Annotated in this window: 47 protein-coding genes; 34 read left to right on the plus strand and 13 right to left on the minus strand. The window is 33.2% G+C overall.

Going from position 1 to position 57,671, the window contains the following annotated elements:
* Positions 1-305: 305 nt before the first annotated feature.
* The 12 genes from AABL85_RS11680 to AABL85_RS11735 all read left to right on the plus strand — a co-directional run bounded on the left by AABL85_RS11680 (position 306) and on the right by AABL85_RS11735 (position 14,794).
* Positions 306-1,772 carry a hypothetical protein gene (locus tag AABL85_RS11680; protein ID WP_341310286.1) on the plus strand — a complete coding sequence of 489 codons (1,467 nt, stop codon included), beginning with the start codon at positions 306-308 and terminating at the stop codon, positions 1,770-1,772.
* A 26-nt stretch (positions 1,773-1,798) separates the two neighbouring features.
* Positions 1,799-4,294, plus strand: a complete 2,496-nt coding sequence (locus AABL85_RS11685) for a hypothetical protein (protein WP_341310211.1) — start codon at positions 1,799-1,801, stop codon at positions 4,292-4,294.
* Between the two features lie 75 nt (positions 4,295-4,369).
* Positions 4,370-7,057 (plus strand): hypothetical protein, encoded by a 2,688-nt coding sequence (locus AABL85_RS11690; protein ID WP_341310212.1) that lies wholly within the window; start codon positions 4,370-4,372, stop codon positions 7,055-7,057.
* A 133-nt stretch (positions 7,058-7,190) separates the two neighbouring features.
* Complete coding sequence (locus AABL85_RS11695; RefSeq protein ID WP_341310213.1) at positions 7,191-7,829, plus strand: alpha-ketoglutarate-dependent dioxygenase AlkB family protein; 639 nt, start codon at positions 7,191-7,193, stop codon at positions 7,827-7,829.
* Positions 7,810-8,379: a Crp/Fnr family transcriptional regulator gene (locus AABL85_RS11700; protein WP_341310214.1), complete on the plus strand. Its 570-nt coding sequence runs from the start codon at positions 7,810-7,812 to the stop codon at positions 8,377-8,379. The genes AABL85_RS11695 and AABL85_RS11700 overlap by 20 nt, the downstream gene beginning before the upstream one ends.
* A gap of 65 nt (positions 8,380-8,444) precedes the next feature.
* Complete coding sequence (locus tag AABL85_RS11705; protein ID WP_341310215.1) at positions 8,445-9,389, plus strand: alpha/beta hydrolase; 945 nt, start codon at positions 8,445-8,447, stop codon at positions 9,387-9,389.
* Between the two features lie 27 nt (positions 9,390-9,416).
* Entirely contained in the window at positions 9,417-9,992 is a 576-nt protein-coding gene (locus AABL85_RS11710; protein WP_341310216.1) for a Crp/Fnr family transcriptional regulator, read from the plus strand.
* Between the two features lie 68 nt (positions 9,993-10,060).
* On the plus strand, positions 10,061-10,492 hold the full coding sequence (locus AABL85_RS11715; RefSeq protein WP_341310217.1) for a carboxymuconolactone decarboxylase family protein: 432 nt from the start codon (positions 10,061-10,063) through the stop codon (positions 10,490-10,492).
* A gap of 707 nt (positions 10,493-11,199) precedes the next feature.
* Positions 11,200-11,724, plus strand: coding sequence for a hypothetical protein (locus tag AABL85_RS11720; RefSeq protein ID WP_341310218.1), 525 nt, complete (start codon positions 11,200-11,202; stop codon positions 11,722-11,724).
* A gap of 106 nt (positions 11,725-11,830) precedes the next feature.
* On the plus strand, positions 11,831-12,553 hold the full coding sequence (locus AABL85_RS11725) for a hypothetical protein (protein WP_341310219.1): 723 nt from the start codon (positions 11,831-11,833) through the stop codon (positions 12,551-12,553).
* Between the two features lie 140 nt (positions 12,554-12,693).
* Positions 12,694-13,254 (plus strand): PH domain-containing protein, encoded by a 561-nt coding sequence (locus tag AABL85_RS11730; RefSeq protein ID WP_341310220.1) that lies wholly within the window; start codon positions 12,694-12,696, stop codon positions 13,252-13,254.
* A 19-nt stretch (positions 13,255-13,273) separates the two neighbouring features.
* Entirely contained in the window at positions 13,274-14,794 is a 1,521-nt protein-coding gene (locus AABL85_RS11735; RefSeq protein WP_341310221.1) for a PH domain-containing protein, read from the plus strand.
* Between the two features lie 42 nt (positions 14,795-14,836).
* On the opposite strand, the gene AABL85_RS11740 is transcribed toward AABL85_RS11735, so the two are convergent.
* Together AABL85_RS11740 and AABL85_RS11745 are read right to left on the minus strand one after the other, a co-directional pair.
* The gene (locus AABL85_RS11740) at positions 14,837-15,409 is read right to left on the minus strand and encodes a Crp/Fnr family transcriptional regulator (protein WP_341310222.1); all 573 of its coding nucleotides are present in this window, start codon (positions 15,407-15,409) and stop codon (positions 14,837-14,839) included.
* Positions 15,410-15,802: 393 nt separating this feature from the next.
* A complete protein-coding gene (locus AABL85_RS11745; RefSeq protein ID WP_341310223.1) occupies positions 15,803-17,884 on the minus strand; it encodes an LTA synthase family protein in 2,082 nt (693 codons plus the stop codon).
* A gap of 313 nt (positions 17,885-18,197) precedes the next feature.
* On the opposite strand from AABL85_RS11745, the gene bioB reads away from it, so the two are divergent.
* The 3 genes from bioB (at position 18,198) to AABL85_RS11760 (ending at position 21,344) form a co-directional block, all read left to right on the plus strand.
* Positions 18,198-19,163, plus strand: coding sequence for a biotin synthase BioB (gene bioB, locus AABL85_RS11750; RefSeq protein ID WP_341310224.1), 966 nt, complete (start codon positions 18,198-18,200; stop codon positions 19,161-19,163).
* Positions 19,164-20,375: 1,212 nt separating this feature from the next.
* Positions 20,376-20,819 carry a hypothetical protein gene (locus tag AABL85_RS11755; protein WP_341310225.1) on the plus strand — a complete coding sequence of 148 codons (444 nt, stop codon included), beginning with the start codon at positions 20,376-20,378 and terminating at the stop codon, positions 20,817-20,819.
* Between the two features lie 255 nt (positions 20,820-21,074).
* Entirely contained in the window at positions 21,075-21,344 is a 270-nt protein-coding gene (locus AABL85_RS11760; protein WP_341310226.1) for a TM2 domain-containing protein, read from the plus strand.
* A gap of 28 nt (positions 21,345-21,372) precedes the next feature.
* Here the strand turns inward: AABL85_RS11760 and AABL85_RS11765 are convergent, their stop codons facing one another.
* Complete coding sequence (locus AABL85_RS11765) at positions 21,373-22,599, minus strand: MFS transporter (RefSeq protein WP_341310227.1); 1,227 nt, start codon at positions 22,597-22,599, stop codon at positions 21,373-21,375.
* 89 nt (positions 22,600-22,688) lie between these two features.
* On the opposite strand from AABL85_RS11765, the gene AABL85_RS11770 reads away from it, so the two are divergent.
* The 5 genes from AABL85_RS11770 (at position 22,689) to AABL85_RS11790 (ending at position 27,493) form a co-directional block, all read left to right on the plus strand.
* Positions 22,689-23,582, plus strand: coding sequence for a LysR substrate-binding domain-containing protein (locus tag AABL85_RS11770; RefSeq protein WP_341310228.1), 894 nt, complete (start codon positions 22,689-22,691; stop codon positions 23,580-23,582).
* Positions 23,583-23,891: 309 nt separating this feature from the next.
* Positions 23,892-24,842, plus strand: a complete 951-nt coding sequence (locus AABL85_RS11775) for an ABC transporter permease (protein ID WP_006259399.1) — start codon at positions 23,892-23,894, stop codon at positions 24,840-24,842.
* Positions 24,835-25,782, plus strand: a complete 948-nt coding sequence (locus tag AABL85_RS11780) for an iron chelate uptake ABC transporter family permease subunit (protein WP_341310229.1) — start codon at positions 24,835-24,837, stop codon at positions 25,780-25,782. Before AABL85_RS11775 ends, AABL85_RS11780 begins: the two co-directional genes overlap by 8 nt.
* Positions 25,779-26,537: an ABC transporter ATP-binding protein gene (locus AABL85_RS11785; RefSeq protein WP_006259395.1), complete on the plus strand. Its 759-nt coding sequence runs from the start codon at positions 25,779-25,781 to the stop codon at positions 26,535-26,537. The genes AABL85_RS11780 and AABL85_RS11785 overlap by 4 nt, the downstream gene beginning before the upstream one ends.
* A gap of 20 nt (positions 26,538-26,557) precedes the next feature.
* Positions 26,558-27,493: a siderophore ABC transporter substrate-binding protein gene (locus AABL85_RS11790; protein WP_341310230.1), complete on the plus strand. Its 936-nt coding sequence runs from the start codon at positions 26,558-26,560 to the stop codon at positions 27,491-27,493.
* Positions 27,494-27,685: 192 nt separating this feature from the next.
* Here AABL85_RS11790 and AABL85_RS11795 read toward each other — a convergent pair whose 3' ends face one another.
* Positions 27,686-28,111, minus strand: a complete 426-nt coding sequence (locus AABL85_RS11795; protein ID WP_006259391.1) for an acyl-CoA thioesterase — start codon at positions 28,109-28,111, stop codon at positions 27,686-27,688.
* Between the two features lie 837 nt (positions 28,112-28,948).
* Here AABL85_RS11795 and AABL85_RS11800 point away from each other — a divergent pair.
* Complete coding sequence (locus AABL85_RS11800; protein WP_341310231.1) at positions 28,949-29,272, plus strand: Bor/Iss family lipoprotein; 324 nt, start codon at positions 28,949-28,951, stop codon at positions 29,270-29,272.
* A 248-nt stretch (positions 29,273-29,520) separates the two neighbouring features.
* Here AABL85_RS11800 and AABL85_RS11805 read toward each other — a convergent pair whose 3' ends face one another.
* Positions 29,521-30,171, minus strand: a complete 651-nt coding sequence (locus AABL85_RS11805) for a DUF6266 family protein (protein WP_341310232.1) — start codon at positions 30,169-30,171, stop codon at positions 29,521-29,523.
* A gap of 423 nt (positions 30,172-30,594) precedes the next feature.
* Here AABL85_RS11805 and AABL85_RS11810 point away from each other — a divergent pair, with 423 nt between their 5' ends.
* The 7 genes from AABL85_RS11810 to AABL85_RS11840 all read left to right on the plus strand — a co-directional run bounded on the left by AABL85_RS11810 (position 30,595) and on the right by AABL85_RS11840 (position 39,797).
* Positions 30,595-31,659, plus strand: coding sequence for an XAC2610-related protein (locus AABL85_RS11810; protein WP_341310233.1), 1,065 nt, complete (start codon positions 30,595-30,597; stop codon positions 31,657-31,659).
* A 92-nt stretch (positions 31,660-31,751) separates the two neighbouring features.
* The gene (locus AABL85_RS11815; RefSeq protein WP_341310234.1) at positions 31,752-31,985 is read left to right on the plus strand and encodes a hypothetical protein; all 234 of its coding nucleotides are present in this window, start codon (positions 31,752-31,754) and stop codon (positions 31,983-31,985) included.
* Positions 31,986-32,051: 66 nt separating this feature from the next.
* Positions 32,052-34,037 (plus strand): dehydrogenase E1 component subunit alpha/beta, encoded by a 1,986-nt coding sequence (locus tag AABL85_RS11820; protein ID WP_341310235.1) that lies wholly within the window; start codon positions 32,052-32,054, stop codon positions 34,035-34,037.
* Between the two features lie 33 nt (positions 34,038-34,070).
* Positions 34,071-35,024 (plus strand): phosphoribosylaminoimidazolesuccinocarboxamide synthase, encoded by a 954-nt coding sequence (locus AABL85_RS11825; protein WP_341310236.1) that lies wholly within the window; start codon positions 34,071-34,073, stop codon positions 35,022-35,024.
* Between the two features lie 10 nt (positions 35,025-35,034).
* Positions 35,035-35,670, plus strand: a complete 636-nt coding sequence (locus tag AABL85_RS11830) for a nitroreductase family protein (protein ID WP_341310237.1) — start codon at positions 35,035-35,037, stop codon at positions 35,668-35,670.
* Positions 35,671-35,896: 226 nt separating this feature from the next.
* Positions 35,897-38,293 (plus strand): alpha-ketoacid dehydrogenase subunit alpha/beta, encoded by a 2,397-nt coding sequence (locus AABL85_RS11835; protein WP_341310238.1) that lies wholly within the window; start codon positions 35,897-35,899, stop codon positions 38,291-38,293.
* Positions 38,294-38,531: 238 nt separating this feature from the next.
* Positions 38,532-39,797: an aminotransferase class I/II-fold pyridoxal phosphate-dependent enzyme gene (locus AABL85_RS11840; RefSeq protein ID WP_006259382.1), complete on the plus strand. Its 1,266-nt coding sequence runs from the start codon at positions 38,532-38,534 to the stop codon at positions 39,795-39,797.
* A 57-nt stretch (positions 39,798-39,854) separates the two neighbouring features.
* Here the strand turns inward: AABL85_RS11840 and punC are convergent, their stop codons facing one another.
* The 4 genes from punC to AABL85_RS11860 all read right to left on the minus strand — a co-directional run bounded on the left by punC (position 39,855) and on the right by AABL85_RS11860 (position 43,869).
* Positions 39,855-41,030: a purine nucleoside transporter PunC gene (punC, locus tag AABL85_RS11845; protein ID WP_341310239.1), complete on the minus strand. Its 1,176-nt coding sequence runs from the start codon at positions 41,028-41,030 to the stop codon at positions 39,855-39,857.
* Positions 41,031-41,211: 181 nt separating this feature from the next.
* Positions 41,212-41,874, minus strand: coding sequence for a chloramphenicol acetyltransferase (locus AABL85_RS11850; protein WP_341310240.1), 663 nt, complete (start codon positions 41,872-41,874; stop codon positions 41,212-41,214).
* Positions 41,875-41,880: 6 nt separating this feature from the next.
* On the minus strand, positions 41,881-42,609 hold the full coding sequence (locus AABL85_RS11855; protein WP_341310241.1) for an enhanced serine sensitivity protein SseB: 729 nt from the start codon (positions 42,607-42,609) through the stop codon (positions 41,881-41,883).
* A 168-nt stretch (positions 42,610-42,777) separates the two neighbouring features.
* Positions 42,778-43,869 carry a M42 family metallopeptidase gene (locus tag AABL85_RS11860; protein WP_341310242.1) on the minus strand — a complete coding sequence of 364 codons (1,092 nt, stop codon included), beginning with the start codon at positions 43,867-43,869 and terminating at the stop codon, positions 42,778-42,780.
* 81 nt (positions 43,870-43,950) lie between these two features.
* Here AABL85_RS11860 and AABL85_RS11865 point away from each other — a divergent pair, with 81 nt between their 5' ends.
* The 5 genes from AABL85_RS11865 (at position 43,951) to AABL85_RS11885 (ending at position 48,862) form a co-directional block, all read left to right on the plus strand.
* Positions 43,951-44,646: a DUF4294 domain-containing protein gene (locus tag AABL85_RS11865; protein ID WP_341310243.1), complete on the plus strand. Its 696-nt coding sequence runs from the start codon at positions 43,951-43,953 to the stop codon at positions 44,644-44,646.
* 47 nt (positions 44,647-44,693) lie between these two features.
* Positions 44,694-45,779 carry a DNA polymerase III subunit gamma/tau gene (gene dnaX / locus AABL85_RS11870; RefSeq protein WP_341310244.1) on the plus strand — a complete coding sequence of 362 codons (1,086 nt, stop codon included), beginning with the start codon at positions 44,694-44,696 and terminating at the stop codon, positions 45,777-45,779.
* Positions 45,780-45,850: 71 nt separating this feature from the next.
* Positions 45,851-46,582, plus strand: coding sequence for a hypothetical protein (locus tag AABL85_RS11875; RefSeq protein WP_341310245.1), 732 nt, complete (start codon positions 45,851-45,853; stop codon positions 46,580-46,582).
* 40 nt (positions 46,583-46,622) lie between these two features.
* Complete coding sequence (locus tag AABL85_RS11880; protein ID WP_341310246.1) at positions 46,623-47,453, plus strand: CvfB family protein; 831 nt, start codon at positions 46,623-46,625, stop codon at positions 47,451-47,453.
* Between the two features lie 500 nt (positions 47,454-47,953).
* Positions 47,954-48,862, plus strand: coding sequence for a WYL domain-containing protein (locus tag AABL85_RS11885; RefSeq protein WP_341310247.1), 909 nt, complete (start codon positions 47,954-47,956; stop codon positions 48,860-48,862).
* A gap of 199 nt (positions 48,863-49,061) precedes the next feature.
* On the opposite strand, the gene AABL85_RS11890 is transcribed toward AABL85_RS11885, so the two are convergent.
* From AABL85_RS11890 to AABL85_RS11905, 4 genes are all read right to left on the minus strand, one after another.
* Positions 49,062-50,438 carry a RagB/SusD family nutrient uptake outer membrane protein gene (locus tag AABL85_RS11890; protein ID WP_341310248.1) on the minus strand — a complete coding sequence of 459 codons (1,377 nt, stop codon included), beginning with the start codon at positions 50,436-50,438 and terminating at the stop codon, positions 49,062-49,064.
* Positions 50,439-50,448: 10 nt separating this feature from the next.
* Positions 50,449-53,496, minus strand: coding sequence for a SusC/RagA family TonB-linked outer membrane protein (locus AABL85_RS11895; RefSeq protein ID WP_341310249.1), 3,048 nt, complete (start codon positions 53,494-53,496; stop codon positions 50,449-50,451).
* Between the two features lie 312 nt (positions 53,497-53,808).
* A complete protein-coding gene (locus tag AABL85_RS11900) occupies positions 53,809-55,173 on the minus strand; it encodes a HAMP domain-containing sensor histidine kinase (RefSeq protein WP_341310250.1) in 1,365 nt (454 codons plus the stop codon).
* A gap of 141 nt (positions 55,174-55,314) precedes the next feature.
* A complete protein-coding gene (locus tag AABL85_RS11905; RefSeq protein ID WP_341310251.1) occupies positions 55,315-55,989 on the minus strand; it encodes a response regulator transcription factor in 675 nt (224 codons plus the stop codon).
* A 1,112-nt stretch (positions 55,990-57,101) separates the two neighbouring features.
* Between AABL85_RS11905 and AABL85_RS11910 the strand changes: the two genes are divergently transcribed.
* Complete coding sequence (locus AABL85_RS11910) at positions 57,102-57,626, plus strand: hypothetical protein (protein ID WP_341310252.1); 525 nt, start codon at positions 57,102-57,104, stop codon at positions 57,624-57,626.
* Positions 57,627-57,671: the final 45 nt, after the last annotated feature.

Raw genomic sequence — 57,671 nt, forward strand, 5'->3', positions numbered from 1 at the left:
AAAAGAATCAGTTCTTCTATATCAAGGATGGCAAGGTAGAGTATATCGACTGGTCAAATCTTGATACAGTAAACGTGTCTTTTGCGATCGATGCAAATAAAGAGAATTTAGTAATTACAGACTCAAGAGGAGAATCAGTATCTCTATCAGTAGACGCTTTAGGAGAGACTATTGCTAAAAACGATGTGTTTGTAACTAAGCTTGTAGAGAATAGTGAGTTCATTACTAAGTTAGGAGATAATAATGAATTCATTAAACAGATTATTAAGAATATTGAAAAAGAGGCTCTCCCTGGCACAGTTACTGTGATAGAGAAAGATGGTGATTTTGTATTTAAATGGAAAACAAAAGATAATCAAGATAAAGAATCTAGTTTGACAGATTTCATTAAAGAGCATTCAGTATTGGCAAGTTTAACTCTTAAAGATTCTGAAAATTTCAATGATGTTAAAGCTGGTTTTGTATTTAATAATGGAGCGAATAATGCTGCAGATATTGTGTTTGCAGAAACGCTGACAGAGATTCAAAAAGGATATAGTAAACATCAAGTAAATCAAGAAGAAATAGAACTTAAAGAGTATTATTTTATTGATGAAACAAGAGAAAAAGATCCTGTAACAATAAAAGTATCAGAAACAATTATAGATGAATTTGATAAGATTGTAAAATTTGATAATGTCAAAAATAGTTTAATAGACTTTATAACAAATGTAGGAGGTGACGTAAGCGTTAAGAAAGAAGGAGAAGACCTAGTTATTACAACAAAAGAAGGAACTTTTAAAGTATCTGATGTTGTCAATGCTTTTGAAACTAATACAACAATAACACCAGAAGAGTATATGGTTTTTGTGTATTTAGATGAGATAGATGGTGAGGATCAAGAAGTTCATACAGATGTAGAAAGAGATGATGAGACTTTCACTAGACAATATAAGGCTATTAAGTATGTGTATACAAATGAGAAGGGGCAGAAGAAAGATATTAAGGGAAGTGAGTTATTTGGTCAAATGGGAGGCTCTAGTGGAGGAGGATTTGAAACTCTAACAGAGTTAATGTTTGACAAAGATTTTGGAGCCACAGAAGGTCAACCAGGAACAGGAAAAGCAGCTTTAGTATATAAAGATGAAGAAAAGGTATTAACGCCTATCTATATCAGTGATATGTTTAAAGAGTCTGCTGAAACCTTAACTTCTCTGGCAATTGATGAAAATGCAAATTCTTTGGTTTACAAAGATGAAAGAGGAATATCGAATTATGTTTCGTTGAATGATATTAATCAAGAGCCTTGGTATACAGGTAATGATGAAAAGGCAACTAAGAATGATCAAGATATCTATACAATGGGATGGGTTGGAATAGGTTATAAAGATAAGTCTGGTGCGCCGAATGAAAAGTTACGTGTAAATGGTAGCATTACTGCAACTAATAGTTATTATGCTGACTATGTTTTTGAAAGTTATTTTGATGGATATTCAACACTGAAGTATGATTATAAGTTTAATGATTTAAATACTGTTGACAGTTATATCAAATCGAATAGACACTTACCAGGTATTACACCAATAAGTGATTTAGAGAAAACAGAGACAGGATATTCATTTAATGTTTCTGAGTTGTCAATTCAGTTGTTAGAAAAAACAGAAGAGTTATTCTTACACGTAATAGACCAACAAAAAGAGTTAAATGCTAAAGATAAAGAAATTCAAGATTTGAAAAATGATGTGAATGACTTAGCCAAGCGTTTAGAAGCTTTAGAGGCATTATTGAAGTAATTAAATATTAATCAAAGATAGAATTGATGAATAATACAAGATTAAATAGAGTTTCTATTTATTCTATTGTCCTATTGATCGTAGCTATGTTTTTTGGCATGGCTACATCTTTTGGGCAAGTTGGAATGAATATGACAAAGATAAAGGATGGAAGTGTAGCAAATAGTGAAGTTGCAGCTTCTAAAACATCTGTGTTAGAACTAGAAAGTACGAATAAAGGATTTTTACTTCCTAGATTAACCAATGTTCAAAGAGATGCTATATCTATTACTGATAAAGAAAGAGGTAATGGTTTGACAATTTATAATATAGATACAGACTGTGTTAATTATTGGAGTAAGAAAACAAATAGATGGCTAAGTTTATGTGGAACTTTGCCTCCTGCTACTTTAGATATTACGAATTGTAATAATATAGTATTAAGTTCTTCTCATGGAAGTAATACCTTAAAACAAGGTGAATATTTAAGAGATACTGAAGCAATACATCTTACAGTTCATGTGACACAAGCAGGAACTTATAATATAAGTGCAGATTCAGGTAATGGTTATTCTTTCTATGGATCAGGAACTTTTACAACCACAGGTTTCTTTACCTTAGTGTTAGAAGGACTAGGGACTCCTTTAAATAAAAGTGAGGGAGATAATATTGTTTTTACAATTAATGGTAAAACTTCTACAGTATGTAATGATCAATTAAAGATAAAAGTACTTTCCTCTCAGCTTGATTTTGTGATTACAAATGGGGTTGTTGATACAAAGAACTTAAATTGGAAAACGTATATAGGAGTACCTTTGAATGCTTCTCAAAATACAATTACACTAAATGTAGATGTTAAAAATATTGGCTTTTGGCAAGTACAGAGTACATCGACTATAAATGGAATGACTTTTAGTGGTTCAGGTGAATTTAGAAATGTAGGGGTGCAACAAATTGAAATTGTAGGACAAGGTATTCCACAGGTAGCAACTGGGGTGAGTTCTCCTAATATTTTTGATTTTAAGACCAATTCAGAAAACAATAGTGTGCCTCAATTAAGAGTGCATGTTCATGTGCTAGATGTGGATTATGAAATGGTTTGTAATAATCCTCTTTACCCTATTGTATTTAGAGGAGAATTTAAAGAAGAAGAAACAATTACAAGAAATAATGCAGTTACTATACCTATTAAAGTTAAAGCACCTGGAGCTGTTGGAAAAATGGAGTTATTAGGATCTTTATATGCATTAAATGGATCTACTCCAGTTAAGTATATTGCAGAAGATGTGTATTTGACATTAAATGGTAATACCGATAATATTCAGTACATTACTTTTTATCCAGAAAAAGATATCAGTATTCCAACAGGAGCCACTTCTTTAAAATTTACTGCTATGACTCCTAATAAAGGGACTTTCTGTGGTACAGGAATGACTCAAGAAATAATAAAACAGTCAGTTAAATATGGAATTCAATGTAATACTGTCGCTGTTTTTGGAAGTTATCATACTAATGCAGTGCCTACACCTAATCATTTTATCAATGTAAGAGTCAATGTAGAAAACCCAGGAAATTATCATATTTATACAAATGAAATTAATGGGGTTAAGTTTGAAGCGTCAGGAACTTTTACAAATAAAGGTCAACAAGTTGTTTCTTTAAGACCAACAGGAGCATTTACACAGGGTGGGTATTATACATTTAGTATTACCTCAGATAATTCAACAACAGGATCTACATGTGCTGTAGCTATTAATGTAACAGATAGAGAAATTGTTGTTTTAACATTAGGAAGTACTACCTACGGACCAGACCCAAATAAAAATAGAAATGCAGCAAGTGCAATTTTAAAGAACGCTAATAATTTTGGACCAAATGGAACAGTTAGAGTAAGTAATGTTCGAATTTTAACAACTAAATTACAAGGATCAGCTTTACAGAACTTTATTAATAATAATAAAGTTGATATTATTTTTAACGTCATCGGATATAACGCTAATAGTTCAACAGTACCTGTTTTAGTTGATTTTGTGACTAATAAAAAAGGTGTTTTAATTATTGGGGATGAGAATAGAGCTCATAGAGAAACTAAACAAATTATTGAGACAATATCAGGAAGTAGTCTAGGCGAGGCAAGTAATAAATACACAATGATTAATCATGTTGTGAATCGTTCTAATGATCCTATTATCAATGGACCATTTGGAAGTCTTGTAGGCAAACATATAGGGAATGATGCTCATAATGGTTGGTACTATTCTAATGTAACTGGAAATTTATTGCCTTTAGTTGTAAAAGGTGATGGGTCAAATATGACTTGGGGATTAAGGCATAGTTCATTAGGATTGGCTTTCTTTGGAGATGGAGGTTGGTGCTTAGGAGTGTTAAATAGTACACATCAATCTAGTTACCCAGCGGCATTTGATGTTAATGGTAAACCTCAAAGTAAACTTTATGATAGAGGAACTTATAATGTGGATAATTCTTTGTTATATGCCAATGTAATGGCTTGGGCTATTGAATATATTAAAGCAAATAAATAAGAATATAAAGCAATGCAATAAGTAAAGAAGCTAAACTGAGTACTAAACTCAGTTTAGCTTATAAAAAAATTGTTTATGAGTATAAAAATAAAATATAATAGTAGAAGGTTAATTGTTCTTTGGTTTATACTATCCTTGTTTATGAGTATAGGTATCTTAGCGCAACAAAGTCAGACTACAAAAGGAACTCAAATATCTGATGGAACTGTGTTTAATGCAGTTGAGGCTCCTTTAGATTTTAGTATTCTTGAGTTAAACTCTAATAAGAAAGGATTTTTACTTCCTAGAATGAATACAGCCCAAAGAAATAATATTCCTCTTAATAGTATTCAGCCTGGATTAATGATTTTTAATACAGATGAAGACTGTATGGAGTTTTATAGTTCTAGTCGTAAGCTTTGGTTGAGTTTATGCGGTGATGAAAATGCACCTGCTGAATTTGATATTACAGTAGCTAATTGTAGAGATATTACAATAGCAGGAGAATATACTGTTAAGCATTCTTTAAACCCAAAAGCAAATATTATTTCAATACGAGTTAATGTATCTGTACCAGGGACTTATGAAATAGAAGCAGATGCTTACCATACAAGTGATAATCGGAAGAATGGCTACACTTTTTATTCAAAAGGGAGATTCCCTACAGCAGGGGTTTATAATGTTATCTTAAAGGGAACAGGAACGCCTGTAAAAGGATATGCGGATGGTCTAGAAGGAGATAGAATACAGTTTCTTTTTAATGGAAAAAAAGCAAGTTGTGTAGTAAATAATTTTGTTAATCTAGAAGGGCCTAGTTTTACTTTTACAATAAATCAGGTAGGCAAAGTTTATCAAGGAGTTGATATTACAGGTAATGAAACTATTCTTGAGGCTTCTTTAACTAATATTAAATCAGGAGGGAAGGTAGAGATAACAAGCACTTCTGTAAACGGAATGTCATTTAAGGCATCTAGAGTATTGACAAATGCAGAGGTAACAAGCGGTAGAGCTACTTTAAAACTCAAAGCTTCGGGAGGATCTAATGCCCCTATAATTACACCAATAGTATTTAGATCTAATACATTAGACGAGTATGGACGTGTAAAATCAATAACTAAAGATGTAGCGATAGAAAAAGTAAATCTAGCTTTTTTATGTGATCATCAATATTTTTCATTTTCTGTCAATGGAGATTGGGAACTAAATAAACCATTTAGCCCATATCATACAATCAATTTGCCAATATTAGTAACAGCTCCAGGTAGAGGAGTTTTTAAGATACGAAGTACTGCTGCAGAAGGTAGAAATGCAGTTGTATTTACCTCAGAAGTGGTTGATTTAAAATTCAATGCTTCGCAAGCAAATATGATGTATGTTGTTTTAAAACCAGAGGTAGGAACTGATTTGCCTAGCGTTTCAGGTGAAAATAAGTTAATAGTTACTTTTGAATCTAAGGGAGCTAGAGAATATGGAGCTCAATATCCTATAGAGAACATAAGTATGTATGAATATAATTGTCCTGAGTATGTAGTGAATGTAAAAGGTAAGGCTGAGTTTAATTTCTCAGGAAGTTCTTTAAAATTCTGGAGTCATTTTATTTCGAAGACCACAAGTATATATTATCTTCCTCCTAAGTCAGATATGACCATAGGAACAAATAATAAAAGATCAGGGTTAACTTTGACAGTAAATGTTACTTCTCCTGGGGAATATGATTTTAGTACCAATGAAATTAACGGTATTAAGTTTACCGCTAAGGGAGTTGTCGACAATGTAGGTGTTCAGAATATTAGTTTAGTTCCTGAAGGAAAGTCTATGTCGGATATGCCTACTCAGACCTTTACATTGTTTAATGAAGGTCAACCTACTAATTTAAGAGCAAACGTTGATTTTGTTTACCAGCCAATGGTAGTATATACTTTTGGGGCAATGGCATGGCATCCTGGAGGAACTCATAAATTTACATGGGGAGGAGGCCCAACTTTATTGAGAAACAGTAGACACTTTGGATGGAATGGAGTAGTTAGAGTAGATGGTATTACATTTAAACAAGCTGGACCTGTAATGGATGACGTTGATAGTAGCAGTGAAAATGCTACGGATAGACTTTTAAGCAATAGTAATACTTTTTCAGCCAGTAACTTAAGTGATGTGGATGTTATTATTATCGGAGGTAAACATAGTGGAACTAATAAAATGGATATCACTTCAAGTAATTTACAAGGATTAGCAAACTATGTAAAAAATAAAGGGGGTGCAGTTATTTATGGAGAGAGTGATGCAGATCAATTAAATAACTTTTTAAGCTATTTAGGAGAATATGGTAATTCAGTTAAATCTATGGGGGCAAACCAAAATGGAGATAATGTAGTATCTTATATTTATAATCCCGCTATCGCTGAGGGACATAATTATAATTTAATACTAGCTGGAAAGTTTGGTCAATCTGTAGGTGGAAAATTAATAGGACCTCATAATAATAATAAGCTTGGTATTACTGTAAACACACAGAGCTTTACCTCTTTAGCAGGAAGTAATACAAGCGCTTTCGCTGTTATTCGAAATAAAGGAGGATTAGTGATTGTAGGAAATAATAATTTCATGGGAGGAAGAATTAATGGAAGTACTAGTTATGGTACATATCCAACTGTAAGTAGTAGTAATCGTGGACCAGCTGTAGGAATGTCTAGAGATAGGAAGAATGTTTACAATTCATGGTTCTTATTAAATTTAGTGCATTGGTCAATAGATTATGCCCAAGAGCAAAAAACGAGTAAATATTAAAATATAATTTTAATCAAAAGGTTCTCTATTTAGGGAACCTTTTTTATTGATATAAGATTGCTTTAATTTATCGCATTACTTTTTTTAATCTGTGTTAGATAATCTATAAACTTGTAGTGTTAAATTAGCGCATATGGATTTGTTTAGTGATTATAGTCAGGGATTTACAAATATTCTTCCTTATGATGGAGAAGTAGATTACTATGGAGTAGTATTTAATAAAGAAGAGAGTAACTACTATTATGATCAACTTTTCACTAATATAGATTGGCAATGCGATCAAGCTATAATCTTTGGGAAGAAGGTAACTACTAAGCGCAAAGTGGCTTGGTATGGTGATATTCCTTTTAGTTATACTTATTCGAATATTACAAAGACTGCTTTGCTGTGGACAGATGAGTTATTAGCATTAAAAAAAATAGTAGAAGAAAAGACTGGAGAAACTTATAATTCATGCCTTCTAAATTTGTATCATACCGGAGAAGAGGGAATGGCGTGGCATAGCGATGGTGAAAAGGATCTAAAGAAGTACGGTGCTATAGCTTCCCTGAGTTTTGGAGCAGTCCGCAAATTTGCTTTTAAACACAAAGAGAATGGGATTAAGGTTGATATTATCTTAGACAGTGGAAGTCTATTAGTCATGAAAGGAACTACTCAAGAAAATTGGTTACATAGATTACCACCTACAAAAATGGTTCATACTCCACGTATTAATCTTACCTTTAGAACCATCGAAATAAAAAAACTGTCTGATGAGAAGCAAGTCATTTAGTACATTGTCTAAGGTGATAAAACAAGATTTATGGAAGTCTCTATCCCTTTTAGTGCAAGAACAAACGTTAGAAAATAAAGAAATGCTGATAAGTGAAGGAGAAGTAGCTGATAAGATAGTATGGATAAAAAAGGGGGTATTACGCTCTTTTTTTCTACTAGAAAACGGGGAGGAGCGTACGTATTGTATCACCTTTGATGATAATATGATGACAGCGATGACTTCTTTTATATCAGGTCAACCATCTAAGGAGAATATACAGTCTTTAGGAAAAACAGAGTTGTATGTCCTATATAAGGCAGATGTAGATAAACTATGTGCTGATAGTATTGTGTGGACTAACTTCTTTAAACAATTATTAGAAGAGCAGTTTATGGAGCTAGAAGAAAAGTTGTTTGATATCCAACGTTTAGAGGCTAAAGATAGATATCTGAAGTTACTTCATAATCATCCTCATTATATACAGCAGATACCTGGTATATATTTAGCTTCATTTTTAAATGTTACTCCAAGGCACTTGAGTAGAATACGAAAGGAAGCACACTTATAGACCTATGTCCTCTAAGATGTGGTAAAAAGACAAGACTTTTGTTCTTTACATTAATCATTTAAAATATGAATATAGATAAAGAACTATTGATAGCACTTTCTTTAAGTGCTTGGACACAGATACCTTATGACTCTCTTTTAGAGTCTAACCCTCAACAAATACGCATCGCAGAGGAACAATTAATGCTAGAGGAGGGAGCTATAGCTATACCTTCTGATATAGAGGTTTATAATCTATTGATAGCGACATCTTATGATACCTCTCTTAAAGTAAGAATATATAAGCCAATAGAAATAGAGAAACCTTTGCCTGTAGTTTTGTTTTTGCATGGAGGAGCTTTTATCTTTGGAACCCCAGAGCAGTATGATTTTCAATTAATAGATCTTGTACAAGAAGGACAGGTGATTATAGTTTCTATTGATTATCGTTTAGCACCAGAGCATCCTTTTCCAGCTGCTTTAGAAGATAGTGTTAGTGCTCTAGAATGGTGTTATAATAATGTAGAAGCTATAGGAGGAGATAAACAGAATATATCTGTGATGGGTAGTAGTGCAGGAGGTACAATAGCTTTATCGCTTTTACACTTAAATAGGGATCATCATAATATCCCAATACACAAGGCTTTTATTCTATATCCACCTACATCAGATGAGCTGAATACTCCTTCTATGCATACTTATGCTCATGCGCCTATGCAATCTAAAAAAAGTGCAACCTATATGTGGAAGCATTATTTGTCAGGTAATAGTGATAAGTGGAGAGAATATGCAGTACCGAATAAGATGAATGATTATAAAAAACTGCCGCCTATGGCAATGGTATTAGCGGAGTATGACCCTCTAATCGATGAAGCAAAACAGTATGTAGCTTCTGTAGAGAGTAATGGAGGGGAAGTGACAGGCTTAGAAGTAAAAGGGGCTGTACATACTTTTGATTTCTTTGAGTGTAAGTTAACAGATGATTTTATGAAGTATAGAAGAGCGTATTTTAAACAATTACATTTGAAGTAAGTATCTTTGTTTTATAACCTATAGCCAATGAAAAACCTTATACAGCATATCGAAAAATTTGTAGGAACTCTCTCTCTATCAGAAATAGAGTCTATTTTATCTTATTTTGAGCTTATTAAGGTCAAAAAGAAAGAGGTCATTTTAGAAGCAGATATGCTCTGTGATAAGTTGTTCTTTGTAGAAGTAGGGTGTTTGAGAAGTTATTATATTAAAAATAATGGTATGGAGCAGACTACTGATTTTGCTATAGAGAATTGGTGGTTGACAGATAATATGGCTTTTGAACAGCATACGAATAGTAGTTTTTATGTACAAGCGGTAGAGAAATCTGAAGTAATAGTGATTACTAAAGAACAATTTGCTTTACTATTAGAGAAACATCCTATTATAGAGAAGTATTTCAGAAAAGTCTTTCAACATGCTTATGCTGCTGCACAGTATAGAGTGAAATATTTGTACGAATTTAGTAGAGAAGAACTATACTTTCATTTTGAAGAGCGATTTCCAGAGTTTATTCAGCGTATTCCTCAGTATTTAATGGCTTCTTATTTAGGATTTAGTCCAGAGTATTTAAGTGAAATAAAGAAGAAGAGGTTTTCTTAAACCTGTTTAAGTTTATTGGTAAACCATAGTTTTAGATTTGTGCTATTAAGAACAATAAAGTTATAACCATGAGAAAACCAATTTACAATGTACAGCCTAAAGCATATGAAGGAATGTTAGTATTAGAAAAATATTTAAATGAATCTGAATTAACACCTTTGCATAAAGAGCTGATAAAGATTAGAGCATCTCAATTAAATGGATGTGGATACTGTCTAGATATTCATACAAAAGATGCTTTAAAGTATGGAGAATCTGTAAGGCGCTTACTAGTATTAGCTGGATGGCAAGAAACAGAGCTATTTACAGAAGAAGAACGTGTAATACTTGAAATGACTGAAGCAGTCACATTTATTCATCAAGGAGGAATTAGTGATAAACTATATGAACAAGCAGAACAGTTGTTCGGTGAAGTCTATTTAGCACAACTTATCATGTGTATGGTCACTATAAATGCTTGGAATAGAATAGGAGTAGCTACTCATCTTAAAGCAAAATAATTTATTTAGAATGAAAGCAGGATACACATATCCTGCTTTTTTGTTATACGTCAGAGCTCTGATCAATCACTATTTTTTTGAAATTACATAAGAAGTAAAATAAAACCGTTTTTAAACTATCGGATAATTAAGTGTTTAAGGATTAACTAAAGGTAGTTTAGTTCTGATTTACTAGCAGATTGCTTGAGGAGTTTTCGCACTTTTCTTCGAGAAAAAGGCCTTCTGGGCTAGGAAACCCCAAGAAAACCCCTAGTTATCTCCTACGAAGTGCAAGCCATACGCCTATATCTTACTCACCAATAGTAAGCGTAGCCAAAATTTATGTAATTTTTTTAGGATTTTAATTTCTGTCTTTACTTCAGCCTATTCATACATAATGATAACATCATACAATAATATGTGTTTTTTTTTGAAAATAGAATTGAAGCCGTATTGTCATACCTCTTTTTTAGTTAAATATGCCTCGTTTTAAAGGTAGATAAAATAGTGGAATATCAAAAAAAGCAATAATAGTTTTTGAAATTCAATTATATCTATTTGATTAATAGGAAGTTGATTTGCTATGTTTTAAGGTTAAAAAAAGAAGAGGTATTTATGAATAATTGTCTAAATATTCATAATTTTAGTAAAGACCTATTGAGAATAGGGAGTGGAGCGTATAAATAGTCTCTAGTCATATATTACCTAATTCATTAATATCTATTACTATGATAAAAGATTACTTGAATAAATTAGTAGGCATTCGCTTAAAAGGTAGAAAGAAAGACTTAATACTTGGTATTGTATTAGCTTATAATGACAAGTGGTTATTAACGAAGTGTAATTCGGTCGATTACCTTATAGATGGGTATGAATTGATAGCAGTTGATAAAATATCTACTATAGAACGTGGAGAAAATATTGCTTTTATAGAAGAAGTATTGAAAGCAAAACATGTTGACTTTTATACTATCCCTATTGAGTTAAAAGATAATATCTTTGATACTTTAAAAGATATTGGCAATAAATATGGTGCTTTTGGATTAGAATTTAAAGAGGAGGACTGTGTTTATGTAGGTAAATATATGGATAGTGATGATAGCGAATATTTTGCATTTGAAGAGCTATCTGCTTCAGGGGAATGGTTTGACGAGATAGAGGAGTTTAAAGTTTCCAAAATTTATAAGATTGACTTCGACGGAGATTATGTAGAATCTTTATTATTCTACGCTAATAGAAAATTAAGTAAATAAGGATATTAGAAAATTTTAATGGTAATTCATTCATAGACTTGCATGATTATTGCTTGTCATTATAAGTAAATAAAATTGATGAAAAACTAATTTAAAAAGATCTATTATGAAAAGAGTTTTAAGTTTATTGGTAGTACTGTTTCTAAGTTTTACTGTATTTAGTTGTAGTAGTGATGATGACTATATTGATTTGTCAGAGCACGCAGGTGGCTTTACTATGGTAAATGCTTTTGAAAGTGATGATGCTGTTTTTTATGTAACAGATGGGCGTCCTGTTCAGAGTCCATATTACCCATTACCTTACAGAGGCGTTGGCTATGTGAATTTATGGCAAGGAAATAGGTTGATTAATGTGTATGGTATTAATAAAACAAAACCTATCGCTGCTACAAACAAAAAAATAACTAGTGGACAGTTTTATACTTCTTTTATAGGAGGAGACGAATCGAATGTGATTCACTTTATAACTGACGATAGTGTTAAGAAAGTATCTCCTTTAAATGAAGGTAAACAATCAGGTGTACGTTTCTTTAATTTGAGTTCGGATAATGTAGTCGCTACAGTGCAGTTCAATGATAAGACAGTAATAAAAGAGTTTGAAAATAGAGTTCAAGATAGTGAAACAACTGCTGTACAAACACAGGACTTTAATGCTTTAGATTCTAATACATATGTTATCACAGTGAAAGATAAGGATGGAAAGGTATTAGCTATTAGAGAAGATGTTGTTTTTAAACCGTCACAGTTCTATTCTATCATATTGATTGGAGCGAAAGATAATGTGAAAAAACCTTATTATATAGGTGTTATTAATCAGGCTGTAAAGTAACAATACATTAGTGAAAAAATCCCTTAAGAGTATAGCGCTTTTAAGGGATTTTTTTTTCACTATAAATTGAAGTATCTATTTTATATGATATATTTACTTGTAGAATTAATACCTGCTAGTAGCGGGAGTATAAGAATAGTATGTTTGAAAATAAACAAGTCGATATAGATACACTACCAAAAATAGAACGAGTAGTGTTTAAAAATCTAGATTCTAAGTATAGAGTAGTAGTGGGAATAAGATTAATAATAATTTCTATTATTATCTTACTAATTGCTTTTATCCCTTATATTTTTCAGTATTTGACGAGTGAATCTTTGTTGAATGAAGCATTGTTATACTCATTTATAGGATTAAGCGTTGTATTGATTATTTTGATATGTATTATCTCTATGAAGGGGGTAGCGATGAAGGGATATGCATTACGCGAGCAAGATATTATTTATAAAACGGGTATTATTAATAGATCGCAGACCGTTATTCCTTTTAATAGAGTACAGCATGTGGGAGTATATGAAGGAGCTTTACTACGTGTGTTTAATTTATGTACTGTGGAGTTTTTTACAGCAGGTGGAGCTTTAGGGGATCTAAAGATTACCGGTATCTCAAAAACGGAAGGAGAGCAATTAAAGGCATATGTTATACAAAAGATAACGAAGTCCCCTCAGCAGACTTTAAAGTCTAATCTTGATATTATATAACCCTCACAAGAATCTGTACATGAATAACAATAGTTTTTATCAGCCTACTAGACAAGCTAAAATAGGAATAATCGCTAATTTTCTGAATGCCTTACAGAAAATAGTAAGAGCTTTTGTCCCTCTTATAGTACTATTTCTAGTGAATAAGCGTATAGAGCTGCCCATTAGTATTTGGGGATTTATAATAGGAGGAATCGCATTAAGTTTTGGAATTGCTTATTTGAGCTATCGTAACTTCTTGTTTTATATTGATGAAGAAACTAATTCATTTATTATTCAAAAAGGGATTATTAATAAATCGAAGGTTACTATTCAATTAGAGAAAATACAACAGGTAAATCTTAATCAGAGTTTTATCAATAAAGTGATCAATGTGTATTCTGTAGAGATAGATTCTGCTGGTAGTAAAGATAAAGAAGCTACTATCCCTTCTATGTCTTTTGTTGATGCTGATACCTTAAAACAGATACTGCTAAATTATAAGAGAGAACAAATAATAGAGGATATTTCAGTAAACTCAATACAAGGGAATCATGATCATGCAGAGAAAAAAGTAGATACAAAACGAATAAGTATACTTACACTTTTAAAAGTAGGAGTGACTTCTAACTATTTGTATACCTTAGGGTTGATACTTGTATTCTTTAATATGGTGTATGACTCTATTGTGAGAAGTATTTCTATAGAAGAATATATCGATAAAGAAGAAGTAACAAACTATATAGAAGGAGGAATGCCTTTGGTAGCTTTTCTATATTTAGTTGTGTTTTTGGTTCTAACAGTATTGATAGTAAATGTGACTCGTACTTTATTGCGTTTTTGGGATTTTAAAGTTACATTTTCGAATAAGACATTGCTATTATCTCATGGATTGTTGTCCACTAGGAATACGATTATTAGACCGGAGCGAGTCCAAAAAGTTGAAATAGAACAGAACTATTTTCAAAAGTTATTTGATATCTGTAGTTTAAAGATAAGTCAAGTGGCAGGAGAAGATGGAGGTAATAAAAAGTCAGGATTACAGATACCAGGTTGTTCTACCCAAGAGAGAGAAGATCTGTTTAAAATAATGATGTCTAAAGAAGATAAGAAAGAATATACTACTGTTTTGAAGTATAATTATAGGTATTTAGGCTTTAGAGTGTTTTTATTAGTAGTCGTTCCTTTAGTCGTTTTAACCTTGTTCTTTAGGGCAAACTTTAGTTCTGCTATGTTTATAGGGATGGTAGTGAGTTATAATGTGATTATGTTGTTATTACTTTATCGGCTTTATAAAATAGGTACACTACAAGTAAGTGAAGACTTTATAATGATAAGAAGGGGGATGTGGGATATCTCCTACATTTATATAGAACCACATAAGATACAGAAGATCGTATTGTCTCAGTTATGGTGGCAACAATCAGCAGATGTAGGTAGTTTAAGGCTTTATACGGCAGGAGGAATGGTATCCTTTAGTACTACTCAATATAGTGAATTAGTAAAGCTAAGAGATAATTGGCTTTATCAAGTAGAAGCATCAGCATTACACTGGATGTAATAAGTGTAATAAACGAGGGAATACGTACTATTCCCTCGTTTATTATTCCTCTTCTTGTATCTTCTTTAAGGCACGGTTTAGGGTACGTGTAGTGATACCTAGATAAGAGGCCATATCTTCTTTAGAAATATGTACTTGTTCTTTTTCTTGAAGTTCTAATAGTTTTTCGAGAGCATGCTCTACTGTATATAGTTGCTGGAAAGAAGCTCTCTCACTAGTATGAAATACTCTTAATGCTTCTACTTCTAGTAAAGTATTATTAAAGGTTATATCAGTTTTTAATAAATGCTCAAATACGGATAGAGGAATGATATAAGCACTTACAGGAGTTATCGCTTCTACTGAGCATAAGCAGTTTTTCTTACCTATGAACTCTATTTCACCCATTATCTCTCCTGTACTTAAAAACTCAGGGATATATTCTTTGCCATTTTCTTCTGTAATATAGCATTTAGTGATCCCTTCTTTAATAACAATCACTTTAGTAACGGGATCTCCTTGATGTAATAAAACTTCTTTAGGCTTATAAGGTTGCAATAAAATTTTGTCATTAAAAACATCAGTCTGTGCCAATGATTCAATGTATGATAGAAAGTCTATATTTATTCTTAACATTTTTTTATAGCATTAAGGACAAATGTCCTATGTGAGTTATACAATAATAGTGATTTTTGCAGTATCAAAATTAAGTATTAATACTTATTAATCTAAATGAATTAAGGAGTTTTATACTAAGATTAAGAAGAATGCTGTGCTAGTATTTTCATTAATTAAATTTGATAAGTTTTTTTCAATTATATATTACAAAGTGATAAGTGTTTTTTAAAATTAAAACGGGAAAACAAGGTAAGTGGTGTTTTCCCGTTTTCTTATGTAATTGTAGAATTGAAATGTTTTTAGAACAATTGTGTGTTGTTTATTTGTAGTAAACAGCATTTATATAAATAATTGTGTTACGTGTGTTTTAAAAAAGCAGGGAGTGTTCTTAAAGTACGCTCCCTGCTTTTTTTATTTGTTATAACTTTTTGTTTCTAATTGTTTTGCTGTAAACTGATAGAAAGAAATGGCTTCATCTACATATTTAGATTTAATATTATCTATCTCATTAAGAGGAGTCACTAGATTATTAACAGTCTGACTATTGAATCCATATTGTCTTACTTTTTGATTTGGGCTAAGAATCGTTAATGTATTCTCTCGGATATAACCTAAATCTTGATAAGTAGCTATAAAGGCTCTTGGTTTATAATTTGAATGTAAAACATTAGTTCCAAAGAATTTAGTGTCATACTTAAAGTTAAGTATTTCTAATAAGGTAGGCATTACATCTATCTGTGAAATCATTTGATCAAATTGTTGTGGGGAAAGCCCTTTAGGTGCATAAATCATAGCCGGTATTCTATATTTATCCAAAGGTAATTGTGTCTTGCCTGCGCTAGAAGCACAATGGTCAGCTAATATTACAAAAATAGTATTGTCATACCATGGTTGTTTTTTGGCAAGTAAAAAAAACTTTTTGATAGCGTAGTCAGTATATCTAACACCCTTATCTCTAGCGCTAGTAAGGTCTGAGGTATCTAATACTCCGTCAGGATATGTGAAAGGTCTATGGTTACTGACAGTCATAATATGATTAAAAAACGGTTTACCTAGCTGATATTCTTTATTCATTATTTCTATGGCTTTCTTGGCCATATCGCCATCAGCTACACCCCATACATTCTGAAAGGTAATTTGGTTAGGAGTAAAATTAGATTTATCTACAATGCTATAGTCATTGCCCTCGAAGAAGTCTTTCATATTATCGAAATAGGCATCTCCTCCATATAAATACTTGACAGAATACCCATTTTTTGCAAATATACTTCCAATGGTAAACTTGTTTTTATTGTCTTTACGTTTTACGACACTTTCACCAGGAGAAGGAGGTATAGACATAGTTATTGCTTCTAGGCCTCTTACTGTTCTGTTACCAGTAGCATAAGTAGTGGTGAAGAATAAACTCTTCATCGCTAGACTATCTAAGAATGGAGTTAGTTTATTTTTATTACCATAGAACTCCATAAAATCTGCACTCAGACTTTCTATACTTATTAGAACTACATTTTTCTTGATAGTAGTCTCCTCACTATCTATATTTCTAAGAAGAGAAGACGCTCCGTTATACTGAGGGTAGAATTTATTTAAGTTTTTAATAAGTTGGTCATCAGGTAGAGTCCTGTAAAATTTAAAATAATCGATCACACTATTATTAAAGGCTTGGATAAATTTAAAAGTTCCATTACTTTCTAATTCTTCAGCAAAAGTATTGTCTGTATTTAAAGGAGTCATTACTTTCGTAATAGTAGAAAGAGAAATTCCTAGTATAAGTAAATAAACAATACTCAGTATAATCTTATTTTTTAAAGGAGCGAGATATTCTATGACATACACCGTCTTTTTATAAATATAATATGTAGCTGCTAAAGTGACTAGAGCGATGACACTAAACAGTGGAACAACTGGATAGGATTCCATAATATTTCCTATTACTTCATTGGTGTATACCAGATAATCAACAGCAATAAAATTATATCTAACACCAAACTCATTCCAAAAAAAGAATTCGCTTACTGTATTTTGTATAAGGATTAACACGAAGATAAATAATGTAAGAGCATAACTTATTTTTCGAACAGTTGTTCTGTATTGAGGTAAGAATAGACAGATACTGAAGAGTCCTGTTTTTATAGATAAAAAAGTAATAACTATTTCAGGAAGTACACCACCATATTCTGATATAATAGTTTTGCCAAAGGTAACCCATCCCCATAATCCTAATAAAATAGAGAGTATGATGTATCCATAAAGTCTATTATACTTCTGATTTGAAAAAAATATAAAGTAGAGCCAGAATATGAAATATCCTATATTGAATACAAGAATATCACGGATAATGCCTAGTCCAAAGATTGCTAACATCTCTCCTATGGTGAAAGTAGTGATAGTAATAGGATGGTTGATTAACACAATGCGAAGTATAAGGTTCAGTAATAAGTAAAAACAAAGTAGATACTTATATGGAATAAAGAATGAAGGATTATTTGACATAGTGATTGAGTTTTGAGTAATTCGTTTTTAGTTTTTCTTTATAACTATTGGTTTATAGGTGTTATTGTGTGGTTAGTGTTATTTTTTTGATAATAATTAATCAATAGTGTTTGGGTGTTTGGTTTTATTTGTATAAATACTGTTTTAGTTATATTTAATATAATCACTAAATACTGGGTATGTATATTATGAGACTTGTGTAATCTATATTATATTTTGGAAGTGGAATAGGTCTAAATCTAAAAGTGGACTACCTATTCCTTTTTCATTCCTTCTATTTTTGGTACATCTATCATAAATAAACGAAGAGAAAATGGAAATTAGACACAACTGGACTAAAGCTGAAATTCAATCAATATATAATACTCCTTTATTAGAGTTAATTCATCAAGCATCTTTGGTTCATCGAAAATATCATAATCCTAATGAAGTGCAAGTGAGTACTTTATTGTCTATTAAGACAGGAGGGTGTGTAGAGGATTGTTCTTACTGTGGGCAGGCAGCTAGATATCATACAGATATAAAGGTACAGCGACTACTACCTTTAGAAACTGTATTAGGAACAGCTAAAAAAGCAAAGGAAGCAGGATCTTCTCGATTCTGTATGGCTGCTGCATGGAGAGAGGTAAGGGATAACAGAGACTTTGATAAAGTACTTGATATGGTGAAGGGAGTAAATGAAATGGGATTAGAAGTATGCTGTACCTTAGGTATGTTAACAGAGGAACAGGCTAAAAGATTACAAGAAGCGGGGTTATACGCTTATAATCATAATTTAGATACTTCAGAGGATCATTATGATAAGATTATCTCTACTCGTACATTTTCTAATCGTATAAATACCATTGATAATGTACGTAAAGCTGGTATAACAGTATGCTCAGGAGGAATAATAGGACTAGGAGAAAATGACACAGATAGAATATCTATGCTACATACTCTGGCTACTATGGAAATACATCCAGAATCTGTACCTATTAATGCATTAGTACGCGTAAAAGGAACACCTATGGAAGAAATGCCTAAAGTAGAGACATGGGATATGGTTAGGATGATTGCTACGGCTCGTATAGTGATGCCTACTACTATGGTAAGATTAAGTGCAGGGCGTATAGAAATGTCAGAATATGAACAAGCCATGTGTTTCATGGCAGGGGCAAATTCGATGTTTTCTGGCGATAATGAAACATTATTAGTGACACCTAATCCTAGTTTATCAGCAGATCAGACGTTGCTAAATAATTTAGGATTAAAACCGATGATATCTAAAAAGAAGTAGAATTATAAAAGATAGTTTTATTCATAATACATGCTGGAAGCCTTGATCAATCTGATCAAGGCTTTTTATGTTATTAACTATGAGGTGTTTATTGAAAACTTGGTAATCATTATTAGGTAAAAACAGTGTTGACGAAAATCAAAATAATTATTAATATAGTGATTTGGGTATAGTTTTTGTTTTTAAAAATACGCTTATAACTATATGAAATAGTAGAATTATTCTAGGGAAATTTTTAAATACTTGAGTGCTATATCTTTTTTAAGTAAGATGTAATACATTTTATTGATGTAGAGTGAGTTATTGTGTTTGTGGATTCCAGAGCAGATGACGGTGGGGACTGTTGTTTTGTATGCTCTGGAATCTCTTTTTTATAACCAATACTTTTGATCATGTCTTACTTTTTACTTATGTAAAAAGATATGGATTGAACTTTAGAATACAGCATCTATTTTTTATTGTAGTTTATAGATAAAAACAATATGCAGATGATATTTCTAAACTTTATTGATTAATGACGATTAAGAAACTGGACTATTCTTTTTGTTTAATATCTAGTTTAGATAAAAGTAGTACATGTCTTGGGTAAAAAAGCGACACCAAGAATAAGAATAATTTGTAAAATAAAACAAAAATAGAAGTGCGAGGAGATGTAAGAGTTAAAAAAATAAATAAAAATGTTGATTTATTGTCTTTTTTCTCTTTTATAAAGTAACAAAAAATTTAGGTAAGTCTTTTTAATTCATTTTATGTGTTTAATATAGTGTTGATTTATTTTAATAATATAAATATTTATATTGTTAAAATAATAAATATAGTTTAATTTGTTGTAATTATTAACTTTTTGGATTAGAGGAAAAAAGTGTAATGTTAAGATATATTTAGACTTATTCCATTAAGTTAGAAGTTAATATATGGTTTTTTTATGATTTATGTCATATTGATGCGAAAAGTACCGTTATACATTTGTCTCAGAAAATAAAAGATAAGGTAACAATGTCGGAGTTACCTAGTATTTAAAAACGTTCTTTTTTAGTCTGTTTTTTATTATGTAAACTTAATTGTGTTTATTTTATTTACAGTGATGTTATATAGCTGTAAAACGTCGAAAAGGGGAATACAAGGCAGTTGATGTATTAATACCTCCAGAGGGAGAGGAGGTGTACACGGATTAAAAAAGATTATTATTAATTTTTTTTAATTATTTACATTATGAGACGATGTGCGCAAGTTTTAATTGGAGTTTTGATTATTGGTATGAGTTCATTATTAGGTAGCTGCAGTGCAGATGATAATAATAGCTTGAGAGTTGACAAGGCATTAAGTGTTAACAGTATTAATATTGAAAAAACATGGGTTGTAGCTCATTTCAGCTTTCAAGAAGGGGTGAGCAGAAGTCATAAGGAAAGATACCAAAAATCTCTAATTGAAATTGATATCATGAAAGGTGGAAAGTACCAAGCAATTGACAAATACAGTTTAGAAGAATCTAAAGGAAATTGGGTACTGGAAGGTGAAATGATAAGTCTAGAAAATGATGCCGACGGAGAAGTGAAGAGATACAGAATCATTGATTTGAGTAGAGCAGAAGCTCTTGTAAGTCCGATTAATGTGAAAGAGATCTCACAGATGGAATTAGTGAGCTTTAAGAAATAGCTTCAGATAAGTTCACCTTATTGACAAAAAAAGCAATCTATACTAGTAGGTTGCTTTTTTTTATTGCATTGAAGTTTAGGTATTGGTGTTTTTTAATTTATTTTGAGAGTTAGTGGTTTTTATAAAATAGTTATGTTAAGTGGCTATTTTGTAGTGGTGCTATTTGTCGTAGTTGTTTTTGTTTAAAACATTATTATATTTTTCTTGTTTTTTGAATAAACAATTCTAATTTTGTAAAAAAATAATATAAAAAAGATGGAAGAATTTAACACAAACAAAAATGTTACCACTCCTCAAGAGAATAAGAAAGTAGTAGCTGGTATTTTAGGAATTTTATTACCTATTTTCGCTATCCATAAATTCTACTTAGGTTATACTAAAGAAGGTGTTATCCAATTAATCTTAGGATTAGTTTCTTGTGGAGTACTTGGAATTATTGGACTAATTGAAGGAATTATCTATTTAACTAAAACAGATGAAGAGTTCTATAATACATACCAAGTAAACAAAAAAGGTTGGTTCTAATACAAAGAAACATATAAACAAAAAGCCACTAGTTAGTGGCTTTTTTCGTTTGTCTTGTACTTAGATAAGTCGCTAGAAATGCCACTATTGTCATAATCATAAGCGTATAGAAGAACCAATTCCAATTGCTTTTATTTACAAAAACTCCTGTGGAACTTCCTATAATACTTGACCCTATATAATAGAAGAACCAATAAAGAGCTGTAGCAGAGCTTTTAGCATCTTTACCTAGAGTAGTTACTACTCTACTAGCGATGGTGTGCCCGCTAAAGAATGAGATAGTGAAGAAGGTTAATCCTAAAAGGATAATAATAAGATTGTCCATATACATACCTATTACACCTATTAACATTAATCCTAAAGCGATTAATAGAATTTTACGTGGGGAATATCTATCTGATAAAGAACCTGCTACCATATTACCAAAAATACCAAATGCGTACATTAAGAATATCATAGCGATAAGATAATGGGGTAAGTTATAAGGGGCTGACTCAAGCTTAAAACCTAAAAAGTTATAAACACTTACGAAGGCTCCCATTAGGCAGATAGCTACAAGATACATAGCTAGTATCTTATAGTTTCTAAAGATAGATTTCATCTGTCGTAACTTGTGTTTTATTTTTAGCTTTTTAGGAGTGAAGAATTTAGACTCTGGAAATAAGATATAAAATGCAATGGCAATAACTACAGCGAGTATACCAATAGTAAATACAGCTGCTTGCCATCCTAACCATCCAGATACTAATGCAGCTACAATTCTTCCAAACATCCCTCCAAACGTATTTCCTGCCAAATAAAAACTTATGGCTGTTCCGATGTACTTAGGATCTATTTCTTCTGCTAAGTAGGCTAATGTCACTGCTGATACCCCAGATATACATATTCCTTTTACAAAGTTAATATTAACTAAGATAGAAAAATCACTAGCCCATACAGATAAGAGGGTAAGCATCGTAGAGGTGACTAAAGAGAAGAGCATGATGTCTTTACGAGGGTAACTATCTGCTATAAATGCAAAAAGTAATAAACCAATAGCCATACCTAAAGTACTAGCAGATACTAGATAGCTACTTTCAGACGGTGTTACTTTAAAGTATTGTGTGATTTCAGATAATATGGGTTGGAAATTATATAATTGAGCGAATACAGAAACTCCTACTAAAAATATACTCCATTTAATCTTTTTATAGGTAGTGGTTCCTTTAACAGCTCTTATATGAACGATTTCTTCTGTATAGGTGGTGGTATTCATATTCTTTATTTTTTGTAAAGTTACGAGGAAGCTCTATATTAGTAAAACGGTATTTTTCTATTATATCAATCGGTAAAAACGATCAACTTATGGAACTGAGACAACTAAGATATTTCCTAAAAGCAAAGGAATTACTCAATTTTACTGAAGCTTCTAAGCATTTATTTATTACACAGAGTACATTATCTCAACAGATAAAGCAGTTAGAGGAAGAAATAGGTCAACCACTATTTGATAGAATAGGGAAGCGTATAGCCTTGACAGAAGCTGGAGAGTTATTTTCTGTTTATGCAGAGAGAAGCATAAGAGCTGCAGAAGATGGAAAACTCATGTTAGAGGATTTAGAGGGATTAAAGACAGGCGTATTGCGTATAGGGCTTACTTGGGGGCTGAAGTCTTTAGTATTATCTTCTCTTACACTCTTTACGCAGACATATCCAGAAGTTAAGATTGAAGTAACATTTGGTACTACTAATGAGTTAATGCAATATTTAGAGAGGCAATACATTGATTTTGCTTTAACTTTTTTTGATGGTGCTCATGAGGAGAACTTTGTCTATAAAACAGTATTAATCTCTGATATGGCCTTTATGGTTGCAAAAGACTCATCTTTAGCTCTACTAAAAGAGATTAGACTAAAGGAGATAGAGCAGTATCGATTAGCTCTTCCTGTGCAAGGATTTAGTACACGTAACTTCTTAGATAGAGAATTCGAAAAGTATAATATCCAACCTAATATCGCTATAGAGACTAATCAAACTTCTATGATTATAGACCTAGTCAAAAAAGGAGCTTATCAAACTGTTCTTACATATGCGACTGTCCATGGAGAGAGAGAGCTTTGTGCTATTCCCATTATCGATAGTAATATGAAACGCGAGGCTGTTATCATTCAATTAAAAGATAGTTATCTCAAAAAGTCCGTGAGAGTATTTGTCGATTTATTAATGAATGAGAATAAAGATGAGTTAAACACATTATAACTGTATGTTTCAGTCTCTGTTTAGGTAATAAATGAGCTATTATCCTGCATGAAATAGAACTTAATGAGATTTATTTTAAAAAAGAGCGAATTGTGATTACTTTAATTTTAACGTTATAAAATTTAATTAATTAAAAAATGGGGGGTTAATACTTGTGTTTGTTTGATAGAATCCGTGTATACATTAGTATACCAATAATCTAACTAATTGAGTTTATATAAATTGATAAGTTTTTTTCTTTTGTTAGCCACTTTACTTTTTTATATTTGCGATTATTTAATTTGATTCTAAATAAAAACAAACGAATAAATGATAAGAATATTATTAATTCTTATACTGATTATAGTTTCTTTCATCTCTGTATTTGTTGGCGTAAAAGATATATCTGTATTTGATATACACCGACTAGATCAGGATGAGATATTGGTTATGTTAGTAAGTAGATTACCCCGTATGATATCTGTATTAATAGCAGGTATTGGTATGAGTATTTCTGGATTGATTGTACAACAGATTTCTCTTAACAAATTTGTCTCACCGACTACGATGGGGACTTTAGACGCTTGTAAGATGGGAATATTATTTAGTATGATATTATTTCCAGGAGGAGGGATGGTCTATAAGATGATCTTATCATTTACAATAGCTTTATTAGCAAGTGTTATCTTCTTAAAGATCTCTAGTAAGATAAAAATGCGAAATATCATTTTTATTCCATTAGTAGGGATAGTTTTTGGAAATATCCTGAATGCTATATCTACGTTCTTTGCTTATAAAACGAACTTGGTTCAGAATATGGAAGGTTGGCTAATAGGAGACTTTTCATCTATTATCAAAGGGAATTATGAGATTCTATATTTAGGTGTTCCGATTGTATTCCTGAGCTATTTATATGCTAATAAGTTTACTATCGTAGGGCTAGGAGAAGACACCGCGAGTAGTTTAGGATTAGACCATAAGAAGATTACTTATCTAGGATTGATATTTGTGGCTATTACCTCTACTGTAGTGGTTCTGACAGCAGGTGTGATTCCTTTTTTAGGACTTATTATTCCTAATATTGTGAGTTTAATGTTTGGAGATAATCTTAAGAAGACGATTAGTTATACAGCATTGATAGGAGCGATCTTTTTAATGGTATGTGATATAATAAGCAGAATGTTGATAGCACCTTATGAGATTCCGATAGGACTAACAGTAAGTATAATTGGTGGATTAATATTTTTAATACTAATATTTAAACGCGCTAAACATGTTTAAGAACAAGATTATTACAGTTTTAGCAGTTGTTTTATTATTATTCATTGCTATATATATGTTCACCTTTACGGGAACCAAATTAGATTATGTATTACCTAGAAGAGGCTATAAAGTTATTGCGATGATTTTAATATCGTTTGCTATAGGATACTCTTCTATTATATTTCAGACAATATCAGCCAATAGAATCTTGACACCTTCTATTATGGGGTTTGATTCATTCTATTTGTTGTTACAGTCTTTGCTAGTGTTTGCTTATGGAGATAGAACTTTTCAGGTTCTAAATTCTGAAACCAACTTTGCAATATCTGTGGTATTGATGTTAGGTTTTTCTTTAGTGATGTACTATTTAGTATTTAGGAGAGAGAGCAAGAGTATGTACTTGTTACTATTAGTGGGACTATTAATGGGAACGCTTTTTAGAAGTTTTTCCTCTTTTATAGTGATGCTTATAGACCCTAATGAATTTTTGATTATACAGTCAGCGATGTTTGCTTCGTTTGATAAGATAAACCTTAATCTATTGACGATATCAGCTGTTTTATTAATAGCTTCTATGTTGATAGGAATTAGATACTTTAGACAGCTAGATGTACTAAGTTTAGGTAGGGAGAATGCTATAAGTCTTGGGGTAGACTATCATAAAGTGATCAAAGCTAATTTGCTTATTATTTCTGTTATGGTAGCCATTTCTACAGCATTAGTAGGACCTATTACGTTCTTAGGGATATTAGTAGCTAATTTAACTTATGAACTTGTAAAGAGTAGTAAACATAGTTATATGGTACTAGCATGTTGTTTGCTTACAGCAGTTACTGTTGTTGGAGGACAGTATCTAGTGGAGCATCTCTTTAATATGAGTACCACTATTAGTATTATAATCAATTTTGTAGGAGGAGTTTATTTTATTTATTTATTATTAAAAAGTAACAAAGGATGATAGAAGTAAAGAATGTGTCTAAGACGTATGGAGAGAAGATGATTCTAAATGATGTGTCAGTTTCTTTTCCTAAAGGGAAAATCACATGTTTAGTAGGTGGGAATGGTACAGGTAAGAGTACTTTGTTATCAATTATAAGCCGTTTAGTAGCTAAAGACTCTGGACTTATTAACTTATTAGATCAAGATATAGTTAATTTTAAGAATAGAGATTTTGCAAAAAGATTATCTATCCTTAAGCAAGCTAATCATCCTAATGTAAGGTTAACGGTTAAAGAGTTAGTTGAGTTTGGACGCTTTCCACATTCTCAAGGTAGAATGAATGCTATCGATCATGAGAAGGTAGAGGAGAGTATAGCTTTTATGGGGCTAACAGATATTCAAGAACAATACATTGATGAATTAAGTGGAGGACAGCGTCAGCGTACTTTCTTAGCGATGGTATTAGCACAGGATACAGAGTATATTCTGTTAGACGAACCACTTAATAATTTAGATATGAAACACTCTGTCGAGATTATGAAGATTCTTCGAATTTTGGCAGATGATTATGGAAAGACCATAATTATTGTAGTGCACGACATTAATTATGCTTCTTCGTATGCAGACTATATTGCAGCAGTTAAAGATCATAAGATTATCCATTTCGGATTAACGGATGATATTATTCGAGAGGATATTATGAAAGAAGTTTTCGATATAGATATGACTATTGTAGATAACTGTAACAATAAGGTATGTATATACTTTAAATAATTTTAACTAATCGAGTTGTTATGAGTAAATTTTTAATAAGCTGCGTGGCAGCTTCAGCTTTAATCTTTGCGTCTTGTAAAGAAACGAAGACAGAGACTACAGAGGAGAATGTAGCGAAAGTGACAGTTGAGCACTTGTCAGGAACTACTGAAGTAAAAGAAAACCCTAAAAATGCTGTTATTCTTAGTTACGGAATGATAGATACTTTTGAGGATTTAGGTATAGAATTTAAAGGAGCTCCTAAAGGTAATATGCCAGCTTACTTATCTAAATATGCAGATGATGCTAATTTAGTAGATGTAGGTGGTATTAAAGAACCTAATATGGAGAAAATAAATGCAGCAGAACCAGAACTTATCATTATCGCAGCTCGTACAGCATCTATGTATGATGAGTTTAGTAAAATAGCTCCTACAGTCAATCTTGATATTGATATCAAAGATTATATGAACTCTTTTAAAGCTAGTCAACGTACAGTAGGTAAGTTGTTTGGTAAAGAAGAGTTAGTAGAGAAAGAACTAAAAGTAATCGATGAGCGTATCGCTAAGATTAACGAGATTACTGCTAAATCTGAGAAAAGAGGTTTAGTTGTGCTTGCTAATGAAGGACGTTTAAGTGCTTATGGAAAAGGATCTCGTTTCGGTATTATCCATGATGTATTTGGATTAAAACCAGCTGATCAAAACATCGAAGCTGCTACACATGGTCAAGCAATCTCTAATGAGTTCATTAAAGAATTAAACCCAGATTACATCTTTGTAATCGATAGAGGTGCTGCTATTAAGAGAGCTACTATGGGTAAAGAGGAGTTTGCTAATGCATTAGTAAAACAAACAAACGCATATAAAAATGATAAAATCATTTTCTTAAACCCAGAAATATGGTATTTATCTGGAGGAGGACTTAAGTCTATCAAAATGATGTTAGACGAAGTTGAGCAAGCAATTGCTGAATAATCTTTAATTTTTTTTGCGATAAAAGCTATCTGAATAAGGTAGCTTTTATTGTGAAATAGTGTTGTGGCTTGAGCCAGTTCTTGTTAGAAGAGGTCAAGCGTGTGCTGTTTTTAGAATAGAAATAAAACAGTGTGTATAAAAAAATCCCTAATGATTATTCGTTAGGGATTTTTTGTATACTGTAAATATTTATTATTCTTCTACTTCGTCAAATACTGGAACAGGGCGTTTGCTCTCATTGATGGCTACTAAAGTAAATGTACCTGTCATTGCTTTTTCTCTTCCTTCTCTGTACATACTTTCTACGAATACATCTACGCGCACATCTAGACTTGTTCTTCCTACACGTACTACTGTTCCGATAAGCTCTACTAATGTTCCTGCAGGGATAGGATGATTAAAATCTATCTTGTCACTAGATACTGTTACAATAGGCTTACGACAGAAACGAGTAGCTGTCATAAATGCTATCTCATCCATGATGTACATTACTGCTCCACCGAACATGGTGTTGTGGTGATTAGTTTGACCTGGGAATACAGCTTTAAATACGTGTGTTTCCGAATCCTTTATTTTTTTTTGGATACGTAACTCTCTGTTTGTTAATTGACCTTCCATATTGTTGTAATGATTCTTTTTTTGAGTTAGTTATTACTTTTTATTATTCATAAATTATGGAATAGCTATTTTGGCTTTTAGTTGTTTAGTATACTATTCTTTCTAAAATGTCATAAGGGAAAGATATTAGTATAACTATGTTGCTTCAAATCGCGAAAGCAATACCATAATATTATACTTCTACTATATAGGTGATCTGGCTTATAATTAGTACTAATTACTTACAGTTGCGCGACAGCTCGTGAGTTTCACACGATTCCCCTAACAGAGTAGTTTATTCAATGTATAACCTTGCAAATATAAGTACTATAAATGGGAAATGATTAATCTAGTGTAAATCTTAGTTCATTTTTAACCCAGATTATGTATTTGGCATCTAAACGAATAGTTATTATATAGGATAGGGCTAGATGAGTGATTTTACTTAAAGTATGGTTATATCGCTAATGGAAAACTCTAAGAGGATAATTACTTGGTAGTATTTGGTTAATATGTAAGGTGAGTCTAAGAGGGGAATCTTTTAAGGCGAGCTATTTCTTGTGTTAATCAGTGTATATTTTGCCCTGATTTGTATGTGAAAAAGTTTTATTTAGATCTAATTAGCTGTATGTAATCTGATGCATCAAGGCAATAGCTTAAAATGACTATTTATGTCTTTATTTATTATTATTCTAAATAGATATCTTTTTAAATTACATTTCTCTTTTTAGTATTTTTTAGAAGTTATTTGTTTGATAATATATACTGTCTATGATATTGTTATAATACTATCTCTCTATTTTTAATATACTTCGAGTAGTAGTATATTTAGAATCATTAAAAATAATAATAGTAAAAATGAAGACAATTAAATTAACTTTGATGTGTTGTGTAGTTGCAATAACTATGACATCTTGTTATACAGCAAAAGTAGCAGTAGGTGATACTGATCTAACAATGCCTGTGGTAGAAGTAAACAAAAAGAAGAATCATGCACTTATAGCAGGTTTAATTCCTTTAAATAAAGGGTATAAAGGAAGTGAACTAGCAGATAAGAAAACGAACTATGTTGTGAAGACTCAGATGAGCTTTGTAGATGGTTTATTAGGATGTATTACTTTTGGTATTTACACTCCTACTACTACCACTATCTATGTACCTATGGAGGACTTTAAGAAATAGTTGTTGCTCTTAGAAGTATTAAAAAGGATGAGGTAATCGGTAGATTATCTAATCCTTTTTTTGTTTTAAGAGTTGCACCAGTTATCACTATGAGATTATATGTTTAACTAATCTACTTAATGTACTATGAAATGAATCTGATAGATAACATAAATGTTCTATTAGGTATAATAGCATAGCGTATCTACTTCATTTCTATCGGTTGTTTAGGCAGGAATGAAGTAGATTACGATACTGTCTATCATTAGCTAGTCTAGAGATATTTCTTCGTGATACAAACTTGTGCTATTCAGTGTCTCCTCTTTATTTTTCCACATTGTCCAGATATGGACAGTACCATAAGTCCATTGTTCTTTCAGTGTGATATGCCCTGTTTTATTCATTCGCTGTCCTACAGTATTATAGATCTGAAATGCCTCTTCTTCATTGTGAAAGAGGATAACGCTTAGTATATCAGATTCTTCAGTCATACTGTTATAGCTATTGTCTTCCCATTCTAGTTTGATTTGTTTATTTTCAGTAAGTTCTATTTTGTGAATATGCGCTACAGGAAGTGTCCCTACAGATACAGTGACAAGGTTGAGTTGTAAGTATCCTCTGTCACCTTCATAGCCGATACCGTGTCTGAGTAAAAATGAAGATTGTTGTTCTGTCCCATTGATGAGTGATCTCTCACCTTGTTTCATTGGTGTGTACTGATTGATAAACCCTCTTATTTTGGCTAAAAAAGAAGATACAAGTGCCATTTTCTCTTGTTGTATTCGTTGTTTTTCTGAAAAAGGTTTGGTGCTTTTCCTCGCTTTAGATCGCCAGTAGTAGCGATCTCTCCACTTTATTCCTATTACAGGACCTACCTTACCAGATACGCCACCTAGCATTCCGTTCATTGCTTCTGCCATAATTTTGATTTTTAAATGGTTGCCTTACTTTTTGTAAAATTAAGATATTAGAAGGGGAGTTTTCTTCTCGTTCATTTATTGGACGCTTGATGAAGCCAGTAAATACGTTTTTATGTCCAAAAAAAGTTGAAAATACTTTGAATACTATCAGCATTTTATTAAAAACTGTCTTTATTGAAAGTTGATTCTACATTTGAGCTTAGTTTATATTTGTATGTCGTTGCTTTGGGAATGCTAGAGGTATCCCCGCACAATTCTTCGAGAAAACGCCTCTCTAGGCTTGTAAACTGCAAGAAAACCTCTAGAAAACCCCTAGAATCAGCAAGCGAGATAAGGTAGAGAATGAATTGTACTTATAAGTAAAAAGGATAAGTGAGCTGAATAAAAATAACTTTATTTTTAAGGAGTTAATAAAGTTGAAATATGAAGAGTAAAATAATAATAATGTTACTAAGTGTGGTATTAGTCACTATATCTTGTAAGAAGAAGATAGAAGAATTTCCTAATACGACTACAGAAGAAGTTGTTCTTGTAGATGAGGAGTGGGATGATGTAGAAGAAGATGAATATGACAATATTAATGGTAAAGGATGGTACGATATCTCAGTATTGTATGTTTATAATTTTACTGGTTACATAGATGATATATATGCTTTCGATATGCAGTTATTTGTGTCAAGTGAAGATATCAGTGGTAAATATTATTATTTAAGTAAGGAAAAAAATATACGTGTAGAGGGAACTTTAAAAGATGGGCATTTGAAGCTTACAGAGGAATTTGGGAATACATTTAAAGGAGTTTTTGATTATGAGAAAGGTACTATAAAAGGAGAATGGTCCAATATAACTACAGGGGCTGTAATGCCTTTTAGTATGGCTAATCCAAAAGGAAAGGGGTATCCTTGGAACAAGTACAAAGCTTATATGGTGTTAGAAGGAGGTAGTGATGATACATATACGGTTATGCGATTAGCAGAGATAGATAAGAATGGGAAAGTGAAGTTTAAAAGTATTACATCAAGTTCTCGTATTGATGGAGGAGAAGAACCTGATTTTCCTATAACTCTTCAAGATTATAATTTTGATGGTTATTTAGATATTTGTGCTTTTGAATTTTATGCTTCTTATCCTCCGAATAAGTATCAGTACTTACTTTATGATAGTAAGGAAGATGATTACGTGTTTAATCAAGAATTTGATAATGAGATTTATAGTGAGGCTTCGGGTACTAATTTTAGAAAAAATCTGATTTATGAAACAACAGAAGGTCCTAGAGGGTCTAGTGATATTTTTCAAGTTATAAATGGTAAGATTAAAGTTGTTTATAGTTGGTATAATGGTGGTTATCCAAATGAAGATGGAGAGATAGAAGGGGACACAATACCATATTATTTTAAGTATAACCAAGATAAACAGATAGAAATTACAAAAGAGGAATTTGAAAAAATATATGGATTAAATGCTTTGGGTGGTGATCTGTATTATTAGAACTTTATAAATGTTGAAATAAATATAGTATTAAAAAGATTTAGGTTTGATAGAACAAAATAATACTAGGTTTAAAATAGAATAGATGACAAATGATTAAAAACTTAAGTATTGTTTTTGTTTTCTTGTTTTCGTTGATTACATGCGGACAAAAGAGAGCAGAAATGTCATATAGTGATGGTGAGCTAGAAGGTATGTATCTCCTCTATAATAAAAAAGGTGAATTAGTTGATCAAAAATTATATGTTCATGGGGTAAAATATAGTATACCCTATAATGAATTAAATGATAGTTATAGATACACTCCTAGTAGTGAATTAAACTAATACTTGTTTAGAATTAATTTGTTTAGTAGAGGCAAATGTTTATTTTTAGAGTCTATTAAACCAATTATGAAACAATTACATTACGACCGAAAAAACTTAACAGACCAAGAGTTACTTGGACTTTATAAAAAATTACTCAAACCTAGAATGGTAGAGGAAAAGATGCTTATCCTGATCAGACAGGGCAAAGTATCTAAATGGTTCTCCGGAATAGGGCAAGAGGCTATCAGTGTAGGAGTGACTGCTAGTCTAGAGCAGGACGAATACATCCTGCCTATGCACCGAAACTTAGGGGTGTTTACTTCTAGAGATATTCCTCTACACCGCTTGTTCTCTCAATGGCAAGGAAAGGCAAATGGGTTTACGAAAGGACGTGAGCGTTCTTTTCACTTCGGTACGCAAGAATATCATATCGTGGGAATGATTTCTCATCTAGGGCCACAGTTAGGGGTAGCAGATGGTATTGCTCTAGCGCATACCTTGAGAAATGAGAATAAGATAACAGCAGTATTTACAGGTGAGGGAGCTACTTCTGAAGGAGACTTCCACGAGGCTCTGAATATTGCTTCTGTGTGGGATCTACCTGTTCTTTTTGTAATCGAGAATAATGGTTATGGACTGTCGACTCCTACGAATGAGCAGTATAGATGTGAGCATCTAGCAGATCGTGCGATAGGATATGGGATGGAAAGTCATATCATAGATGGAAATAATATCTTAGAAGTATACCAACAGATCAGTGCACTGGCACAATCTATGCGTGAGAATCCTCGTCCTGTATTGATAGAGTTTTTGACCTTTAGAATGCGTGGGCACGAAGAAGCTAGTGGTACAAAGTATGTGCCTCAAGAATTGATGGATATGTGGCAACTAAAAGATCCTGTGGAAAATTACAGAGCTTATCTAAAAGAAATAGGCGTACTGACAGATACTTTAGACGAAGAGATTAGAGAAGAGTTTAAACAAGAGATAGATAAGGACTGGAAGGCTACACAAGAAGAGCCTGCTATAGTAGCAGATTTGGCTACAGAGCTAAATGATATGTACGCTCCTTATCAGTACGAAGAGATACAACCAACAGCAGAAGTAGCTAATATTCGACTGATAGATGCGATATCAGATGGGTTAAAACAATCTTTTGAACGCCATGATAACTTAATCATCATGGGGCAAGATATTGCAGAATACGGAGGTGCATTTAAAGTAACAGATGGTTTCGTAGAGCAGTTTGGCAAAGGGCGTATTCGCAATACACCTATCTGTGAGAGTGCTGTAATCTCTGCTGCGATGGGGTATTCTATCAATGGAGGAAAAGCGATTATGGAGATGCAGTTTGGCGATTTTGTATCTACTGGGTTTAATCCGATTGTGAACTACTTGGCAAAGATACATTACAGATGGAATGAGAAGGCAGATGTAGTCGTGCGTATGCCGTGTGGTGGTGGTACACAGGCAGGCCCATTCCACTCACAGACTAATGAAGCTTGGTTTACAAAAACACCAGGCCTTAAGGTAGTGTACCCTGCCTTTCCGTATGATGCAAAAGGGCTAATGGCTACTGCTATTAATGACCCTAATCCTGTGATCTTCTTTGAGCATAAACTGTTGTACAGAAGTATTTATCAGGATGTACCTAAGGATTATTATACACTGCCGTTTGGAAAGGCGAGTGTGCTAAGAGAAGGAGCAGATGTGACCGTAGTGAGCTTTGGAGCAGGAGTACATTGGGCGATGGAAGTGCTAGACAAGCACCCTGATATTAAGGCTGATTTGATAGATTTACGAACTTTACAACCTTTAGATGAGGAAACTGTATTTAAATCAGTGAAAAAAACAAATAAAGTTATAATTTTGCAGGAAGATTCCTTATTCGGAGGAATTGCAAGTGATATGTCGGCGATGATTATGGAGAATTGTTTTGAAGACTTAGATGCACCTGTAAGAAGGGTAGCCAGTTTAGAAACAGCCATACCATTTGTGAAAGCTTTAGAAGATCAATATCTGCCTAAGGACAGATTTGAAACAGCGCTATTAGATTTGATAGCCTACTAGGATAGAAAAGAACTACACAACTATAACAAGAATATGAATAACACAATCACAAAAACGGGTTTTGAGTTTCCAAATCAAAAATCAGTTTATCACGGAAAAGTAAGAGAAGTCTATAATATAGCAGATGACTTATTAGTTATGGTAGCTACAGATAGATTATCCGCTTTTGACGTTATTATGCCTAAAGGAATTCCCTTTAAAGGACAAATCTTAAATCAGATAGCAACTAAGTTTATGGAGATGACGAGTGACATCGTTCCTAACTGGTTAGTAGCTACACCAGATCCTAATGTAGCGGTAGGGCATGTATGTGAGCCGTTTAAGGTGGAGATGGTGATCAGAGGTTATCTAGCAGGGCATGCCGCTCGTGAGTATGCTGAGGGCAAGAGAGTATTATGCGGAGTGACCTTGCCAGAGGGGTTAAAAGAGAATGATAAATTGTCTTCACCTATTATCACACCTTCTACTAAAGAAGATGTTGGGGCACATGATGTTGATATTTCGAGAGAAGATATCTTAGCACGAGGGATTGTATCAGAAGAAGATTATCTAGTGTTAGAACAATACACATATGCACTGTATCAGAGAGGGAGTGAGATAGCAGCAGAACGCGGTTTGATTTTAGTAGACACTAAATATGAATTTGGAAAGACTAAAGACGGAAAGATTGTGTTAATCGATGAGATACATACGCCAGATTCTTCTCGATACTTCTATGCTGAAGGGTATGAAGAAAGACAAGCAAAAGGGGAGGCTCAAAAGCAATTGTCAAAAGAGTTCGTTAGACAATGGTTAATTAGCAATGGCTTTCAAGGAAAAGAAGGACAGGCGATACCAGAGATGACAGATGAGTATATTACTAGTGTGTCAGATAGATATATAGAACTGTACGAGATGATTATCGGACAACCATTTGTGAAGGCTGATATCTCTAATATTAATGAGCGTATAGAGAATAATGTTTTAGCTTTTTTGGCTAAGAGATAATTAATAAATTATGGAGTTACTAAAGAGTTTACAGTGGCGTTATGCTACTAAGAAATATAATAGTTCAGTTAAGATAGCAGACGAAAAAGTAATGCAGATCATTGAGGCAGCTCGTATGGCACCTACTTCTTCTGGATTACAACCTTTTGAGATGATCTTAATCAAGAATCAAGAGTTAAAAGAGAAGCTATTACCTGTGATCATGAATCAAAGTCAGGTAGTGGATAGTTCACATGTTTTGGTTTTTGCAGCTTGGGATGCTTACACAGAAGAGCGCATTGATGCTGTGTTTGACAATGTAGAAAAGACAAGAGAGCTAGCTCTAGGTACTATGAATGATTATAAAGGTACTATTAAAGCTAACTTTGCAGCAATGTCACAAGAGAAGCAGGCTGAGCACGCGGCTCGTCAGGCTTATATAGCCTTTGGTATGGCTATCGCAGCTGCAGCTGAGTTAAGAGTAGATGCTTCGCCTATGGAGGGATTTTATAATGATCAATTAGATGAGGCATTAGGCTTAGATAAGAAAGGATTGAGAAGTGTAACTATTTTAGCGATAGGAGAAAGAGATCATGAAAATGATTGGTTATTACCTATGAAGAAAGTACGTTTTGCACTAGAAGATATTTTAACAATTATCGAATAATAGATATCCCCTCTTTGGAGGGGATATTTTTTTATATGTGATTACGAAATTCATAATATCGTTTTGTTAAAAATACTTTAATTTTTACTTAGTGTAATTTTTTTACTGTTTTTTTGATTGATTATCAAAAGATGTATGTATTAATTCAATATAATGAAGAAGTATGTGCTAGCTTTTTTAGTGATATTATTTTATATTCGTAACAAGTAAATTAGTGTATTTTACAATGAGTCAAAAAGAAACAAAAACGGCTCTTTCTTACGATGATTTTAAGAAAGAAGTAATTCAAGATTATAAAATTGCGAAACTAAGTAGAGAATGTAGTTTACTTGGTAGACGTGAAGTGCTTACAGGAAAAGCGAAGTTTGGAATTTTTGGAGATGGAAAAGAGGTGCCACAGTTAGCTATGGCAAAGGCTTTTCAGAATGGAGACTTTAGATCTGGATATTACCGCGATCAGACTTTTATGATGGCGATAGGACAATTGACAGTAGAACAATTTTTTGCAGGACTTTTTGGACATGCTGATTTAGAGAATGATCCTATGTCTGGAGGTCGTCAGATGGGAGGGCACTTCGCTACTCACAGCTTAGACGAGAACGGAAATTGGAAAAAATTAGTTGACCAGAAAAACTCAAGTGCAGATATATCACCTACAGCTGGGCAAATGCCTAGATTATTAGGATTAGCTCAAGCTTCTAAATTTTATAGAGAGTTTGCAGATGCTGATAAAGAAGGAAACTTCTCTGTAAATGGTAATGAGGTAGCATGGGGTACGATAGGTAATGCTTCTACTTCAGAGGGATTATTCTTCGAGACAATCAATGCTGCTGGGGTATTACAAGTACCTATGGTAATGAATGTATGGGATGACCAATACGGTATCTCTGTACACGCAAAGTATCAAACTACAAAAGAGAATATCTCTGAGATATTAAAAGGATTCCAAAGAGATGAACACGGTAAAGGGTATGAAATCCTACGTGTAAAAGGATGGGATTATGTAGCGTTAGTAGATACTTATAACCAAGCTTCTAAAATAGCTAGAGAAGAACACGTACCTGTATTAGTACACGTACAAGAGTTAACTCAACCTCAAGGACACTCTACATCGGGTTCTCATGAGAGATATAAGAGTCCAGAGCGTTTAGCTTGGGAAGTAGAGCACGACTGTATCGTTCAGATGAGAAACTGGATGATCACTTCTGATATCGCTACTGCTGAAGAGTTAGACGAGCTAGATAAACAACTTAAAAAAGAAGTACTAGAAGGCAAAAAAGCAGCTTGGAAAGCTTATGTAGATCCAATCATCGCTGAGCGTAATGAATTAGTAGCTTTATTAGGGACTGTAGCTGCATCTAGTGCAAATAGAGTGTTTATAGAGAAAATGGCTAATGATTTAGCTGGTATTAAAGAGCCAATCAGAAGAGATGTAATCACTACAGCTCGTAAGGTACTGAGAATGGTGATTAAAGAATCAGGTAAAGGTGCATTAGTGCAGTATATCGATGATTTCTTCGCTAAGAACCAACCTAGATATAGCTCTCACCTAATGACAGGTACAGCTACAGCTATTGAAGAGGTATTGCCTACTTATGATGCGGATGCTACAGAAGTAGATGCTCGTGTAGTACTAAGAGATAACTTCGATACTATTTTAGAAAATCATAAGAATGTGATGATCTTCGGAGAGGATTCTGGTAATATCGGTGACGTAAACCAAGGATTAGAAGGACTTCAAGAGAAACATGGATTAAATAGAGTAACAGATACAGGTATTAGAGAAGCTACTATCTTAGGTCAAGGTATCGGTATGGCAATGCGTGGGCTAAGACCTATCGCTGAGATTCAGTACTTAGATTACTTATTATATGCTATTCAAATCATGAGTGATGATTTAGCTACGCTTCAATATAGAACAGTAGGTCGTCAAAAAGCTCCATTGATTGTTAGAACACGTGGTCATAGATTAGAAGGTATCTGGCATTCAGGTTCACCTATGGGGATGATTATTAATGCTATCAGAGGGATGCATGTATTGGTTCCAAGAGATATGACGAAGGCAGCAGGATTCTATAATACTTTATTAGAGAGTGATGAGCCTGCTTTATTAATAGAGTGTCTTAACGGATACCGATTAAAAGAGAAAATGCCTAATAACTTAGGACAGTTTAAAACTCCTATCGGTGTAGTAGAGACAATCAAAGAAGGAAAAGATATGACAATCGTATCTTATGGTTCTACACTAAGAATCATAGAGCAAGCTGCAAAAGAGTTGTTAGAAGTAGGAATAGATGTTGAGGTTATAGACGCTCAGTCTTTATTGCCATTTGACTTGAACCACGATATCGTGAAGAGTCTTGCTAAAACAAATCGCTTGTTAGTTATCGATGAAGATGTGCCAGGCGGTGCTTCTGCTTACATCCTTCAAAAAGTGTTAGAAGAACAAAAAGGATACCGTCACTTAGATAGCGATCCTCAGACATTGACTTCTAAAGCACACAGACCTGCTTATGGTACAGATGGAGATTACTTCTCTAAGCCATCAGCAGAAGATGTTTTTGAAAAAGTTTACGCAATGATGAATGAGGTAAATCCTAATTTATATCCTGCATTATATTAAAAATATGAAGTAAAAACCTCCCAATATGGGAGGTTTTTATTTTAAAAACACTTTTCATTAGATGATTTGTGAAAAAAATGGTCATTTTGTTCGCGTTTTTATATTGAGATATTATATGTAAAAAGCATTTAATACTATCACAGTTAGTGGGATTTCGGTTCAAATAGTTCCCTATTTATTATGAAAGCATACAAAATATCATTATTTTTGCAATTGTTTTTTTAAACATAGTTATATTATGGTAAACGATTTATTTGACAGAATACAGAAAAATAAAGGGCCTTTAGGAAAATGGGCGTCTCAAGCAGAAGGATATTATGTGTTTCCTAAGCTAGAGGGACCTTTGTCAAATCGTATGATGTTTCATGGAAAAGAAGTTATTAACTGGAGTATCAATGATTATTTAGGTTTATCTAATCACCCAGAAGTTAGAAAAGTAGATGCTGAAGCAGCTGCTGAATATGGAGCAGCTTATCCTATGGGTGCTCGTATGATGTCTGGACATACTACAATGCATGAGCAATTACAAAATGAATTAGCAGCATTCGTACAAAAAGAAGCAGCTTATTTATTAAACTTTGGTTACCAAGGGATGGTTTCTATCATCGATGCTTTAGTAACGAAAAATGATGTAATCGTATATGACGTAGATTCTCACGCTTGTATTATTGATGGTGTTCGTTTACATATGGGTAAACGTTTTACTTATAAACACAATGATATTGAAAGTATCGAAAAGAACTTAGAGAGAGCAACTAAAATGGCTGAAACTACTGGTGGCGGTATTTTAGTGATCACTGAGGGAGTATTCGGTATGAGAGGTCAACAAGGTAAATTAAAAGAAATAGTAGCTCTTAAAGAGAAATACAACTTCCGTTTATTAGTTGATGATGCTCATGGATTCGGTACTTTAGGTGCTACAGGAGCAGGAGCAGGTGAAGAGCAAGGATGTCAAGATGGTATCGATGTGTACTTCTCTACTTTTGCTAAGTCTATGGCTTCTATCGGAGCTTTCGTAGCAGCAGATAAAGATATTATTGATTATTTAAAATATAATTTACGTTCTCAAATGTTCGCAAAATCATTACCAATGATTTTCACTAAAGGAGCATTAAAACGTTTAGAGCTTTTAAGAACTAATCCTGAGTTAAAAGCGAAGTTATGGGAGAATGTAAACTTACTTCAAAATGGATTAAAAGACAGAGGATTCAACATCGGTGATACTAATACTTGTGTTACTCCTGTGTACTTAGAAGGAAGTATTCCTGAAGCAATGGTTATGGTAAATGACTTGAGAGAGAACTACAATATTTTCTTATCAATCGTTGTTTATCCAGTTATTCCTAAAGGAATTATCTTATTGAGAATGATTCCTACAGCGACTCATACTAAAGAGGATATCGATGAGACATTAAAAGCTTATGAAGCTATCCGCGAGAAGTTAGAGAATGGTACTTACAAACAAATTGCAGAAGCAACTACTGTAGATGTATCTAACGCATAATGGTAGATAGAAGATATAAAAAAAGGAACCTAATTTAGGTTCCTTTTTTTATATCTATTATTTTGAACTTTTTGTCAATCGGTAGGCTATGTATATTAATGGAATAGTTCCGGTCATAACTAATACAGTCGTGAATAAGGCATCTTCTGTAAATAGAGAAACTATTGAACTGGCGATAAAACACATTCCTAACTGAATAGTGTTTTGCAGAGCAGCTGCTTTACCTGAGTTATTAGGATATAACTTTAAAGCTTCTGAAACTACGATAGGGTATGATGCACCATTGACAAAAGCCATTAAACAAAACGGGATTAATAAGGTAGTTAGCGTAGGAGTAGTAAACACTGCTAATGCAGTTAGTGAACTAATAGCGATAACAAATAATGCAATAAAGAAAGGCATTAATACGTCTCCATTTACCCTAGAAGATAGTGTTCTGTATCCAAAGCCACCTACTAAGAAGGCAATAGTCTGAGGTACGAAACTAAAGCCTATTTCGCTTTCGTTGTATCCCATCTCTTTTAAGAAGAAAGGTGATCCTGTCAGCCATGCAAAGAAAGCAGCAGAGCACAATGCATAGATAAGTACATTACCTACGTATTTCTTTGACTTAAGTATTTCGAAATAAGAAATACTCTTTGCTTCAACTTGTACTATTTCTTCTACTTTCTTTTCTTCTTTTATGGTGAAGGTATATATGATTAGGAGAACTGATATAATTGCTAATGTGATAAAGATAGATCTCCATCCGAAACGATCTAATAAGTATACTCCTAATAAAGGGGCTAGAGCTGGTGATAAGGCTACTAAAGGCATAATAGATGCAAATACTTTATTTGTCTCGCTAGAAGGATATTTCTCTATGACTAGCGCTTGCCAGCTAACAGCAGCAGCACATACTCCGATAGCTTGTATTAATCTTAGTATGATAAAGGCAATTACGCTATCTGTAAAGAAAATAGCTAGAGAGGAAATCGTGAATATACTAAGGCCTATGATGATTGTTTTTGGTTTACCAACTTTGTCAGATATTGGTCCCCACATTAATTGTGCAATAGCATAGCCAGCAAGGAACAAACTCAATGTGGCACTAATATTACTTTTGGTGGTGTCAAGATCAATACGCATCTTGTCAAATGCTGGTAAGTACATATCTGTTGCTAGAAAGCCTATGATACTTAACCCTACTAGATATACTAAAAAGAAAAAACTATTCTTATGTTGTTGTGGCATATATTAAAAATTTTAGAATCGGCAAAAGTACACTAATTATATATGCGACAAGGGGTTTATTTGCCTAAGAAGGATAAATTAACAGAGGCTATGGATTGATTGATAGGGTAGTTGGTTGATAATGAGGCTGATTTAAATAGAAAGGAAATAAAAAAAGGATTACCTCTTGTAGAGATAATCCTTATAATATCCAGTTTTTAGCATCGTTTGCGATATCTTGTATGTCTTGTAAGAACATGGAAGTGTGATATCCGTCTGCTATAGCATGATTGACATAAATAGATAATGGTATTAAAACCTTATCATGCTCTTGATAATATTTGCCAAAACGAATAATTGGCTTTAAAAAATCAGAGTCATGAGAAGTATCTTGACTAATGCTCTCAAAGCTAATCCAAGGTACGCAAGAGATGGGAACAAAATTAGCAGGTAGACCTTCTTTTATCTTTATTCCTTTAACATCCTTGTACTTCTCAATATCAGTTATGATATTGTGGTGAAAAGTTTTAAAGTCATCAGTGTGTTCACTCCATAAATCAGAAAATGTTTTGTCATCTTCGTGGAAGAGTGTGTATTGAGGAGCTAAAAAATTCCATGTACCTAATTGCCCTTCATGTATACAAGTACGAAGCTCCTCACTATTGTTAAGCGCTTTCATGATGATATATAAGAAGGTAGGGAAGAACTTGAATCCTTTACTTTTGTATAGACTGAATACTTCTGTAATGTCTATTTTAATACTTACCGTATATTTTGTTTTCAGAATATTTCGGTAATATTCATAGTAAGGAGTTCTATTCCAGGATTCTAAGTCGATAGGAGTGAATTTAGCTTCCTTTGCCATTGTTTGTTATTTTGTATAGAAAGGAGTAGCGTGATTATAGAAATAATCGCTAAAGTTTCCATTCTTTTCTAACTTGATGATATCTATATATTCTTCTTTCGTTAAGTGAGGTTTGCAGAAGTTAGATATTAAATCTGCTACTTCTTTAAAATCAGTTAATTCTTTAGCACACTCTATTGCGAATACATAATGAGCATTCTTGTCTAAGATCTCATTAAATGTCCAACCGATATAAGCTGCGTTAATAAGTTCGTGCTCAGAAAAGGCAGTTTTTAATTCTTCTAATAATACAGTAGGCTCTGTCTCTGGTGCTCCTATTTTTACATTCATCTGAGCTTTTAGTACAGGGCTACTTAAGGTGTTGAATATACTGCCGTTCAGCATTTCTGCTATTTCTTCTACGACTAATTCTTTGTATACTTTAGAAAAAGGATTGACAATGATAGTGGCTCCTAAGGTCATTTCTAAAAAGTCATTACCTCTTACCTTCATATAATCCATTTCTTGATGTATTGCACTACCATCATATATTCTATCTGGATGTGTGAATACAGGAATACAGTTGTTTTCAAAAGCAATAATAGGTGGTGTTGGATCTATACTACCATCAGTCTTACCTTCTAAAGCTCCTTTTTCAACTAGTACATAAATATCATCTTTTAAGAAACGATTGTAAAATACGATTCTATATTCTGGATTAGTACCTGCTTGCTCAATAATTTGTGCAAGAGTCAAATTTGTATTTAGTTTTGTAACTGTATTTTTGTTGCGATTGTAATTGGACATTATCTAAATGTATTTTTATCCAAAGATAGAGGATTTAATCATATTCCTTTGATTTGTTTGTATAAAATTGGTAGATAATTCATAAAAAATAAGGCAGCCATTCGCTGCCTTACTATATTATTTAAAGTACGAAAAAGTTTCGTTATTCTCTATTTTAAGTAGTGTTTCGTAGATTAATTTGATTGTGTTTTCAACATCATCTCTGTGAACCATCTCTACTGTAGTGTGCATGTATCTTAGAGGAAGAGAGATAAGTGCTGAAGCAACACCTCCATTGCTATAAGCAAAAGCATCTGTATCTGTACCTGTCACTCTGCTCATGGCATTGCGTTGGAAAGGAATATTGTTATGCTCAGCTGTTTCTTCGATTAGCTCTCTTAAGTTGTTTTGGATAGCAGGAGCATATCCTACTACAGGACCTCTACCAATCTTATTATCGCCTTCGATATTTTTGTCTACCATCGGTGTATTAGAATCATGACAAACATCTGTTACGATAGCTACATTAGGTTTAATCGTTTGTGTGATCATTTCTGCTCCTCTTAAACCTACTTCTTCTTGGACAGCGTTTACGATATAAAGTCCAAAAGGAAGTGTTTTGTTATTTTCTTTTAAAAGACGCGCTACTTGTGCAATCATAAAACCTCCCATTCTGTTATCAATAGCACGACATACGAAACGATTATTGTTTAAGATAGTGAAAGTATCAGGGTATGTAATCACACAACCTACCTGTACTCCTAATGCTTCTACTTCAGCCTTAGAGTCACATCCTAGGTCGATAAAGTTTGTTTCTATTTTTGGAGATTCTTCTTTTCCAGCTCTATTTCTGATGTGGATAGCAGGCCATCCAAATACACCTTCTACAATTCCTTTTTTAGTATGGATGTGTACACGTTTAGAAGGAGCAATCATGTGATCACTACCACCATTTCTTACTACATGAATAAAGCCTTCTTCAGTTATATATTTAACGTACCAAGAGATTTCGTCAGCATGTCCTTCTATTACTACCTTATATGGGGCATCAGGATTAATTATTCCAACAGCAGTACCATAAGTATCTGTGATAAAAGTGTCTACATAAGGTTTTAGATATTCCATCCAAGTCTTTTGGTTATTAGACTCATGTCCAGTCGGAGATGGGTTATTTAAATATGTTTCTAAAAAAGCTAGTGAATTGTCATCTAGAATTGTCTTTGTACTCATGATTTTATTTTTTTGCTAATTTACCTAATACTATTATTATTACTCAACAAAAAGAGATAATTTTGGAGTATAATTTAGGTTATGAAAAAGCTTTTAGTAATTAGTTTTGTGTTTTTTGTGCAATATCTTATTGCACAAGATAAAAAGCTAGTTGAAGTACCAGAGATACCGCATGAAATCATTATAGAAGGAGATACTATACAGGAATATACTATTCCTGAAATTTATATTGGTGTAGATATTAAAGATGAGAAGTATCGACGTGATATGATTATTCTACGAAATAGATTGCGTAGGGTATATCCATATGCAAAAGCTACAGCAGAGAATCTAGTGATTCTGAATGCAAACCTAGCTAAGATGACTAGTAATAGTGATAAGCGTAAGTATATAAAACGTTCTCAGAAATATTTAGAAGAGCAGTTTACGGCGAGATTAAAGAAGCTGTCTCGTAATGATGGAAAAGTACTGATTAAGCTTATTGATCGTCAGACAGGACAGACTGTATATAAATTGATTAAGGAGTTTAAAAGTGGATGGAAGGCTTTTTGGTCTAATACTGCAGCTCGAACATTCAGTTTGGAACTGAAGTCGGAGTATCATCCAGAACTTTATTTGGATGACTTTTACATAGAAGTACAATTACAGTATTTGTTTTATACTTTTGAGTTAGAAAGCAGAGAGCCTCATAGACCTATTCATTTAAATGAACTGAGAAAACAGTGGTCAAATAAGATAGGTAAAGATGAGTTTTTCCCTGCTGAGTTAAGAGAATAATTTCTGTATTCTAAAAAATAAACTACCTTTGCGATAATAAGAGACCTATGGAACAATTTATCGTATCTGCCCGAAAATATAGACCACAAACATTTAGAGATGTAGTAGGCCAACAGGCTATTACAAGTACTCTAGTTAATGCTATTGAAAGTAATCACTTAGCACAAGCTTTGTTATTTACAGGGCCTAGAGGAGTAGGTAAAACAACTTGTGCTCGTATCTTAGCAAGAAAGATAAACCAAGAGGGATATGATGATCCGAATGAGGACTTTGCATTTAATGTATTTGAATTAGATGCTGCGTCTAATAACTCAGTGGATGATATTAGAAGTCTTATTGATCAAGTGCGTATACCACCGCAGACTGGAAAGTATAAGGTGTATATTATAGATGAGGTGCACATGCTGTCTTCCGCAGCGTTTAATGCTTTCTTGAAAACATTAGAAGAACCGCCTCGTCATGCTATTTTTATATTAGCAACTACTGAGAAACACAAGATTATACCAACTATCTTATCGAGATGTCAGATATTTGATTTTAAACGTATTACTATTGCTGATGCAGCTAATCATTTAGCATTGGTAGCTAGAAGTCAAGGAATCAACTTTGAGGATGATGCTTTGCGTATTATTGCTCAGAAAGCTGATGGTGCTATGCGTGATGCATTATCTATATTTGATAGAGTCGTTTCTTATTGTGGTAGAAACTTAACAAGACAAGCTGTTGCTGAAAACCTTAATGTATTAGACTTTGAGTATTATATTCGTATTACTGATTTTGTGTTACAGAATAATATTCCTGCATTATTACTAGCGTATAATGATATCTTATCGAAAGGATTCGATGGACATCATTTTGTTTCAGGATTGGCTTCTCACTTTAGAGATTTAATGGTTTGTAAAACACCTGAAACAATCAATCTATTAGAGATTGGAGATCATGGCAAACAATTGTTTTATAATCAATCGCAACAAACGTCTATGTCCTTCTTGTTACAAGCAATAGAGCTAGCTAATGATTGTGATTTGAAATATAAATCAAGTCAAAACCAGAGATTATTAGTAGAATTGTGTTTAATGCAGTTGGCGTCTTTATCTTTTGAAGGCGAAAAAAAAAAGATAAACAATTTATAATACCAGCTTTAGCGCTTAAAGAATTACTTCATAATAGACAATTAACTAGTAATTTAGAGGAATTAAATGCCTTGGCAAGTGTAAGTAAAAATACATCTGTACAAGAGGTAAATAGTATTCACCAATCAGATCAAAACATACAAGGGTATAATAATACACCTGCAGTAGAGCAAGGTGGTTATACTCAAAGTATAAATAATCAATATAATAATATTGTTGTTCCTCAAGGAGTTCAAGCTGTTGAGTCAAACCAGTTAATACAACCTCAGGAAAGTGAGTTATTAAATAATCAGTCACTCTCTATAGAAAGTAATACTAATCCTATAGCAGAACAACCTAGAAGGGCTTCTGCCTTATCATTGACTAGTATTCGAAATAGAAAAGAATTAGCTTCGTCTTTAGAGAAAGTTGTAATTAATCCTGATGACTTACCTAAACAGGCTTTTACTTATGATCAGTTAATGGGAGAATGGAATTATTATATAGATCGTTTGACTAGATCAGGATTAATGCTAATGGCTTCTTTAATGCGAATGGCTCAACCAACTTTGTTTGAAGCCCGTATTGAATTAGAATTGCCAAATGAGGGTTCTAAATTGAGTTTTGAAGAGAATAAGTATGATTTAGTTAATTACCTTCGAAAAAAATTACAGAACTTTGCTATTGAATTAAATATTACTGTAAACGAAGAGATTAAGCTCGTTAAGAGAGTGTTAGACTCAAAAGATAAGTACCAACATTTTATAGAAATTAACCCTGAAGTAGAGGTGTTGAAGGACATTTTTGATTTAGAATTAAAGTAAAAGTGAACGTTAGTTCACAATATAAAAGATATATAAGAATATGATAAAAATAGGAGATGATAATAAATTAAAGGTAGCTCGTTTAGCGGGTATTGGGCTTTATTTAACAGATGGCGAAACAGATATTCTTTTACCTAGTAAATACGAACCTGAAAATATTAAAGTGGGTGATGAGATGATTGTCTTTGTTTACTTAGATCAAGAAGAAAGACCAGTAGCAACTACTTTAGAACCTAAAATATATGTAAATGAGTTTGCTTTATTAAAAGTAAGCTACATTAATGAATATGGAGCCTTTATGGATATGGGGTTAGAAAAGGACTTATTCGTTCCGTTTAGAGAACAAGCACGTCCTATGAAAGAAGGAAATAGATATTTAATCTATATGTATCTTGATGATCAAAGTAAACGATTAGTAGGTTCTAGTAAATTAAAACAGTTTGTCGATAATAAAGATATTACTGTAGAAGAAGGAGAAGAAGTAGAATTAGTAGTATCCCATATAACAGAATTAGGTATTAATGTAATTATTAATGAAAAACACGCAGGTCTTATGTATAAGAATGAAGTGTTTGAAGAATTACATACTGGTGACCGAATTATAGGTTATATTAAATCAATTCGTCCTGATGGAAAAATAGATGTTAGTAGAACTAAAATAGGTTTTGGCGCTGTGTTAGATAGTGCAGGTATTATTATTAGAGAGCTAGAACATAATAGAGGTTTCTTAGGGTTAAATGATAATAGCCATCCAGAAGATATTAAAACTGTTCTGAATATGAGTAAAAAGACCTTTAAAAAGGCAATTGGAACACTATACAAAGAGAAGAAGATAGATATAAAAGAAGATGGTATTTACCTAGTGAGATAGTATCTAAGTGATAATTAAAAAGGAGTCTTTAAGCAAATGACTCCTTTTTTTATTGTTTTTATTGAGATAGGCAGTTTATTTACTCAGTAAATAACTTGCTTTCCTTTTTAATATAGAAGAGAAAATGAATAGGCTTATATAGACTAGGGATTTGTTTTTTATATCATAGTTAAGGAATCCTCTTGCAATTTCTTTTTTAGAAATAGGTACTATTTTCTTAAATAAACGATCAATTAATTCAGCTACAACTACTGTTAATTGCTTTATATTCATAGTAACATATAGATGAATTAACTCCTAATTAATAAATAATTCAATTCTATCTGAGTAGGCTTATTAGTGCTTAACTAAGAAAAAGCACACTTTCACCCAATTTTTTAATGCCTTCTAATATATAGGACTACTTTTGTATCCCAATTAGATAGTTTTTTATTTAGAAAAAAACTAATTTAGTTACTTATAAAAAACACAACTATCACTTAATTTTAATTGGGGTTAAAATGAAGAAATTACGCTATTATTTTTTGGTATTAAATTACCTGAATCAAAATCATTACCCTTCGCGGGAAAAGCTTTTAGAGTATTTAGCAAGTTATGATATTGATATCAGTGAACGTACACTGTATCGCGCACTTAGTGACTTGTCTACAGAGTTCGGGGTAGAGGTGTCACTAGATAATGCTAAAAAAGGGTATTATATCTCTCCGAAGTATTTAGCAAGGGCTAATCAAGTATTATTACATTTAAAAGATTTAGTAACTACAGATATACTTAATTCAAGTAATGGGGCTAGAGCATCAGCTTCTACCTATATAGATCCTGCGTCTAAAAAAGGAGTATTGCCGATAGATACGATTAGAATGATCTATACAGCAATGACTAAAAATCAAAAAATATCTATTACTTATACTAATCAGTCAGATGGTGAACCACATCGAGTAAAAATAGCACCAATATTATTTAAAGAATTTGAAGATACCTGGTATGTTGTTGCTTTAGAAGATAATAACTACCGTACTTATTTTCTAGATACTATATCTGATGTGGTGTTAGAGAATGAACGCTTTAAAGGATGTTCAGAGTCAGCTAGAACTAAGTTTAGTGAGATTATAGGCTTAAACTTTACCAATCAAGATATTCGCGAAGTAGTTCTTTCATTTGATAAGAGTCAAAGAGCTGTTTTAAATTCTTGTCCTCTTCATTCTTCTCAAGTCATTACAGAAAGCCAATGTGGAGAACGGGTTTTGGCAACTTTATTAGTAAAACCTAATTTTGAGTTGAAGCAGCAGATTATGAAATTTGGTAGATATGTGAAAATAGTTTCACCAGAACAACTTAGAGAAGAAGTTATAGAAGAATTGCGTTTTGCTTTAGAGCAACACCAAGACGAAGATATAAAAGTACATTAGTTTGGGGGAATTAATGTAGAAGTTGTAACTGTATATGATAAGTTATTATTAAGTCAAAATGTACTGATACAACGGTTAGTTTGTTTCGAAAACAATAGCAGGTGGGGGCCTGCTATTGTTGATTTGTACTTTAGAGTACAAGTCAAGGTTTATTGTAAATGAAAAAGGCTATTCTGTTTAAGAATAGCTTTTTTTAGCCTTAATATTTTAACGCCGGATTAGCTTGTACTTCTTTTTGAGGAATAGGTAATTGATAATATTCATCAAAAGCATTAATTACTGTACTATCAGTATCCAATGCTAAATCACGAGAATCTCTCTCTAATGGCATGCCTAATCTCTTTAAATCAAAATAGCGATGCCCTTCAAAAGATAGTTCTAAGAATCGTTCTTGTAATACATCCTGTAGTGTCACAGTAGTAAAGTGAGTATTATCTTTAATTCTATTATCTCTAAGTGTATTAAGATCATTAGTAGAATTGGCATTGTTACCTAGCTTTAGATATGCTTCTGCGCGTATAAGGTACATTTCACTGATGCGAAATACTTTGTAATCATTAATACGATCGTTGAATGCACTACCATCATATTTACTGATTACAGCATCATCTTCTATACCGAAGAAGTGTTCATATCTTCTGTCATTTACTGAGTCAAATTGATCTCTTAGTTTCTGTGAAGCATAGTACAATGTCTTACCATTGCTAAAGTCATACCAGAATACGTTAGGTCTAATGTTGTCATCATTGTTGCGTTTCAGTTTAAAAATTACTTCAACATTAGAAGTGTCTTCCCATATTCCTTTAAACTCTTTTGGAGTTGCTAATGGATATTTATTAATTAGCATAGTACTATATCTTTCTGCCTTAGTATAGTCATGTGTGTATAATGCTACGCGTGCAGTTAATGCTAAAATTGCATCTTGACTTAAACGGATCGTTGTATTTTTATCAATATGCTGTTCTGCTTCTACCAAATCATTTTCTAGTTGTTTATAGAAGTCTTGTATGATTTGTTTACCCGGTTTCTCATATACATCAGAGCTTGTTTTATAAGGGATCGTATAAGCATTCATTCCTAAGTATTCAGACTGTCCAAACATACGGTGTAGTTCGAAGTGTATTAAAGCTCTTAATCCGTGTAGTTCACTCTTTAGTTGCTTTAGTTTTTCTACTTCACTCTCATTATGAGTAGGTACTTTATGGATGTTTTCTAGTAGCGTGTTAATCTTGTACACGCTGTGATAGTAATCTATCCATATCTGTTGTAGAAGATCGTCATCTGCGCTAAAAGTCCATCGGTTAAGGTTTACAGCATAAGAGTTTACTCCTGCGTTACCAGGGGCCAGTTGACAATCATCTGCCATGATCGAACCGATTAAGGTATTGTATTCTAAGTTTAGCTCTGTATAAGCTCCTAGTACTCCAAACTCAAATTGCTTAACCGAACTGTAAATGTGTTCTTCATTTACAGCATCTTTAGGGTCTATATCTAGCATACTATCACAACTCTGGAAACTAATAGCTCCTAGTGATAAGCATAGTATTGCACTGATTTTATATAAGATTGTTTTCATTTTCATTGCTTTAAAAAATTACTTTTACACCTGCTGTGATGGTACGAGGTAGTGGGTATTCATATTGGTACCAGTTGTTGTCATCTTCAGGATCTTGTCCTTTGAAGTTTGTCCAAGTCAATAGGTTTTGCCCTTGAGCGAATATATTGACCTCTTTCACTATTTTATTCCACTTACCAAAGTCTTTAAATCTATAGTTTATACTTAAGTTTCTAAGTTTTAAGTAATCTGCTTTTTGTAGCTCTCTATCAGTCATATAACGAGCATATTTTGCACTAGGATTATCGCTGATATCACCAGGTTTTTGCCACATATCTAACATACTTGTAGACTGGTTATAGATACGGTAAGTTTGGTCTGCGGATGTTCTGTAAAACTCTCCAGTGTTAAGTCTATACATTCCTTTAATAAAAGAGAATAAAGCACTTATTTCTAAGTTTTTGTATTTAAAGTTCGTTGTAAACCCTCCTTTGATAGCAGGGTCAAACCCTCCTTTTACTAATACAGCATTATCGGGATCATAAGTAGTTGTGATATTACCTTCTTTGTCATAATAGAGTGGAGCACCTGTCTGCTGGTCTACGCCAGCCCATTTCACCATATAGAAATGTCCTATTTGCTTGCCGACTTGATGGATAGAGTAGTCTTCTGTGATGATCTCATCCTCATCTCCTAGACTTAGGATCTTATTCTTGTTATAAGCAAAGTTTACTCCTAAATTAAAGGTGAAGTCTCCACTTTTTACTACATCTCCAGAAAGTTTTAACTCAATACCGCGGTTGCGAATTTTACCCATATTATCAGCTATGGATTCAAACCCTGATGTATTAGAAAGAGATCTATCTAAGAATAGATCACTCGTAATACGGTTATAGAAGTCTATTTCTCCAATTAATCTATTGTCAAATAAACCGAACTCTAACCCTAAGTCAAGGATTTTATTCATCTCCCAGTTGTACTGATTGTTTCCTGGTGTTATAGGGTTTAGTGCAGTACCTCCGTTGTATTGACCAGGCCCATACAGACGGCGGTACCCGAAGTCACTAGCGAAGCCATTAGCATTACCTGTTAATCCATAGCTAGCTCTTAAACGTGCCATAGAAATAACATCTATATTTTGCATAAAGTCTTCTGTCTTTATATTCCAACTACCTCCTACAGCATAGAAGTACTTATATCTGTTATTACGAGGTACACGTGATGAACCATCTCTTCTTAAACTAGTAGACAACGTAAATCTATTCTCGTATGAATATCTCACTAAAGCGACTTGAGAAAGCAATAAGTTCTCAGAAGCTCTACCTTCTATTTTAGGGATAAAGTCATTCTCAGGTGTACCTGGTGTGATACCACCTGCAGTATGGTCTAGCCCATCTATTAATCCATATCCTGTAAAGCCGTGATAGTTATACTTCTGTCTATTCATCTCCATTAAGGCTATCGCTTCTATCTCGTGAGCATCCCATCTGTACTTATAGTTAGCTCCGAAGTTAGCCATTAGCCCGATGTTAGTCTGATCCCCTTGACTATACATTCCTTTACCTCCTTCTTCTACTAGGTCTCCGAAGTAGGTGTCAGGTTTGATGATATGTGTATTACTTAGTTTGGTATAATCAACTCCTATTGTACTAGTCAGTTTAAAGTCATCTGTGATATCAAAAGCAAAGTTACCTGCTAATACACCTTTCTGCTGTTTTTCTCTTCGGCTAACATCATTATACATTGCTAAAGCATTTGTACCAAATCTATTTGTACCGGGAGTAAGCTTTCCATTTTCGTCATACGGATTTTCATAAGGTAAGGCGAAGTACATAGATGCCACTGGGTTTGTCTCGCTTACATCAAAGTCGGACTCCGAAGTTTGACTATTAATATTTGCTAAGTTGATAAAGAAGTTAGTACTTAATCTACCAGACTTATGATGGATGTTACTATTCACATTGAACTTCTCTATACCAGAGTTGTATAATACACCATCTTGTTTGAAGTAGTTTAATGAAGTATAGTGTTGAGTCTTGTCATCGCCTCCTTGGAAGCTTAAGTTATGAGATTGATTAATCCCTCTTCTCATTAGCTTCTTTTTCCAATCAATATTAGTTTGTCTAATCTCTGCTAATCGTCTATCACCTTCTATATAATCAACATCTGTCTTAGCTACCTGTACACCATTTACTGTTTTATAAGGGTTGTTTCTAGAATATGCCCATCCAGGTAGGTCTTGGTCTTGAAGCATTTCTTCGAATTGAAGACGTTGGTTCGTATTCATCATATCCCATTTGCTATTATTGGCTTCAGAATACCCGTATTGAGTTTGATAAGTTACCCTTAATCCATCAGAGTCATGAGCTCCTTTCTTAGAAGTGATTACGATTACCCCATTAGCCCCTCTAGAACCGTACTGAGCAGTAGCTGCTGCATCTTTTAGAACAGTGATATCTTCAAAGTCTTCGGGGTTAAGAGCCGAGAATGTAGCAGGAGAGATAGGCATTCCATTTAATACATAAAGAGGATTCGTGTTCTCATCCTGAAGAGAGCCAATACCACGTATAGTTACCCTACCAGGAGTTCCTGGCTGCCCAGAAGGAGAAGCTACATATAGTCCAGGTACTTGTCCTTGTAAGGCTTGATCCATTGAACTCACTTGAGATTTATTGATCGCTTGAGCTTCTATTTTATTGACAGCTCCTGTTGTTTTGGAACGAGATTGTTTAGTATATCCCGTTACGACTATGCCTTCTAATAAATTGTCCTCTACATCTAAGTCTATAAATGAAGGATAATCACCCTCCTTTATCGTGATTTCTTTATCTGAATATCCGATATAAGTTAGGCGTAGTTTTATCTCTTTTAAGTCTGTATTATCTAATTCGAACTGTCCATTGTCTAAAGTAATATCTACTTTGTCATTTGTAATGTCTTCGATAGTCACGCCAGGTAGCGGAATTAGCGTTTCCGCATCTCTCACCACGATAGGTGCTTTTTTGTCCTGTGCATAGCTAATCACTGTCGCTGACAGTAATAACGCTAGGGATAACAATGATCTTTTAGTGATATGCATAAAATAAATTCTTGTCTATTTTTTTACTTTCTTTTTAACAAGGCAAACTTATTTCACGATAATTAGGACAGTCTTAAAGAGATATGAATAGAGGATTAAAAGGAGATTAGAAAATTTTAATGTGAGATTAGGGGTAACGGTTTACGGCTAACAGTTAACATTTTTCATTTGATGTTTAAGGGTTAAGGAATCTTAGAGAATCTAACAAGCTTCTTCAACAAACAACTTCACAACATTACAAAATAAACAACGAGTATAAAATCTTATACTCGCTGTTAGGTTGAATTATAATTTAGATAATGATTGAGATGACTATGATTGATTTATTTTTGGAATCATTAAAGTTACTTTAGTGCCTACCGTTAGTTCTGACTCTATTGTTAAGGTACCTTTATGCAATTGTACGATTTTAGAAGCTAATGATAGGCCTAGCCCAGTTCCTTTTATCCCAAATGCATTACTAGAACGGTAAAAAGGAAGAAATAGTTTATCGAGATCCTCTTTTTTTATCCCGATACCTTTATCTTCTACAATAATAATGATATTGTGAGTGTCAGTATCCAGTGTTACTTCTATAGGTTCATTGTGAGAAAACTTGTTTGCATTCAGTATAATATTAGAAAGCGCTAGTTCTAATAAGTTGCCATTGCCATTAAAGAAAAGCTCGTGTAAGTCTTCTTCCGTGTTTATGGTCAGGTTTAGGTTTAAGTCTTTCTGAGCGGCTATAAGGTGGTCTATCATCGTCCACCAGAATTCTTCAAAAGCATGTTTATGTAACGGATACACAGAACTGTCTAGTTGTGATAATGCAAGTAGATTATTGATCATCTGATCTATGTGTATCGCATCGTTTACCACTCCTTGCAGTACCTTTACGTACTCCTGTTCTGTTCTGCTCTGACGTAGCGCTATCTCAGCATTGCCCATGAGAGAGGCGATAGGTGTTTTTAGCTCATGTGACGCATGAGACACGAATGCCTGTTGGTTGTCAAAGGATTCTTGTACTCGATTAAAGAGATCATTAATAGTCTCGCTTAACGTGCGTATCTCGTCTTTAGACATATCCTGTGTAGGGATGGGCTGAAATAAAGTATTTATATTCTTCTTCGCGAAGTATTTATTAATTCTAGTAATCGGGATTAGAAAATAACCAGCAAATAAACGCGAGAGAAAAAAAGTTATAAGTAAGGCGATCACTAAGCTAATGAGCATCACTGTTCTTAACTGTTGTAATGCTGCTACTCCTTTTTCGTTAGCAGCCTTGGCCATCACGATAAAATCACCAGAGTTATCTCTGTAAAAGATGCCAACCACGTACTCCTGATCTAGTTTAAAGTATATTTTCTTTTTGGCAATAACCTCTTCTAGTGTCTTTTTATTCCATTTAAGATCGCCTTCTTCTATGAATGTTGGGTCTAAGTTAATGTCATAGATTCTTATTTTTTCTTGAGGTAAGGTGCGAGGATATTTGCGCAAGACTTCATCGAACTCTGCCTTGGTGAAGTTGTCCTCTGCTAAGTAGTTATGCCCTACTGTGAAGGCGCGATCTTCTAATTGTTTAAAGAAGGTGTTTTGCCAATGGTTAGATACTACAAAATAGACTGCAATTAGCACTCCTAATAAGAGTATCGCAAACAAACCAGAGAACTGTAGTGAAAGTCTATTGCGTATTTTCATTATGCTGTTTTTTTGTGATGTCGTGATGTTGTGAAACCGTTTAGGCTATTGTATCAATCATTAGGTTAATACATCATCTAAGTACATTATGCTCGTAGAGCACTACTGTGAACCGTTAACCGAAAACTGTAAACCAAAAGCCTATTCATCCTTCAGTATATACCCCATACCGATAACTGTATGTATCAGTTGAGTATCATATCCTTTATCTATTTTTCGTCTGACATAGTTCACATATACATCTATAAGGTTAGTCCCTCTATCGAAGCCGATACCCCAGACAGCCTCAGCTATCTGCGTTCTCGTTAGCACTCTATTCTTATTCACTAAGAAATACTCTAGTAAGGTATATTCTTTTTGAGTTAAGATGACTTCTTTATCTGCCCTCGTCACCGTTTTTTTATATGTATTCATAATTAGGTCTGCAGCTTTATACTCTAGCGTAGGCATAGACATTGTATTGCGACGGGTCAATGCCTTTATTCTCAGCAATAATTCTTCGAAGTGAAAAGGTTTCGTTAGGTAGTCATCTGCTCCCATATTAAATCCTTTGACCTTATCATTTAGCGTAGATAATGCTGTCAGCATAAGGATAGGAATATCTCCTTTGTATTTTTTTATTTGTTGGCAGATTTCAAATCCGTTCATATATGGAAGAATCACATCTAGAATAATCAAATCAAACTCTTGTTCCATCGCTAGTTGTAATCCTATCATCCCATCGTAGGCAAAAGCCACCTGATGTTGGCTCTCTTCTAGACCTTTTCTAATGAAGTTAGATACACTTACTTCGTCTTCTATTAAAAGTATGTTCATAGCTCTGATTTTATTGCAAAACTAAATCATAAATCAAGCCATTTTTTAGGATTAGAGAAATTTAATGTTAGATGAAGTATGTCTATTTTAATTGCATTAGAGCAGAATAATGCTTGTGTAAGTTCTAAATATGAGAATATTAAAAGCGATCTAAAATCTAAAAACAGGACAAATCACAGGTGTTAAAAATATTAACATTTGTGCGTTTTTTAGAGTGTCTAAGCATGCGATAAAGCCAGTGATATCAAGGCTTTCGGGAAGGTTGTTTGAGCGTTGTTCGGGAGTTGTTCGCAAAAGGTTAGGAAAAACGGGGTGTTTTCCGAACACCTTCCGAACAAATGACTACTGATACCGCATGAATGCTGTGTTTGTAGTAAAATTACAATGTTAAAAAACTTGTTAAAATTTTAAAATTGAGATCTTGAAAGCTGTGGTTTGTGCTTTCTTTTTGGTGAGAAGTACCAGGCTCTGAATAGAAGAATATTCTCAATAACAACCATTGAGTCAAAGCCTTTACTGTAAGCAAAGGTAGTAAAAAAATAGATAGGAGAAAAGAGGGTGTAGGAGGAAATAAAAAACTAAAAAAAGTTGCTGATTAAGGCTATTCCAATCCTATAGGAATTAACTTCAGAAGTGATAAAATTGTTTATCTTTATATAGCTAGTGGAGAGAAGGTACAGAAGAAAGTCACAGAGAAGGGCGTCGTTACGTTAACGGATTATCTAGGAGGTTTTCAGTATGTAAAGGGCAAGCTTAGTTTCTTTCCTACGGCAGGGGTATTCTTTAATGCAGAGAAGAGTGTGTATGTATATCAGTACAAAGATCACTTGGGCAATGTGAGACTCTCGTAATAGTGATGCGAATAAGAATAACGCTATAGAGTCTAATGAGATCATTGAGGAGACGAACTATTATCCTTTTGGGTTAGTACATAAGGGCTATAATCAGAAGAATGATGCCCTGATGAAGGATTATAAGTATCAATTTCAAGTGCAAGAGAAGTAGATGTTTTTTGTGATTTAATATCAATGTTATCAGAATGTTATGTTTTTTAGTAGGAGTGTTTTCATATCTTAAAATTGATTAGTTTTAAGGTAACCAATACAACTACTATGAATGATTTTTTACGTTATCGATTTCTGATAGATTCAGGAGTGGATGTGCTTTTTAAGCATGAGATAAATGGTTTAAGGCATACTTATAACTTTTCGGATGATTACTTTCGTTTTTTGTTAGTTAGTAGTCATACGCCTTTGATGAAGACTGTTGCTTCAGTGTCTTTCTTTACTTTTACTAGTACAGATCATGTGTTGTCTATTCAGGAGATGAATGAGGACTCTATCTTCTCGTCATATATCTTTATTATAGGGAGATGGGATGAGCATACCTTGATCGGAGAATTATTAATAGGAGAGCATAAAGGGGCTATTGTTTTATTAGATGAGCAGCAGTATTGTGATATTGATAGTGTAGAAGAGCTCTTAGAAGATACAGATTTAGAATATATCCTACAAGATGATATACAGACATTAGCAGCTTTATTATCAGAAGAGGTGGGTGTGATTAGGTTATTAGATTATTCTTTTGTAGATTTTTTTGAGACTAGGTTAGCTAGTCTTACAGAGTTGAGATGTTAGTATTAGGGGGCATTTTTAATTAAATAGTTTGTTTGTTTCATTTTA

This window comes from Myroides odoratimimus (genome assembly GCF_038039805.1).
Taxonomy (GTDB): domain Bacteria; phylum Bacteroidota; class Bacteroidia; order Flavobacteriales; family Flavobacteriaceae; genus Flavobacterium; species Flavobacterium odoratimimum_B.

What these genes read in the sequence shown, in the direction of transcription:
- AABL85_RS11825 (WP_341310236.1), top strand. Translation starts at nt 34,071, where the DNA reads ATGAATAACACAATCACAAAAACGGGTTTTGAGTTTCCAAATCAAAAA.
- AABL85_RS11885 (WP_341310247.1), top strand. Translation starts at nt 47,954, where the DNA reads ATGAAGAAATTACGCTATTATTTTTTGGTATTAAATTACCTGAATCAA.
- AABL85_RS11730 (WP_341310220.1), top strand. Translation starts at nt 12,694, where the DNA reads ATGTTTGAAAATAAACAAGTCGATATAGATACACTACCAAAAATAGAA.
- AABL85_RS11780 (WP_341310229.1), top strand. Translation starts at nt 24,835, where the DNA reads ATGTTTAAGAACAAGATTATTACAGTTTTAGCAGTTGTTTTATTATTA.
- AABL85_RS11690 (WP_341310212.1), top strand. Translation starts at nt 4,370, where the DNA reads ATGAGTATAAAAATAAAATATAATAGTAGAAGGTTAATTGTTCTTTGG.
- AABL85_RS11775 (WP_006259399.1), top strand. Translation starts at nt 23,892, where the DNA reads ATGATAAGAATATTATTAATTCTTATACTGATTATAGTTTCTTTCATC.
- AABL85_RS11735 (WP_341310221.1), top strand. Translation starts at nt 13,274, where the DNA reads ATGAATAACAATAGTTTTTATCAGCCTACTAGACAAGCTAAAATAGGA.
- AABL85_RS11815 (WP_341310234.1), top strand. Translation starts at nt 31,752, where the DNA reads ATGATTAAAAACTTAAGTATTGTTTTTGTTTTCTTGTTTTCGTTGATT.
- dnaX (WP_341310244.1), top strand. Translation starts at nt 44,694, where the DNA reads ATGGAACAATTTATCGTATCTGCCCGAAAATATAGACCACAAACATTT.
- AABL85_RS11805 (WP_341310232.1), bottom strand. Translation starts at nt 30,171, where the DNA reads ATGGCAGAAGCAATGAACGGAATGCTAGGTGGCGTATCTGGTAAGGTA.
- AABL85_RS11740 (WP_341310222.1), bottom strand. Translation starts at nt 15,409, where the DNA reads ATGTTAAGAATAAATATAGACTTTCTATCATACATTGAATCATTGGCA.
- bioB (WP_341310224.1), top strand. Translation starts at nt 18,198, where the DNA reads ATGGAAATTAGACACAACTGGACTAAAGCTGAAATTCAATCAATATAT.
- AABL85_RS11880 (WP_341310246.1), top strand. Translation starts at nt 46,623, where the DNA reads ATGATAAAAATAGGAGATGATAATAAATTAAAGGTAGCTCGTTTAGCG.
- AABL85_RS11710 (WP_341310216.1), top strand. Translation starts at nt 9,417, where the DNA reads ATGAAAAACCTTATACAGCATATCGAAAAATTTGTAGGAACTCTCTCT.
- AABL85_RS11725 (WP_341310219.1), top strand. Translation starts at nt 11,831, where the DNA reads ATGAAAAGAGTTTTAAGTTTATTGGTAGTACTGTTTCTAAGTTTTACT.
- AABL85_RS11895 (WP_341310249.1), bottom strand. Translation starts at nt 53,496, where the DNA reads ATGCATATCACTAAAAGATCATTGTTATCCCTAGCGTTATTACTGTCA.
- AABL85_RS11755 (WP_341310225.1), top strand. Translation starts at nt 20,376, where the DNA reads ATGAGACGATGTGCGCAAGTTTTAATTGGAGTTTTGATTATTGGTATG.
- AABL85_RS11860 (WP_341310242.1), bottom strand. Translation starts at nt 43,869, where the DNA reads ATGAGTACAAAGACAATTCTAGATGACAATTCACTAGCTTTTTTAGAA.
- AABL85_RS11865 (WP_341310243.1), top strand. Translation starts at nt 43,951, where the DNA reads ATGAAAAAGCTTTTAGTAATTAGTTTTGTGTTTTTTGTGCAATATCTT.
- AABL85_RS11790 (WP_341310230.1), top strand. Translation starts at nt 26,558, where the DNA reads ATGAGTAAATTTTTAATAAGCTGCGTGGCAGCTTCAGCTTTAATCTTT.
- AABL85_RS11840 (WP_006259382.1), top strand. Translation starts at nt 38,532, where the DNA reads ATGGTAAACGATTTATTTGACAGAATACAGAAAAATAAAGGGCCTTTA.
- AABL85_RS11695 (WP_341310213.1), top strand. Translation starts at nt 7,191, where the DNA reads ATGGATTTGTTTAGTGATTATAGTCAGGGATTTACAAATATTCTTCCT.
- punC (WP_341310239.1), bottom strand. Translation starts at nt 41,030, where the DNA reads ATGCCACAACAACATAAGAATAGTTTTTTCTTTTTAGTATATCTAGTA.
- AABL85_RS11810 (WP_341310233.1), top strand. Translation starts at nt 30,595, where the DNA reads ATGAAGAGTAAAATAATAATAATGTTACTAAGTGTGGTATTAGTCACT.
- AABL85_RS11715 (WP_341310217.1), top strand. Translation starts at nt 10,061, where the DNA reads ATGAGAAAACCAATTTACAATGTACAGCCTAAAGCATATGAAGGAATG.
- AABL85_RS11905 (WP_341310251.1), bottom strand. Translation starts at nt 55,989, where the DNA reads ATGAACATACTTTTAATAGAAGACGAAGTAAGTGTATCTAACTTCATT.
- AABL85_RS11785 (WP_006259395.1), top strand. Translation starts at nt 25,779, where the DNA reads ATGATAGAAGTAAAGAATGTGTCTAAGACGTATGGAGAGAAGATGATT.
- AABL85_RS11720 (WP_341310218.1), top strand. Translation starts at nt 11,200, where the DNA reads ATGATAAAAGATTACTTGAATAAATTAGTAGGCATTCGCTTAAAAGGT.
- AABL85_RS11765 (WP_341310227.1), bottom strand. Translation starts at nt 22,599, where the DNA reads ATGAATACCACCACCTATACAGAAGAAATCGTTCATATAAGAGCTGTT.
- AABL85_RS11850 (WP_341310240.1), bottom strand. Translation starts at nt 41,874, where the DNA reads ATGGCAAAGGAAGCTAAATTCACTCCTATCGACTTAGAATCCTGGAAT.
- AABL85_RS11770 (WP_341310228.1), top strand. Translation starts at nt 22,689, where the DNA reads ATGGAACTGAGACAACTAAGATATTTCCTAAAAGCAAAGGAATTACTC.
- AABL85_RS11760 (WP_341310226.1), top strand. Translation starts at nt 21,075, where the DNA reads ATGGAAGAATTTAACACAAACAAAAATGTTACCACTCCTCAAGAGAAT.
- AABL85_RS11705 (WP_341310215.1), top strand. Translation starts at nt 8,445, where the DNA reads ATGAATATAGATAAAGAACTATTGATAGCACTTTCTTTAAGTGCTTGG.
- AABL85_RS11700 (WP_341310214.1), top strand. Translation starts at nt 7,810, where the DNA reads ATGAGAAGCAAGTCATTTAGTACATTGTCTAAGGTGATAAAACAAGAT.
- AABL85_RS11685 (WP_341310211.1), top strand. Translation starts at nt 1,799, where the DNA reads ATGAATAATACAAGATTAAATAGAGTTTCTATTTATTCTATTGTCCTA.
- AABL85_RS11910 (WP_341310252.1), top strand. Translation starts at nt 57,102, where the DNA reads ATGAATGATTTTTTACGTTATCGATTTCTGATAGATTCAGGAGTGGAT.
- AABL85_RS11900 (WP_341310250.1), bottom strand. Translation starts at nt 55,173, where the DNA reads ATGAAAATACGCAATAGACTTTCACTACAGTTCTCTGGTTTGTTTGCG.
- AABL85_RS11830 (WP_341310237.1), top strand. Translation starts at nt 35,035, where the DNA reads ATGGAGTTACTAAAGAGTTTACAGTGGCGTTATGCTACTAAGAAATAT.
- AABL85_RS11800 (WP_341310231.1), top strand. Translation starts at nt 28,949, where the DNA reads ATGAAGACAATTAAATTAACTTTGATGTGTTGTGTAGTTGCAATAACT.
- AABL85_RS11795 (WP_006259391.1), bottom strand. Translation starts at nt 28,111, where the DNA reads ATGGAAGGTCAATTAACAAACAGAGAGTTACGTATCCAAAAAAAAATA.
- AABL85_RS11835 (WP_341310238.1), top strand. Translation starts at nt 35,897, where the DNA reads ATGAGTCAAAAAGAAACAAAAACGGCTCTTTCTTACGATGATTTTAAG.
- AABL85_RS11820 (WP_341310235.1), top strand. Translation starts at nt 32,052, where the DNA reads ATGAAACAATTACATTACGACCGAAAAAACTTAACAGACCAAGAGTTA.
- AABL85_RS11890 (WP_341310248.1), bottom strand. Translation starts at nt 50,438, where the DNA reads ATGAAAACAATCTTATATAAAATCAGTGCAATACTATGCTTATCACTA.
- AABL85_RS11745 (WP_341310223.1), bottom strand. Translation starts at nt 17,884, where the DNA reads ATGTCAAATAATCCTTCATTCTTTATTCCATATAAGTATCTACTTTGT.